At 40.6% G+C, this 57,671-nt stretch carries 53 protein-coding genes (2 of these 53 cut by a window edge); 35 read left to right on the plus strand and 18 right to left on the minus strand.

The window, feature by feature from the left end; all coding sequences use genetic code 11:
• Nucleotides 1–616 carry the 3' portion of an MOSC domain-containing protein gene (locus MHH68_RS03820; RefSeq protein ID WP_169057324.1) on the plus strand. 35 nt of this gene lie to the left of the window's left edge, so the window shows 616 of its 651 coding nt (coding positions 36–651); its start codon lies off the left edge, out of view; its stop codon occupies nucleotides 614–616.
• A 42-nt stretch (nucleotides 617–658) separates the two neighbouring features.
• On the opposite strand, the gene MHH68_RS03825 is transcribed toward MHH68_RS03820, so the two are convergent.
• The 3 genes from MHH68_RS03825 to map all read right to left on the minus strand — a co-directional run bounded on the left by MHH68_RS03825 (nucleotide 659) and on the right by map (nucleotide 1,963).
• Nucleotides 659–796: a YflJ family protein gene (locus MHH68_RS03825; RefSeq protein WP_003214303.1), complete on the minus strand. Its 138-nt coding sequence runs from the start codon at nucleotides 794–796 to the stop codon at nucleotides 659–661.
• Nucleotides 797–930: 134 nt separating this feature from the next.
• The gene (locus MHH68_RS03830) at nucleotides 931–1,092 is read right to left on the minus strand and encodes a hypothetical protein (RefSeq protein WP_003214360.1); all 162 of its coding nucleotides are present in this window, start codon (nucleotides 1,090–1,092) and stop codon (nucleotides 931–933) included.
• Between the two features lie 121 nt (nucleotides 1,093–1,213).
• Entirely contained in the window at nucleotides 1,214–1,963 is a 750-nt protein-coding gene (map, locus tag MHH68_RS03835; protein ID WP_008341769.1) for a type I methionyl aminopeptidase, read from the minus strand.
• A 193-nt stretch (nucleotides 1,964–2,156) separates the two neighbouring features.
• On the opposite strand from map, the gene nagE reads away from it, so the two are divergent.
• Nucleotides 2,157–3,521: an N-acetylglucosamine-specific PTS transporter subunit IIBC gene (nagE, locus tag MHH68_RS03840; RefSeq protein ID WP_339165217.1), complete on the plus strand. Its 1,365-nt coding sequence runs from the start codon at nucleotides 2,157–2,159 to the stop codon at nucleotides 3,519–3,521.
• 39 nt (nucleotides 3,522–3,560) lie between these two features.
• Here nagE and MHH68_RS03845 read toward each other — a convergent pair whose 3' ends face one another.
• Nucleotides 3,561–4,298: a DUF817 domain-containing protein gene (locus tag MHH68_RS03845; RefSeq protein WP_339165219.1), complete on the minus strand. Its 738-nt coding sequence runs from the start codon at nucleotides 4,296–4,298 to the stop codon at nucleotides 3,561–3,563.
• A gap of 194 nt (nucleotides 4,299–4,492) precedes the next feature.
• On the opposite strand from MHH68_RS03845, the gene MHH68_RS03850 reads away from it, so the two are divergent.
• Nucleotides 4,493–4,996: a DoxX family protein gene (locus MHH68_RS03850; protein ID WP_061407092.1), complete on the plus strand. Its 504-nt coding sequence runs from the start codon at nucleotides 4,493–4,495 to the stop codon at nucleotides 4,994–4,996.
• A gap of 45 nt (nucleotides 4,997–5,041) precedes the next feature.
• Here MHH68_RS03850 and MHH68_RS03855 read toward each other — a convergent pair whose 3' ends face one another.
• Nucleotides 5,042–5,629 (minus strand): YjgB family protein, encoded by a 588-nt coding sequence (locus MHH68_RS03855; RefSeq protein ID WP_061407094.1) that lies wholly within the window; start codon nucleotides 5,627–5,629, stop codon nucleotides 5,042–5,044.
• Nucleotides 5,630–5,729: 100 nt separating this feature from the next.
• Nucleotides 5,730–7,709, minus strand: a complete 1,980-nt coding sequence (locus tag MHH68_RS03860) for an LTA synthase family protein (protein WP_339165221.1) — start codon at nucleotides 7,707–7,709, stop codon at nucleotides 5,730–5,732.
• 579 nt (nucleotides 7,710–8,288) lie between these two features.
• Between MHH68_RS03860 and MHH68_RS03865 the strand changes: the two genes are divergently transcribed.
• From MHH68_RS03865 to MHH68_RS03895, 7 genes are all read left to right on the plus strand, one after another.
• Nucleotides 8,289–9,947 (plus strand): pyridoxal-dependent decarboxylase, encoded by a 1,659-nt coding sequence (locus MHH68_RS03865; RefSeq protein WP_339165222.1) that lies wholly within the window; start codon nucleotides 8,289–8,291, stop codon nucleotides 9,945–9,947.
• Between the two features lie 31 nt (nucleotides 9,948–9,978).
• Nucleotides 9,979–11,703 carry a methyl-accepting chemotaxis protein gene (locus MHH68_RS03870; protein ID WP_339165224.1) on the plus strand — a complete coding sequence of 575 codons (1,725 nt, stop codon included), beginning with the start codon at nucleotides 9,979–9,981 and terminating at the stop codon, nucleotides 11,701–11,703.
• 131 nt (nucleotides 11,704–11,834) lie between these two features.
• On the plus strand, nucleotides 11,835–12,221 hold the full coding sequence (locus MHH68_RS03875; protein WP_339165226.1) for a DUF1992 domain-containing protein: 387 nt from the start codon (nucleotides 11,835–11,837) through the stop codon (nucleotides 12,219–12,221).
• A gap of 164 nt (nucleotides 12,222–12,385) precedes the next feature.
• Entirely contained in the window at nucleotides 12,386–13,822 is a 1,437-nt protein-coding gene (treP, locus tag MHH68_RS03880; protein ID WP_003213824.1) for a PTS system trehalose-specific EIIBC component, read from the plus strand.
• A 15-nt stretch (nucleotides 13,823–13,837) separates the two neighbouring features.
• Entirely contained in the window at nucleotides 13,838–15,538 is a 1,701-nt protein-coding gene (gene treC, locus MHH68_RS03885) for an alpha,alpha-phosphotrehalase (RefSeq protein ID WP_339165228.1), read from the plus strand.
• A 19-nt stretch (nucleotides 15,539–15,557) separates the two neighbouring features.
• On the plus strand, nucleotides 15,558–16,286 hold the full coding sequence (gene treR, locus MHH68_RS03890) for a trehalose operon repressor (protein ID WP_012009259.1): 729 nt from the start codon (nucleotides 15,558–15,560) through the stop codon (nucleotides 16,284–16,286).
• Nucleotides 16,287–16,351: 65 nt separating this feature from the next.
• Nucleotides 16,352–16,786 carry a terpene synthase gene (locus MHH68_RS03895; protein ID WP_180309396.1) on the plus strand — a complete coding sequence of 145 codons (435 nt, stop codon included), beginning with the start codon at nucleotides 16,352–16,354 and terminating at the stop codon, nucleotides 16,784–16,786.
• Nucleotides 16,787–16,825: 39 nt separating this feature from the next.
• Here MHH68_RS03895 and MHH68_RS03900 read toward each other — a convergent pair whose 3' ends face one another.
• A complete protein-coding gene (locus MHH68_RS03900) occupies nucleotides 16,826–21,109 on the minus strand; it encodes a multifunctional 2',3'-cyclic-nucleotide 2'-phosphodiesterase/3'-nucleotidase/5'-nucleotidase (protein WP_339165231.1) in 4,284 nt (1,427 codons plus the stop codon).
• A gap of 254 nt (nucleotides 21,110–21,363) precedes the next feature.
• On the opposite strand from MHH68_RS03900, the gene MHH68_RS03905 reads away from it, so the two are divergent.
• Nucleotides 21,364–21,882 carry a type 1 glutamine amidotransferase domain-containing protein gene (locus tag MHH68_RS03905; protein ID WP_050944793.1) on the plus strand — a complete coding sequence of 173 codons (519 nt, stop codon included), beginning with the start codon at nucleotides 21,364–21,366 and terminating at the stop codon, nucleotides 21,880–21,882.
• Between the two features lie 102 nt (nucleotides 21,883–21,984).
• Here the strand turns inward: MHH68_RS03905 and MHH68_RS03910 are convergent, their stop codons facing one another.
• Both MHH68_RS03910 and MHH68_RS03915 read right to left on the minus strand, forming a co-directional pair.
• Nucleotides 21,985–22,200 (minus strand): DUF1128 domain-containing protein, encoded by a 216-nt coding sequence (locus MHH68_RS03910; protein ID WP_003214000.1) that lies wholly within the window; start codon nucleotides 22,198–22,200, stop codon nucleotides 21,985–21,987.
• A 77-nt stretch (nucleotides 22,201–22,277) separates the two neighbouring features.
• Nucleotides 22,278–23,633: a sodium:alanine symporter family protein gene (locus MHH68_RS03915; protein ID WP_050944792.1), complete on the minus strand. Its 1,356-nt coding sequence runs from the start codon at nucleotides 23,631–23,633 to the stop codon at nucleotides 22,278–22,280.
• Between the two features lie 174 nt (nucleotides 23,634–23,807).
• Here MHH68_RS03915 and MHH68_RS03920 point away from each other — a divergent pair, with 174 nt between their 5' ends.
• From MHH68_RS03920 to MHH68_RS03930, 3 genes are read left to right on the plus strand one after another with little or no spacing between them, the layout of a single operon-like run.
• Nucleotides 23,808–24,278, plus strand: a complete 471-nt coding sequence (locus MHH68_RS03920) for a low molecular weight protein-tyrosine-phosphatase (protein WP_339165233.1) — start codon at nucleotides 23,808–23,810, stop codon at nucleotides 24,276–24,278.
• A 20-nt stretch (nucleotides 24,279–24,298) separates the two neighbouring features.
• Nucleotides 24,299–24,631, plus strand: coding sequence for a YtxH domain-containing protein (locus MHH68_RS03925; protein WP_339165235.1), 333 nt, complete (start codon nucleotides 24,299–24,301; stop codon nucleotides 24,629–24,631).
• Nucleotides 24,632–24,649: 18 nt separating this feature from the next.
• On the plus strand, nucleotides 24,650–25,468 hold the full coding sequence (locus MHH68_RS03930) for a YhjD/YihY/BrkB family envelope integrity protein (protein WP_339165237.1): 819 nt from the start codon (nucleotides 24,650–24,652) through the stop codon (nucleotides 25,466–25,468).
• 211 nt (nucleotides 25,469–25,679) lie between these two features.
• Here MHH68_RS03930 and MHH68_RS03935 read toward each other — a convergent pair whose 3' ends face one another.
• A complete protein-coding gene (locus MHH68_RS03935; protein ID WP_169057337.1) occupies nucleotides 25,680–26,861 on the minus strand; it encodes an MFS transporter in 1,182 nt (393 codons plus the stop codon).
• A gap of 75 nt (nucleotides 26,862–26,936) precedes the next feature.
• Between MHH68_RS03935 and MHH68_RS03940 the strand changes: the two genes are divergently transcribed.
• The 3 genes from MHH68_RS03940 to MHH68_RS03950 all read left to right on the plus strand — a co-directional run bounded on the left by MHH68_RS03940 (nucleotide 26,937) and on the right by MHH68_RS03950 (nucleotide 29,297).
• Complete coding sequence (locus MHH68_RS03940; RefSeq protein ID WP_339165238.1) at nucleotides 26,937–27,314, plus strand: OsmC family protein; 378 nt, start codon at nucleotides 26,937–26,939, stop codon at nucleotides 27,312–27,314.
• Between the two features lie 65 nt (nucleotides 27,315–27,379).
• The gene (gene cax / locus MHH68_RS03945; RefSeq protein WP_058015730.1) at nucleotides 27,380–28,447 is read left to right on the plus strand and encodes a calcium/proton exchanger; all 1,068 of its coding nucleotides are present in this window, start codon (nucleotides 27,380–27,382) and stop codon (nucleotides 28,445–28,447) included.
• 88 nt (nucleotides 28,448–28,535) lie between these two features.
• A complete protein-coding gene (locus tag MHH68_RS03950) occupies nucleotides 28,536–29,297 on the plus strand; it encodes a YfkD famly protein (RefSeq protein WP_235567111.1) in 762 nt (253 codons plus the stop codon).
• Nucleotides 29,298–29,655: 358 nt separating this feature from the next.
• Here MHH68_RS03950 and MHH68_RS03955 read toward each other — a convergent pair whose 3' ends face one another.
• From MHH68_RS03955 to yfkAB, 4 genes are all read right to left on the minus strand, one after another.
• Complete coding sequence (locus MHH68_RS03955) at nucleotides 29,656–30,375, minus strand: YebC/PmpR family DNA-binding transcriptional regulator (RefSeq protein WP_058015732.1); 720 nt, start codon at nucleotides 30,373–30,375, stop codon at nucleotides 29,656–29,658.
• Between the two features lie 131 nt (nucleotides 30,376–30,506).
• On the minus strand, nucleotides 30,507–30,908 hold the full coding sequence (locus tag MHH68_RS03960; RefSeq protein WP_144463004.1) for a nuclear transport factor 2 family protein: 402 nt from the start codon (nucleotides 30,906–30,908) through the stop codon (nucleotides 30,507–30,509).
• A gap of 102 nt (nucleotides 30,909–31,010) precedes the next feature.
• On the minus strand, nucleotides 31,011–31,847 hold the full coding sequence (locus tag MHH68_RS03965; protein ID WP_058015734.1) for a mechanosensitive ion channel domain-containing protein: 837 nt from the start codon (nucleotides 31,845–31,847) through the stop codon (nucleotides 31,011–31,013).
• A 7-nt stretch (nucleotides 31,848–31,854) separates the two neighbouring features.
• Nucleotides 31,855–32,976, minus strand: a complete 1,122-nt coding sequence (gene yfkAB / locus MHH68_RS03970) for a radical SAM/CxCxxxxC motif protein YfkAB (protein ID WP_169057343.1) — start codon at nucleotides 32,974–32,976, stop codon at nucleotides 31,855–31,857.
• A 146-nt stretch (nucleotides 32,977–33,122) separates the two neighbouring features.
• Here yfkAB and MHH68_RS03975 point away from each other — a divergent pair, with 146 nt between their 5' ends.
• Both MHH68_RS03975 and pdaA read left to right on the plus strand, forming a co-directional pair.
• Nucleotides 33,123–33,314: an SE1561 family protein gene (locus MHH68_RS03975; RefSeq protein WP_012009274.1), complete on the plus strand. Its 192-nt coding sequence runs from the start codon at nucleotides 33,123–33,125 to the stop codon at nucleotides 33,312–33,314.
• Nucleotides 33,315–33,415: 101 nt separating this feature from the next.
• Nucleotides 33,416–34,207 carry a delta-lactam-biosynthetic de-N-acetylase gene (pdaA, locus tag MHH68_RS03980; protein WP_339165243.1) on the plus strand — a complete coding sequence of 264 codons (792 nt, stop codon included), beginning with the start codon at nucleotides 33,416–33,418 and terminating at the stop codon, nucleotides 34,205–34,207.
• Between the two features lie 35 nt (nucleotides 34,208–34,242).
• Here the strand turns inward: pdaA and MHH68_RS03985 are convergent, their stop codons facing one another.
• The 3 genes from MHH68_RS03985 to MHH68_RS03995 all read right to left on the minus strand — a co-directional run bounded on the left by MHH68_RS03985 (nucleotide 34,243) and on the right by MHH68_RS03995 (nucleotide 36,372).
• Entirely contained in the window at nucleotides 34,243–34,734 is a 492-nt protein-coding gene (locus tag MHH68_RS03985) for a DUF2716 domain-containing protein (RefSeq protein ID WP_339165244.1), read from the minus strand.
• 32 nt (nucleotides 34,735–34,766) lie between these two features.
• Nucleotides 34,767–35,726: a magnesium/cobalt transporter CorA gene (corA, locus tag MHH68_RS03990; protein ID WP_144462996.1), complete on the minus strand. Its 960-nt coding sequence runs from the start codon at nucleotides 35,724–35,726 to the stop codon at nucleotides 34,767–34,769.
• A 133-nt stretch (nucleotides 35,727–35,859) separates the two neighbouring features.
• Nucleotides 35,860–36,372: a hypothetical protein gene (locus tag MHH68_RS03995; RefSeq protein ID WP_044139727.1), complete on the minus strand. Its 513-nt coding sequence runs from the start codon at nucleotides 36,370–36,372 to the stop codon at nucleotides 35,860–35,862.
• Between the two features lie 434 nt (nucleotides 36,373–36,806).
• Between MHH68_RS03995 and MHH68_RS04000 the strand changes: the two genes are divergently transcribed.
• From MHH68_RS04000 to MHH68_RS04070, 15 genes are all read left to right on the plus strand, one after another.
• Nucleotides 36,807–37,676 (plus strand): DNA-3-methyladenine glycosylase, encoded by an 870-nt coding sequence (locus tag MHH68_RS04000; protein WP_144462994.1) that lies wholly within the window; start codon nucleotides 36,807–36,809, stop codon nucleotides 37,674–37,676.
• Between the two features lie 98 nt (nucleotides 37,677–37,774).
• Nucleotides 37,775–39,160: a 23S rRNA (uracil(1939)-C(5))-methyltransferase RlmD gene (gene rlmD, locus MHH68_RS04005; RefSeq protein WP_339165247.1), complete on the plus strand. Its 1,386-nt coding sequence runs from the start codon at nucleotides 37,775–37,777 to the stop codon at nucleotides 39,158–39,160.
• Between the two features lie 150 nt (nucleotides 39,161–39,310).
• Nucleotides 39,311–39,877: a TetR/AcrR family transcriptional regulator gene (locus MHH68_RS04010; RefSeq protein ID WP_339165249.1), complete on the plus strand. Its 567-nt coding sequence runs from the start codon at nucleotides 39,311–39,313 to the stop codon at nucleotides 39,875–39,877.
• A gap of 58 nt (nucleotides 39,878–39,935) precedes the next feature.
• Nucleotides 39,936–41,798: an alpha/beta fold hydrolase gene (locus MHH68_RS04015; RefSeq protein ID WP_339165250.1), complete on the plus strand. Its 1,863-nt coding sequence runs from the start codon at nucleotides 39,936–39,938 to the stop codon at nucleotides 41,796–41,798.
• A gap of 106 nt (nucleotides 41,799–41,904) precedes the next feature.
• A complete protein-coding gene (locus MHH68_RS04020; RefSeq protein ID WP_339165252.1) occupies nucleotides 41,905–42,330 on the plus strand; it encodes a DUF6508 domain-containing protein in 426 nt (141 codons plus the stop codon).
• Nucleotides 42,320–42,832 carry a hypothetical protein gene (locus tag MHH68_RS04025; protein WP_339165254.1) on the plus strand — a complete coding sequence of 171 codons (513 nt, stop codon included), beginning with the start codon at nucleotides 42,320–42,322 and terminating at the stop codon, nucleotides 42,830–42,832. The genes MHH68_RS04020 and MHH68_RS04025 overlap by 11 nt, the downstream gene beginning before the upstream one ends.
• A 139-nt stretch (nucleotides 42,833–42,971) precedes the next feature.
• Nucleotides 42,972–43,799 carry a MerR family transcriptional regulator gene (locus MHH68_RS04030; protein WP_339165256.1) on the plus strand — a complete coding sequence of 276 codons (828 nt, stop codon included), beginning with the start codon at nucleotides 42,972–42,974 and terminating at the stop codon, nucleotides 43,797–43,799.
• Between the two features lie 26 nt (nucleotides 43,800–43,825).
• Complete coding sequence (locus MHH68_RS04035; protein ID WP_180309382.1) at nucleotides 43,826–45,013, plus strand: MFS transporter; 1,188 nt, start codon at nucleotides 43,826–43,828, stop codon at nucleotides 45,011–45,013.
• Nucleotides 45,014–45,149: 136 nt separating this feature from the next.
• The gene (locus MHH68_RS04040) at nucleotides 45,150–45,980 is read left to right on the plus strand and encodes a DNA alkylation repair protein (RefSeq protein ID WP_339165259.1); all 831 of its coding nucleotides are present in this window, start codon (nucleotides 45,150–45,152) and stop codon (nucleotides 45,978–45,980) included.
• A 244-nt stretch (nucleotides 45,981–46,224) separates the two neighbouring features.
• Nucleotides 46,225–47,409, plus strand: coding sequence for a DUF1835 domain-containing protein (locus MHH68_RS04045; protein ID WP_339165261.1), 1,185 nt, complete (start codon nucleotides 46,225–46,227; stop codon nucleotides 47,407–47,409).
• Nucleotides 47,410–48,019: 610 nt separating this feature from the next.
• The gene (gene thrS / locus MHH68_RS04050) at nucleotides 48,020–49,951 is read left to right on the plus strand and encodes a threonine--tRNA ligase (protein ID WP_339165263.1); all 1,932 of its coding nucleotides are present in this window, start codon (nucleotides 48,020–48,022) and stop codon (nucleotides 49,949–49,951) included.
• Between the two features lie 164 nt (nucleotides 49,952–50,115).
• Nucleotides 50,116–50,682: a hypothetical protein gene (locus MHH68_RS04055; protein ID WP_169057357.1), complete on the plus strand. Its 567-nt coding sequence runs from the start codon at nucleotides 50,116–50,118 to the stop codon at nucleotides 50,680–50,682.
• 26 nt (nucleotides 50,683–50,708) lie between these two features.
• A complete protein-coding gene (locus tag MHH68_RS04060; RefSeq protein ID WP_339165266.1) occupies nucleotides 50,709–51,209 on the plus strand; it encodes a hypothetical protein in 501 nt (166 codons plus the stop codon).
• Nucleotides 51,179–51,994 (plus strand): hypothetical protein, encoded by an 816-nt coding sequence (locus MHH68_RS04065; protein WP_339165267.1) that lies wholly within the window; start codon nucleotides 51,179–51,181, stop codon nucleotides 51,992–51,994. Before MHH68_RS04060 ends, MHH68_RS04065 begins: the two co-directional genes overlap by 31 nt.
• A 313-nt stretch (nucleotides 51,995–52,307) precedes the next feature.
• Complete coding sequence (locus MHH68_RS04070) at nucleotides 52,308–52,589, plus strand: hypothetical protein (protein ID WP_003217864.1); 282 nt, start codon at nucleotides 52,308–52,310, stop codon at nucleotides 52,587–52,589.
• 54 nt (nucleotides 52,590–52,643) lie between these two features.
• Here the strand turns inward: MHH68_RS04070 and MHH68_RS04075 are convergent, their stop codons facing one another.
• Complete coding sequence (locus MHH68_RS04075; protein WP_339165269.1) at nucleotides 52,644–54,152, minus strand: helix-turn-helix domain-containing protein; 1,509 nt, start codon at nucleotides 54,150–54,152, stop codon at nucleotides 52,644–52,646.
• A gap of 710 nt (nucleotides 54,153–54,862) precedes the next feature.
• Here MHH68_RS04075 and MHH68_RS04080 point away from each other — a divergent pair.
• Nucleotides 54,863–57,671: the start of a SpaA isopeptide-forming pilin-related protein gene (locus MHH68_RS04080; protein ID WP_339165271.1), read on the plus strand. Its footprint extends 3,338 nt past the window's final position; only the first 2,809 of its 6,147 coding nucleotides appear in the window; the start codon lies at nucleotides 54,863–54,865; its stop codon lies beyond the right edge, outside the window.

A 57,671-nucleotide genomic window follows, 5' to 3' on the forward strand; every position in this document is an offset into this window, starting at 1 on the left:
AGTGGGACAGCCCATCACGACCTATGCAAACGGAAAAGAAATCAAAACAGCCATCAACAAAAAGCGAATACATGAGCCTGTCTATTTGAATAAGGTCAATTTTGAGGGAGATGGTCAAGGTGATTTGGTTCATCATGGAGGATATGATAAAGCCGTCTGCGTCTTTCCATACGATCATTATGCTTATTTTGAGCAGTTCTTAGGGGTTCCGTTACAGGAAGCTGCCTTCGGTGAGAATGTGACCGTGCATCAACTAGTGGAAACAAAAGTGCGGATTGGCGATGTATTTCAGCTTGGAGAAGCACTTGTTGAAGTGAGTCAGCCTAGACAGCCGTGTGTGAAACTATCTTTTAAGCATGGCAACATGAAGCTTGTAAAGGAAGTGCAGCAAACAGGGTATACCGGTTTTTATTTACGGGTGCTGAAGGAGGGCTTAGTGCCAGCTGATGCTTCTCTTGTATTAGTAGAAAAAGCACCTCATCACATTACAGTCCATGAAGTGAACGAGGTCAAATATCGTCAAACAAGTCCAGAGAGGCTGAAAGCCGTTCTTGAAGTAGATGCCTTAGCAGATGTCGTGAGGAAGTCTTTAGAAAAACGAATTCAGCCCATTTAAAAAAAGCCGAACATCAGCTTAAGATGTACGGCTTTTCAGCGCTTATGAGCTAGGTTTCTTTTGCTCAAGAAGATTTGCAAGGAAATATGTTTTTAAGCTTTGAAGCTTTCTTCCTTCATGCTTGGTCACACCAAGCTTCTTTAATTCTTCGACATACCAGCCTTTGCTACCATAATGCATGATAGAAAACTCCTTTCAATTGAAACTGCCTGCATTGTAACATCTCAAAAAAGGACGTGAAAAGTGTGCAGGTATGAATAAATGAAAACTGATTCTATCTTCCTATGATCCATGTATATGCTGGAAATAAACATTTATGAATTTGGCGGGTTGAGGGTAACGATGATCATGCCGACCGTCATAATCATGATGACAATACCAAGGTAAGTCATCATGGATTGTTTTTTCTTAATACCTACAACCGTTAAGATAATACTTTCAATCAAAAAGATAACGCCGATGATGATGAACCACATATCAAATAAGACCCCTTTCGCATATCTTTGCCTATTTTACCACAGGCATTTTTGTTTAGTCGTGACAGATTCGTGAAAGGGAAATGAAAAACCCCTTCCAATGAAGAAGGGGGCAGCTTGCTTACAGCTTCGTTAATATAATCGGTTCGTCTTTTGTAATCACAATGGTATGTTCAATCTGTGCGACTAGGCTTTTATCTGGTGTTTTAAAGGTCCAGCCGTCATCAGCCTGATAAATCGATTCAGCATTTGTTGAAATAAAAGGTTCAAAGGCGATCACAGTGCCATTCTTAAACAAAGCATTATCGAATGGATCATAATAGTTCAAAATATGGTTAGGTGCCTCGTGTAGACTTTTCCCAATGCCATGTCCTGTCAGGTTTTTAATGACAGTAAATCCTTGTTCTTTTGCTGTATTGTAGACTGCACGGCCAATTTGGTTTTGTCTCTTGCCGGCTTTTGCATGCTTTAAGCCTTCAAGGAATGCATCCTCTGCACACTGGCATAATGCCTCAAGGCGAGCATCACCTGTACCTAATACGAATGAAATACCGGTATCGGAATAATAGCCGTCCAGCTCTGCTGAGATATCAATATTAATGAGGTCACCCTCTTGTAAAATGGTTTTTTCACTTGGAATACCGTGAGCAACTTCATCGTTCACGCTGATACAAGTCGTCCCAGGGAAGTCATATTCCTTTTCAGGCGCTGAATTGGCCCCATGTTCCTCTAATATTTTTTTCCCAATTAAATCTAGTTCTTTTGTAGACATGCCTGGTTTCGCTTGGCTTTTCATTTCTTCTCTTGCCAAAGCGACAATTCGGCCGACTTTTTTTAAGGCTTCTAACTCATGATCATGTTTGACAATCACTGTTCATTCCCGCTTTCTATAACTTCATTCTATTCAATAGCTTACCACATTTTACGCAAAAAGAGTAAAGAGCGGAATTCAAACGAATGTGGACAAATTGGTATAGATAACTAGATGTGCATATGATATATTTTTTATGAGCATCATGAACGATACGATTAGGTCATGATGATGACAAAGGGGGAGAAGGCAGATGGTGTTTCAGTTTTTTCAAAAGCTAGGCAAATCTTTTATGCTTCCAATCGCTGTACTTCCAGCAGCAGGGATTATTTTGGCTATTGGGCGGGAGGATGTATTCGATATCCCGTTTATTCACGCGGCTGGAAATGCCATTTTTGCAAACTTGGCTTTAATTTTTGCAATGGGGATAGCGATCGGCATCGCAAAGGATGGTAACGGGGCAGCGGCATTATCAGGTGCGATCTCTTATTTTATTTTATCAGCTGGTACAACATCGATTAATTCAACGAACAATATGGGGGTATTGGGTGGTATTTTATGCGGGCTATTGGCAGGTTATGTGTACAATCGCTTCAAGGATACGAAGCTGCCAGAATACTTAGGTTTCTTTAGCGGAAGACGGCTTGTGCCGATTATGACTGCACTTTTCACTATTTTATTAGCAGCCGTTTTCGGATTTGTATGGCCTCCGATTCAAAGCGGGATCAATGGTTTAGGAGAATGGATTTTAAGTCTTGGTGCAACGGGTGCAGGGCTATTTGGATTCTTTAACCGTTTGCTCATTCCATTAGGGCTTCATCATGTGCTGAATAACTTATTTTGGTTTCAATTCGGGGAATTCAGCGGAGCAACAGGGGATTTAGCACGATTCTTTAAAGGAGATCCAAGCGCGGGTGTCTTTATGACGGGTTTCTTCCCAGTGATGATGTTCGGTCTGCCAGCAGCATGTCTAGCCATGATTGTGACCGCAAAGCCTGAAAAGCGAAAGGCAACGGCTGGTTTGATGATTGGGATGGCGCTGACGTCATTTATTACAGGGATCACTGAACCAATTGAATTTTCATTTATGTTTTTATCTCCACTCTTATATGGTGTCCATGCTGTACTAACGGGTCTTTCGCTCTTTATTGTGAACATTCTCGGGATTCATAGCGGCTTTGCTTTTTCAGCAGGAGCGATTGATTATGTTTTAAGTTTTGGCATTGCACAAAAGCCACTCATGCTGCTTGGCGTTGGGGTGCTTTATGGCATTCTGTACTTTGTTGTTTTCTATTTCCTCATTAAACTGTTAAAGCTTAAAACACCGGGCAGGGAAGATGATGAGATTGAAGATGTTGCAGCCGATGATACGAAGACAGAAGGGGCAAGTATTCTTCTAGAGGGACTTGGCGGCAAAGACAATATCACTACGATTGATCATTGTGCCACTCGTCTGCGTCTAACAGTAGAAGATACCCATTTATTAAATGAAGGCACATTGAAAAAAGCAGGTGCCAAAGGGGTACTGACTTCAGGAAAAAACTCCGTACAAATCATCATTGGAACGAATGTAGAATTTGTCGCAGATGATCTTCGCAAGGAAGTCGATGGGGATTAAAAAAAGCGTTCAGCCAGGTCAAATGGGCTGAACGTTTTTTTATTTGCGCTGTTCGATGACGAGCACAATACTGATGACAACAAGTAAAAACCAAGAACTGATTTTCCCAAGATGGACGAGAGACCAAGCATGCTGTTGATTTGGATACTGCCATGCCCCTAAAAAGGTGGTGACATTTTCGGCAATCCAAATAAAGAAACCAATCAGCAAGTATGAGACGACAAGTGGCATTCGAAAAGTAGAAGAACCAACCTGAAACGAGACGGACGTTTTTCGAAATACGACAACAAGCAGTAATGTCAGCCACCATCTCAGGTCATAGAACCAATGATGTGTAAAAAAATTGAGATAAATACACAAACTGATCCCGATCGAAAGAAACGGATGAGGCCATGAGCTAACCTGCACACGAAGCCGGGACAGTGCCTGATAAATATAGCTTGCTACACTTGCATACATAAATCCGCTATAGAGCGGAACCCCAAAGACCTTCGAATATGCTTCTTCAGGATAGGACCAAGAACCCATATGAACTTTATACATTTCTAAGGCAATACCTATCAGGTGAAATAGACAGATCACCTTCAATTCATTCAATGTCTCCAGCCGAAGCGTCAGCATGAGAATTTGAGCAAGAAGGCAAAGCAGTAGAATAAAATCATACCGGTGTAGATAAGGAATCGTCACCACCTTTGATAGAGCAAGCGCCGCAAAGATCATGACGGGGAATAGACACGACACCGCCTGTAAGTAAGCAAAATGGAATAATGTTTTCATACAAAATGAAACCTCTTTTCTTTGTCTGAAATGACTAAGACGGATTTAGCAAGGAAAAAGTTATCTCAACTAGATATTCATGAACAATTTGTGAATACATATGTGAAAAAGATCACAAATTAGTTTTAACGTAGTATAATAAGATCATAAAGAAAATGTGAAAAAATTCACATAAATTAAAGGGAGGCATCATCATGTTTACAAAATTCTTACAAACGAATGTATGGGCAGCGGTTATCCTTTTGGCAGCAAGACTTTATATCGGTTGGACTTGGCTCACATCTGGTATAGGAAAACTAACAGGCGGATTCGATGCATCAGGATATTTACAATTTGCGATAGCTGAACCTGTTGTCAAAGATGGACATCTCGTGTATCCGTTCTATGTATGGTTTTTAGAAAATGTCGCTTTGCCGAATGCTGGACTATTCAGTGCCATGGTCATGTGGGGAGAAATTTTAGTAGGTCTAGGATTAATTGTTGGATTATTCACAACAACTGCAGCCTTTTTCGGAAGCATGATGAATGTCTCTTTCTTACTAGCTGGTACCGTCTCTGTCAACCCGCTTCTTCTAGTCATTGCTATCGTCATCATGGCTGCGAAAGGAAATGCTGGCAAATTTGGACTTGATTATGTCGCAGGACCAGTCTTGAAACGAAAAATGAAAAGAAAGCCGCATTTAGAAGTGGCTTCATAATAAAGAAAAAGCATCCTCAGCTTCTGCTCAGGATGCTTTTTTTATTTAGGCATCAGCTTTCACCAGGTTAATATGCAGGACGGTGAGCTTCTGCTGATTTATATCTGGGTCATGGCCGACGATAAATTCCAGCTCATAATCTCCAGTACGATATACGTATTTTTTCTCTTTTGTCTGTGGGATGGTGCTGACCGAATCCGCTTGTCCAAGTTGTTTCTTTAATAGGGAAGGGGTCATTCCGCCGATATTCGTTTCTTTTTCTACATTTGTTCCGAAATAACGGATTTCGTCAATTTTGCCTTTTGCATCATAATGAAAAGCAAATCCCGGATTCCCCATTTCAGCATGATACAAATCAAAGCTGCTTTGACCTGTTTCCGGGTATGGATTTCCTAGTTTATGATGGACATCTTTCTTTGTTTGAACACCAATTTTAAGACCTTTTGCATAATACGGCATTTGTCCTTTATGTGCCAGTTCATAAATGTTGTTTAAAGCGGTATTCGGACCTTGAGGAACGGATTGTTCGACTGCTGTTTTGGTCATAGCGTGTGCTGAGACTGCAGGACTGAATCCAATGAGGGCGGACGTAGCGAGTGAAGCAGTCATAACAAAAGCGGTTGTTTTCTTCATGATAAAATCCCTCCTTCTTCTTTCTATACCCGGTGCAATAGCAGTCAAACGTGAAAAGAACCAGCTGATCAGGGATCGGCTGGTTCTTAAAATGAGAAAGTTATTTTGATGAAGAGCTGGATTCATCTTTGGCGGAAGAGGAATCTTCTTCATCCTGTACTTTCTTTGTATAGTCATATTGATTGCGGTCAATCGGTGTAAAGCCTTTAGGCTTGTAGAAACGGAGTAAATCTTCGGTGACAATCTTATCAGATGTCTCAAGCATCTTTTTCACCGTTTCATTTTCTTGTGATGCCTTATCAGTCGGCTCGATTTTCTCGCCTGTTTTGTTGCTGTAATAGTTATTGCCTACTTTTGTGTAATCCTTAGAGACGAAGTCACCATTTCTAAATGGCACTAGCTCCTTGAAATTTTTCGATAAGATATCAGAACCAGACATTAAATAGTTCTTCGTATCATCGCCAAGCAGGTCCAGAAGGGTTGGTGCGACATCGACTTCACCAGAGTATTTATGAATCTGTCCGCCTTTTACTCCTGGTACATGAATAAAGAGCGGTACACGCATGAGCTGCGCATTTTCATAATCTCCGATTTTTTGTCCTGTCACTTTTTCCATCGCTTCATTGTGGTTTTCAGAAATGCCGTAATGGTCTCCGTACATAATGACGACTGTATTGTCATAGAGACCAGATTTTTTCAGGTCGTTGAAGAACTGTTCGATGGCTTCATCTAAATAATGAGCCGATTGGAAATAGTTGTCGACGACAGAGTCTCCGAAGTCGCCAGGTTCGAAATCGGTATCCCCTTCATCCATTCCAAATGGGAAATGGTTCGATAACGTAATGAATTTCGAATAAAACGGCTGCTTTAAGTTTTCAAGCATTGGCATAGATTCTTTGAAGAATGGTTTGTCTTTCAGCCCATAGTTCTTCGTATCTTGCTCATTCATATCGTAGTACTCAGAATCGTAAAATCTGTCATATCCAAATGACTTAAACATTTCATTACGGTTCCAGAAGGTTTTCGTATTGCCGTGGAATTCTGCTGACGTGTACTGATCCTTCTTCAGGATGCCAGGAATGGCTTGATACGTGTTTTGCGCTTTGTTAATAAAAACAGAGCCTTGTGATAATGGGAATAACCCAGTATCCATCATAAATTCAGCATCAGACGTCTTTCCTTGTCCTGTTTGATGGAAGAAGTTATCAAAGTAAAACGTTTTGTTGTCGTGTGCCAATGAATTAAGGAAAGGCGTCACTTCTTTTCCGTTTACTTTGTAATCAATGACAAAGTTTTGCAGAGATTCAAGAGAAATCGTAATCACGTTCATGCCTTTCGCTTTCCCGTAATAAGCCGGGTTAGGATCAGCGCTGTTCGCTTTTAAATAGTTCTCTACATCTGTCACGTCACTTGAATTTGCCAGAGCACGCTGGCTGTTTGATTTCACATTTTGAATGGCATCAAACACAGTAAAGTTATAAGCACCTAAATATTTCACTAAATAATTGCGGTCAAACGATCTTGATAAAAGCTCTGGACGATCAATCTCTGCAGCGACTAAATTCATCACAAAGATGACAACAGAGGACACAAGGACGAGTCTAAACGATTTTGACTTTTGAACAGGTACAGTAGCTGTACTTGTTTGCTGCTTTTTCATGCGGACTGCGAGTACGATCAAAATGATGGTATCCATAAAGTAAAACATATCAGTCCAACGCATGAGTGAAAATGCACTATCACCTAATTGTCCGCCATTCGTTCCTGCCTGCATCACGGTAGGCAGCGTGATAAAGTCATTGAAGAATCGATAGTACACGATGTTTGCGTATAGTAAAAAAGACATGAAAAAATGAATCACAATGATAGCGGCAGGCTGCCATTTTTTCTTGAACAATAAAGCAAAGCCAAGAAAGAACAAGCTGGAGCTAATAGGATTCACGAAAAGCAAAATATGCTGAAGCACATTTGATATACCAAGTTTAAATTCAATTAAATAGGCTGAATACGTTTTGAGCCAAAGTAAGATGGCTGCAATAACAAAGAAGCCGAGGCCTCGTTTTTGAATAAATGTTTTCATAAAAACACTCCTTTTCTCCGATACACGGAAGAGGCGGAACGAAAGAAAACGAACCATTAGAATATAACATGAAATGATCAAATAGAAAAGTGATAACTGGCGAAGAGTGTCTAGCAGCTCGTCCCCGCCATAAAAGGGGAGAAAACGAAAATTTTCGCTCTTCGAAAAACTTTTTGTGAAATTCATCCTATTATTAACAGAAAATTCAGCAATTTCCCAGTTGCTATATCAATAAAGCAGGTAAAAAGGCACGAGTCTAAAGAATTAATTTAGTTTCTACAATGATGATTTAGAGAGTATTTCCAGTGTTTCGTAATGTTTATGCAGGTTAAGTAAAAAAAATGAGAAGAAGAACGGAGGAAAGTCATGGATGAAATTTCCTGCTATGAGATATATCAATATATTTTTTTGTTTCATCGACATAATGGTTTTGATGTGTTTTGTAAGGGTTTTATTTATTTTGATGAATGAACAAATTATCTAAATATACTTAAGTGAACATTTCGAGACTATAAACTTTTGAAATGGGGTCGATATAGACTTTGACAGGAAATCTTCCATTGAAAGGATTGATAGTATATGACTGTACGAGCAAACAACCTCGTTCAGAACTGGTTTCCGAGTGAGGACGGAAATGCAGCAGAGCGTAAAGAACTCATCAAATTGATGGAGCAGATTGTTTCAGGGGTCGATCACCTGAAAGATCCGAACCGTGCACACCTAAAGGGTGAAAAGAATCGCGAGGAGGATTTTTATCAAAAGCTCACTGAAACAAGTCAAATTCCGGTGAACGGCCAACAAGCGGAACTTGTGAATGAAGAATTACTGAAGCTTTTACATAACCATCCTTACCACACAAAGTATTTCTTCACGAACATTTTGCCGATGGCAAGTACACCAGGAATTCTAGGCATGCTAACGGCGATGCTGGTAAATGGAAACAACCTATGGGATGTGTATGGACCAGCAGGAGCGGAAGCTGAGGTCAGAGTGGTCTCAATGATGTCTAAGCTCATCGGATATGATCCAAGTGTGAGCGGGGGATATACAACATGGGGAGGTCAAGGAGCCATTTTCTCAGGACTGCGTTTAGCGATTGCAAAAGTTGCGCCGGAGTCACAGCGAAAAGGAGTTCCGCAAAACCTTTATGCGTTTTGTTCTGATGCGGCACATTACAGCTTATTTAAGTCAATGGAAGCAACAGGACTAGGCACAGACAACTTGATCAGAATTAAGACGAATAAAGATCATTCGATGGATATGGAAGATTTGCGTTGTCAAATGGAACGTGTTGCACAAAATGGCGGAATTCCCGTTTATATTGTCGCAACAACCGGAACAACAGATGCCATTGCAATTGATGATGTAAAAGGGGTACGTGAAACAGCAGAAGCCATTGCTGAGGAGTATGGTTTAAAGGTGCCGCATATTCATGCGGATTCAGCGCTCGGCGGATTCTTTGCTTTCTTTAATGAGTATGATCTAGCTGAAAACCCGCTGCAATTCACAGACGGTGTTCTTCGTATGCTAAAAGAAATCAAAGCGAAATTCCAGCATCTTTCTCTTGCTGACACGATGTGCTTTGACTTTCAAAAGCTCGGCCAAACACCTTACACATCTAGTTTATTCTTAGTGAAAAACGCAGCAGACCTAAAGCGTTTAGATCTGGAAGAACAAGAGACACCATACGTTGGTCATAGAGGCTACGGCGAATACCATACGGGTTATACACTGGAATGCTCAAGAATGGGAAGCTCAATTAGTATGCTGAGTGTGCTATTAACGTTTGGGATTGAAGGCTACCAGCGCTTGCTCGGTCAATTCTTAGAGGTGAACCTTGCCTTCAGAGAAGCACTCAGTCAAGAAATTCCGCAAGCAGAAGTCGTGAATGATGACAACGTCGGAATGGCTACATTATTTAGAATTTACCTAGATGGCTCACCGCGCTTTCAAGAAGAAATTTCAGGCGAAGCGACGGCAATGGAAATTGAGCGGAACAATGAATTGAACAAAATGCTGTTTGAAAAGCTTGGAGAGAAACGAGACGAAATGTTCTTTGGGGATACAACGAAGTTTTTACTTGTAAATGCAAAAGAAGGACAAGAATTCTATCTAAGTGTTAGTAAGTTTTTTGTCATCTCACCTTATACGTTACCAGAGCATATCCCACATATCGTATCTTATTTAAAAGATGTGATCGCATCTGTTTGTGGACAATTTGAACATGTACATGCTTAAATCAAATCTGAGAGTGGAGATGTAGGAAAAAATGGCGAAACAAAGGAAATTTGGAGGATACACGATATCCTCTAAAATCATGTCAGTCGTTGTCGTAACATTACTAGCAACCGTTGCACTATTCGTTCTAACATTTTATCTAGTAAGTCAGGATTTATCATCCCAGTTATTAAAGCAATTTGATTATCGATTAACAACAGATATTGATACAGCGAAGAAAGAGATTGATCATGTGGATGGAAACGTCCTTGGTGTTAGCGGGAAAGATGATCCCCTTTATGTGGAGGTCAAAAAGAAATTCACAGAGCTTCAAGAAGATCATACGCTTGAGAACTTATATGTGCTTTCTAATAAAGGCGGCAAAGAAAGAATAATTATCTTAACCGGAGAAGAAAATGATTTTGATCAAGATTATGTCTTTTCAGATGAGATGAAACAAGCGCTCTCTGAAGATAAAATGGTCAAAAGTGATATTTACAAAGACTCATTTGGAACACATAAATCAGTCTTTTTGCCAATAAAGGATTCAGGCGGTGAGCTGACAGGCATTTTAGGGATTGATTTAGATGCATCTGTCGTGCCTGAAACAACGAAGAAGCTGACGATCTATATTACAGTGGCATCTGCCATTGTGCTCATCGGTGGTTTACTCTTCTCATTCTTTATGGGAAGAAGAATTGCGAAACCAGCACGTTCATTGATGGAATCAGCGAACCGAATTGCTGACGGTGATTTAACTGGTATGGTAGAGGTTGAAAGTAAAGACGAGATCGGCCAGCTTGCCGCATCCTTCCAAAAGATGCAGGGACGGATTAAAGAGCTCATTTCGAAAATCTCAAACTCATCTAGTGAAGTGTCGAAAATGTCTTCACAGCTTCGTACGGTGACGACCGAATCGAGTCAAAGTGCGCAGCAAGTATCAGAAGCTATGACGAATATGAGTGAAGGAATCAATGATTCTGTCGCAAATATTACGGATTGTACGACATCCGTTGCTGAGATCGATACTCAAATCGAAGGCGTCACCAAAGAAGTTGATGAAATGAAATCTGTTTCATCTGACGTACAAGAACAATCAGAATCTGGTCAAAAATTAGTCAACCATGTGCTTGATCATCTGAATATGCTACATGATAAGATGACCAACTCAAAGCAGGCAGCAGAAGAATTACAATCTCATTCAACGGAGATTGAAAGTGTCATCTCGATTATTACGGACATTTCAGCCCAAACGAATCTGCTTGCACTGAATGCTTCAATTGAAGCGGCACGTGTTGGAGAAGAAGGAAAAGGGTTTGCTGTTGTGGCAGATGAGGTGCGCAAGTTAGCTGAGCAATCAGCGGATGCGGCTAAAACCGTTTCAGACCTCGTCATTGGTACACAGGAAAACAGTCAGCGCGTTCTTGAAAGCGTAGAGGAAAGCAGTAAAGCAGTGGAAGAAGGACGTGAGCAAATGGAAGGCACGTCACAAAACTTCGCATTGATTTACGACGGTGTGTCTCAGTTTTCAAGAAGAACGAACAATTTGCTTGCTTCTATTAAACAAGTTGAGCAAGCATATCAAACGATTTCTACATCGATTGAGCAAATTTCTGTTGTATCGGAAGAACATGCAGCCAGCTCTCAAGAAGTAGCGGCAGCAACAGAACAGCAAAGTGCTGGAATGCAGCAAATTTCAAGTGCGATTGAACAGCTATCTGATATGTCAGAGGACTTAGCACAGATGGTTTCTACTTTCAAAATCGACAATAAATAACGAGAAAGGGCTAAAATGATTTTGATTTTAGCCCTTTGTCTTATGTTCAGTGTAGCTGAAGCTGACTCTTGTGAGAGAGTCAGCTTTTTTGCTATGCTTAATCAAATCGTCTCAGACGAAAGGAGAACGCCATGGATTTTGCACAGAGATTATCAGAAGAACGGATTAAAAAAGCGATGGATAACGGGGCTTTTAATGGTTTATCTGGCTTTGGCAAACCTCTGCCTAAAGATGACGCTGCTCATGTGCCTGAAGAACTAAGAATGGGCTACCGGATGATGAAAAATGCTGGCTTTGCTGGGGAAGAAACAGCATTGAAAAAAGAACTCATGACCGTCAAAGAGCTGCTTCACTCCAGTATAGACGGAGAGGAAAGAAAAAAGCTTTCTCTCATATGTGAAGAAAAACAAAAACGACTGGATGAACTCACATCTAAGCGCCAAACTTTTGCCCGTCCAGCCTCCTCCTTTTATAAAAACAGGGTCTACGAAAAATTAACGGAGCATAAAAAAAGATGATGACACGAAGCCTCTCCTGAGCACATTGAGAGGGCTTTTTTTATGAAAGCGCTACATTTTGTTGTTGACTACATGTATATACAAATATAAAATAAGACTCAAACATGTATATACAAGTTTTTTGGTTCTTTTTTCTTATAAAAAACGATCTCGGAGGGGATAGCATGGCTGATTACCAGGCAGCAGCAGATCAGATTGTGAAAGCCATCGGCGGCAAAGAAAATATTGATCAAGCGACACATTGTGTAACAAGGCTGCGCTTTGTACTGAAGGATGAAGGAAAGGTTGATGAGAAAGCACTTGAACAAATAGAAGAAGTGAAGGGATCTTTCTCAGCGAACGGTCAATACCAAGTGGTGATCGGCCAAGGGGTCGTCAATCGGGTATATGCCGAAATGGTGAAACAGACAGGGATTGGAGAAGCCACAAAAGAGGACGTGAAGCGTGCCTCTGATCAAAAATTAAATCCATTGCAGCGTGCTGTGAAAACGCTTGCGGATATTTTTATTCCGATTCTTCCTGCCATCGTCACCGCCGGTTTATTAATGGGGATTAATAATATTTTAACAGCTCCTGATATTTTCTTTGATCAAAAATCGATTGTAGATGTGTATCCGGCATGGGCAGATTTAGCGAATATGATCAACTTGATTGCAGGCACTGCCTTCACATTCCTGCCCGCATTAATCGGCTGGTCAGCCGTGAAGCGGTTTGGGGGAAATCCGCTTTTAGGGATGGTCCTTGGACTCATGCTCGTACACCCAGATTTATTAAATGCGTGGGGCTATGGAGCGGCTGAAAAGTCCGGTGAGATTCCTGTCTGGAATTTGTTTGGACTTGAAGTGCAAAAGGTAGGCTATCAAGGACAGGTCCTTCCGATACTCGTTGCCTCGTATTTATTAGCGAAGCTCGAATTGTTTATCACAAAACGGACACCTGAAAGCATCCAGCTATTAGTGGTTGCACCGATTACGTTATTAGTCATTGGCTTTTTATCCTTTATCGTCATCGGACCTATTACATTTGCAATCGGTAACGTGTTAACATCTGGACTTGTCGCTGTATTCCAGCAGTTCGCAGCACTAGGCGGTCTATTATATGGCGGTTTGTATGCGGCGTTAGTCATTACAGGAATGCATCATACGTTCCTCGCTGTTGATATTCAATTAATTAATTCAAAACTGCATGGCACGTTTCTATGGCCAATGCTCGCACTGTCTAATATTGCACAAGGATCAGCCGCACTTGCGATGATGTTTGTATTGAAAGATGAAAAGCAAAAGGGTCTCTCGCTCACATCAAGTATTTCCGCTTACTTAGGAATTACCGAGCCAGCGATGTTTGGCGTCAACTTGCGCTACCGGTTTCCATTTATTTTCGCACTCATTAGCTCTGGTTTAGCTGGTATGTTTATCGCATCTCAAGGGGTACTGGCAAGCTCAGTTGGTGTTGGAGGCATTCCAGGAATCTTCTCTATTATCCCGAAATATTGGGGCGCATTTGCGATAGGGATGGTCATTGTTCTCATCGTCCCATTCATCGGAACCCTTTTGTATGCAAAGCTGAAAAAGAAGAAAGATGTTTCACAAGAACTTAACTAGTGGTGGTGGATGAAATTGAAACAACAAACAAACGAACCGTGGTGGAAAAAAGCGGTGGTTTACCAAATTTATCCGAAGAGCTTTTTAGATACAACGGGCTCAGGTACAGGCGATATCAATGGGGTGACAAAAAAGCTCGATTATATCAAACAGCTTGGGGCGGATTGTATTTGGCTCACGCCAATGTATGAGTCCCCGCAGCATGACAACGGCTATGATATTAGTGATTATACAAAAATCCATGACATGTACGGCACAATGGCAGATTTTGAACACATGCTGAAAGAAGCCCATGATCGAGGCATACGAGTCATCATGGATTTAGCCGTCAATCATACATCCATTTTCCATGAGTGGTTTCAAGCATCTCGCGAGTCAAAGGATAATCCTTATCGAGATTATTATATTTGGAAGGAGCCTAAAGCGGACGGATCTCCGCCAAATGATTGGCAGTCAAAATTTGGCGGTCCAGCATGGGAGCTAGATGAAGAAACAGGAGAGTATTATCTTCATTTATACGATGTCACCCAAGCGGATCTTAATTGGGAGAAGGATGAGGTTCGCAGGCAAGTATACGACATCATGCATTTTTGGTTTGAAAAAGGAATTGATGGATTCAGGCTGGATGTCATCAACAACATCTCAAAGGATCAACGCTTCTTAGATGACGCCGGACAATCTGTACAAGGAGACGGCCGAATGTATTATACGGATGGCCCAAGAATTCATGAGTTTCTGCACGAAATGAACCAAGAGGTTTTTTCGAAATATGACAGCATGACAGTTGGAGAAATGTCTTCAACGAATATCGCAGACTGTATTCGGTATACAAGACCGGATCGGCAGGAGCTGGATATGACGTTTAATTTTCATCATTTAAAGGTCGATTATCCAAACGGAGAAAAATGGGCCCTCGCACCATTTGATTTTCAGGAATTGAAGTCGATTCTATCTGAGTGGCAGACGAAAATGCATGAGGGCGGCGGCTGGAATGCGCTCTTCTGGTGCAATCATGATCAGCCGCGTATCGTCTCAAGATACGGTGATGATGAAACGTACCATCAGCAATCAGCGAAGATGCTGGCGACCACCATTCACCTCATGCAAGGGACGCCATATATTTATCAAGGGGAAGAGATTGGCATGAAGAATCCTCAGTTTGAGGACATCTCGTCTTACCGCGATATTGAATCACTCAATATGTATGAAGCCATGCTTGAAAAAGGAAAATCAAAGGAAGAAGCGCTCGCCATTTTACAGGTCAAATCAAGAGATAATGCGAGAACACCGATGCAGTGGACCTCAGAAAAGAACGCTGGTTTCTCAAAAGGAACACCATGGATTGAGCCAGCCAATAACGACATTTCGGTCCAAGCTTCATTAAAAGACAAGACGTCTATTTTCTACCACTATCAAGCCCTTTGCAAGCTGCGTAAAGAACTTGACGTGATCACATATGGAAGCTTCACCTTACTCTTAGCAGATGACCCGAAGGTTTTTGCTTATGTGAGAGAAAGCGGTGAGGAGAAGCTTCTTGTGATCAATCACTTTTACGCAGGAGAGACGGATTTTACGCTTCCTGATGAGCTTGTGCAGGCTGTAGATGAGATGGAAGGGCAAGTGCTGTTATCCAATTATGAGGATGTGCCGGCAGATATGAAGGGATTTACGTTGCGTCCATATGAGTCAATCGTTTATCATTTAACCAAACGCTAGAAAATGGGGCGGAGGGAAAATGAAAGAGAATAAGTTTCGAGTGATTTATGATCAGCTCGCAAAACGAATTGAACAAGGTGAATGGCAGGATAAAGGCATTCTGCCATCAGAGCATGAGCTGTCCTTGATGTATGACACATCCCGTGAGACGGTAAGAAAGGCATTAAATATCCTTGTGCAAAATGGCTATATCCAAAAAATCCGCGGCAAAGGCTCTGTCTTGCTGAATCGAGAGAAAATGCAATTCCCAGTCTCAGGTCTTGTCAGCTTTAAAGAACTTTCCCAAACGCTTGGCCGAAAGACCGTTACGACGGTTCACGAATTTGGTTTAATCAAACCGGATCAGTATATTCAGTCTCAGCTGAAAATTAGTGGGCAGGAGGATGTCTGGGAAGTCATTCGATCTCGTAATATTAGCGGAGAAGAAGTGATTTTAGACAAGGATTACTTTTTGCAAAAGCATGTGTCAGTCTTGTCGAAAGACATATGCGAAGGATCCATCTACGAGTATATTGAAGGAGAGCTCGGTGTATCAATCAGCTATGCCCAAAAGGAGTTTGTGGTAGAGCCATGTACAGAAGAGGACGCCAAGTATCTTGATTTGAACGGGTTTGACCATGTCGTCGTCGTGAAGAATTACGTGTTCTTAGAGGATACAAGTTTATTTCAATACACTGAAAGCCGTCACCGATTAGACCGCTTCAGATTCGTCGATTTTGCAAGAAGAGAAAAAGTGGACAGAGCATAGGCTCTGTCCTTTTCAGGTTTTGGGAAAAGTAGATGACGAATAGATCACTACTTTCAGGAGGAAAGATGATGAGATTAAATAGATCATTAAAATTAAGAGATTTAGAAATATTCAGCGTGATGAAAGATCAGCAGATTTTATGTTATGTCATCATTGAAGATACGCGAAAACCGTTTACGGCAGAAGACAGAAAGCTGGAACCTTTATGTTATATGGATGAAGAAGATATACAAGCGTATTTGAATGTTTTTCATATTTCCATTATCAATGATGAAAAATTAAGTGAAGAGGATTTAACTCTTGTAGAAGATTATTTTGCAGACTTTGTGAATAATACAAACTTAACGAATTTTATTATAAGAGATTATGTTCAAGAGGATTTATATGCCGTCGATGATGAAGATGACATCACGTTCTTTAATAGAATGCTGCGTCATATAGGGTCAGATGATGTGAAAGAATTTGATAAGCGCAATTGGATTTATTTATCCCAAGATTGAGATGAAAAAAGGACAGAGCATAGGCTCTGTCCTTTTCTTTTAGGATGAAACATTTTTTCTTGTACGCTTGCGCTGGTAGTAATATAGGATACCTCCTGAGGCAAGCATGAGTACGCCAATCAATACAGCTGTATACATCATTGTGGCTGTATTCGGCAGTGTGCCGCCTGGGAGGCCGGTTCCATCTTGGTTTGGATCTGTGCCTCCGCCTGGTGCTGTTGTTCCGCCGTCTCCGCCAGTTTGATCTGGGGTTGTTCCAGCTGCCTCGCTTTGGTTGAGGACGGTATATTCGCTGAAGTGCTCAGTTTGACCTGATACGACTCCGTTTTCAAATGATCCATTACTTGTTTTGGTGTAACGATTTTTCTTGCGATCCACATAATACACACTAGGTTTTTTCGCTTTTTTCGGCTCGTCTAGTGTAAAGGATAGTGTGACCGGGTCTTTAAAGGTCGAAACCTTTTTCTTGTCTTGTTTGATTTGGAAATCATACGTATCCGTTAATGCGTTTTTCACTTTATCCGTTTTTGTCATCCATATATCTGCGTTTTTCTCGGACAAATTTGAGAGCGGTAATGCGAGTCCCACTTTGTCATGATAGATGGTGACGTTTGGATCTTGCTCTCTTTTTTTCAGCTCGGCTACTTGTGCTTTTGATAGAGACAATTGAACGTTTTTCGCTTTGCTTGCTTTGTCTAAATAAAGCAATGCTTTGTTTGTATGCTGCACATACGTTTGGAATTTCTCATCATCTTGAATGTCATAAGCGCCTTTTCCTTTCACGCGAGGAAGGAACACTTCTTTCACCCTGTGATCGATGACAGGCGAAATCTTCCCATCTGCCTTCTCGATTTGCTCTTTGAAGATTTCATAGTCGACATACCCTAAATCTTCACCATGAGAGGCTTCTGTAAAGACGCTGTAGCCGTCGCCGCCTGTGCCGACAAATGCGTTTGTAGCTACGCGGTATGTTTTCTCATCATCAATGTCTGTCAGTTGACCCTTTTGGTCTTTCAGTTTCACATCAATCAGTCTGCTGCCAGCTGGTTTACTGAGTGTAAACGTATATTCAATGCCAGCTACATGAGGGAATGCGCCTCCGCCTTCCTCAATGCCTGACAGCCCCTGTTCGAGTGCTTTTTTAATTTGACTGCCTTTTAAATCTGCGACATAAAGGGTATTTCCGAAAGGCATCACCGTTAAAATATCACCTAAAGTGATATCACCTTTTTCGATGCTTCCACGAATACCGCCGCCGTTTGTGATGGCAAGGTCAGCTCCAGCAGATTCTTGCGCTTTCTGCAGCATGCCGTCAGCAATAAAGTTCCCAAGATTCGTTTCCTTCGCACGGACATGCTCACGCTGGCCATCTAAAAGGACATCTGTATGGCCGACTTTTTCTGTTTTTAAATCTTGAATATCTGCTTTGTATCCATCAAGGATCGCTTTTGCCTCTGCATCTTCTTTGACAGAGTCATCAATCGGGATTAGGTCAAAAGAAGATTCTTTTGGCTGGACGACACCTTTTTTGTCAAAGGCCACGTCTACTTTTCCTAAAAATTGTCCGTAATCTTTGACTTGAGCGACGATCGTAGGTTCTTTTTTCTTGATAACCTTTAATTTTTCGACAAGGGTGTGTGTGTGACCGCCAATGATTAAATCAATTCCGTCTACTTTTTGAGCGAGCTCAAGATCACGGTTGTAGCCAATGTGTGTTAACGCAATGATTTTATTGATTTTTTCTTTTGTTTGAATGGTGTTGACTGTTTCTTTTGCTTTCTTGTACGCATCTTTAAATTGAATGTTAGGACCGCTGCTAGATGTAATGGCTGTGTCTTCAGTCGTTAAACCGAATACGGCGACCTTTTCACCGTTTACATCGAGCAGGATGTAAGGGTAAATTCCGGCTTCTTTTTTCTCACCAGCTTTAAATGAGGCTGGTTTTTTCATTAAGTCACTCAATTGTTTTTCCTTCGAGACATCCACGTTTGATGACACGACCGGGAATTGAGGCTTTTCAAATTGATGACGGTTTTTCGGATCGACATCTGATGCATCACCTGTCAGGAATTGACGGAGTACAGAAGGACCTTTGTCAAATTCATGATTACCAAACGTCATGGCATCGTATTTCATTAAGTTCATCAATTTTAGATCGGCAAGTCCTTGCCACTTTGTGAAGTACAGGTCACCAGAGAAGACATCTCCAGCGTCTAATAGAATATTGTTCTTATTTTCAGAACGGACTTCTTTAATCTTTGTTGCGCGTCTTGCCGCATCATCAAGGTGTGCGTGTGTATCGTTCGTATGCATCACTGTTAAATTCCAGTTATCTGATGAAGGCGGTTCTGTTGTGCCATCGTCTTTAAAGGCTAGCTTGTACACACCAAGACCATCTGTGCTTGCGTTACGAATAAAGTCTACGCTGCTTGATTTCTCAGCAAACGGTTTTGCTAAAAGAGAAGATTCAAAAGTGACGGTTGCGCCTTTGATCGGTGCAATCGACCAGTTTTGATCTGCACTTGGGTTGATCGTTTTTTGTTCGATAATATAATCCATCAGTACTTGGCGGTTCTCATCTGCTGAGGCAAGCACTACTTTATCTTGCGTCAAATGAGGGAAGCCTCCGCCGCCAGAAGCACGATAGTTATTTGTTACGACTAAAAATTCTTGATTGTCAGAGACGGCTTTCCCGTTGTAAGACAGGTTTTTAATGCGGTTGGCATTGGCGTTGAGAAGTGTGCCTGTTGTGCTGTATTTAGCAGGCTGCGTCACATCGACTTGGTATGTCACGCCATCAATCACATCAAAGTTATACGAGCGGTATTCCTCGTTTAAAATCGGCTGTTCCTTTGCATCGTTCGGTTTGATCTGATTAAACTGGCCGGCAGACATTTCTAACCAGTCTTTCACTTCACTGCCTTTCAGTTTCACAATCTGCACAGTGTTATCGTAAAGGTAGAGATCGCCGATGTTCTTAATCGCTAAATCTCCTTTTGCGATATTTGTATAATAGTTTACACCGTTTCGGCCGCCGGCTTTAAATGGAGCACCTGCAGATAAAATCGGTAAATTTTGATACGATGTGTCCTTCATTTTTTCTTTTGCATACCATTTTTGGGCATCTGTCACAATTTGTATCGAAGGGTCATCCATCACTTGAGCGAAAAAGCTGTTAATGTCTGCTTCTGTTTTGCCAACAGGCTTTCTCACGTAATCAAGTGTGTTTTGATGCGTTGTTTGAATGGCATTTTTTACGGTGCTGTTTTGAGATGATACTCCGGCAACAGATTCGATCTTGCCTGTTCCGTCTGTGACCTTCCAGTTGCCTCCATCAGGCTCTAGTGTTAAATCAATGACTCCGAGGTAGCTGCCCCAGTTTTTTGACATGACGACTGGGATGCCGTTGATGGTTCCTTTTGAGACATTGAATTTGTCGACGCCGTTATATTCAGCGCTTGGGAATGTGCCATGCTGGTGGCCTGATACAATGGCATCGATGTCTTTTGTTTTCGTAGCAAGGTCAAAGATCATATTTTCTGATCCTTTAGGTGAAGCGGTTTTTTCAATTCCTGTATGAGCAAGAGCGACTATGACATCTGCGCCTTTCTCTTTCATTTCAGGAATGGTTTCATTGGCAGATTCGACGATGTCCTGCACTTGGACTTGTCCATCTAAATGCTTCTTATCCCACGTCATAATTTGTGGTGGAACGAATCCTATGTAACCAACTTTCACAGTTTGTGAGGTTCCGCTTGCATCTTTAAAGGTTTTATCTTGGATCACATAAGGTGTAAAACGGTGTTCTCCATTTAGCTTTTTGACGTTCGCATTAACAATCGGGAAATTGGCGCCCGCAATGGTACCGTCAAGGAAGGATAATCCGTAGTTAAATTCATGATTGCCAAGTGTTCCTGCATCGTATTTTAGTTTGTTGAGTGTATGAATAATAGGGTGAACCTTTGTTTGATTGATGATGCTGTCTTTCTCATTTTTGTAAACGTATTCTCCAAGAGGGGTTCCTTGAATCAGGTCTCCGTTATCAACAAGGAGTGTATTTGGGTTTTGTGAGCGGTGCTTGTCAATGAGCTCGGCTGTTTTTGCCAAACCAAATTCATTTGTCTCTTTGTCGCTGTAATAATCATAATTCATCATGTTCGCATGAACATCGGTTGTGGCTAAGATACTGACCTTTACGGCTTTGCCGTTTTCTGTTTCTGCATGAGTAGGTACTGCTGGGAGAATGAGACTAATCATCATAATGGAAGTGAGCAGAATAGACAGGTTTTTCCTTCGTTTAGACCTATGTGCTTGCTTCTTCACCTGATCTCCGCCTTTCTAATTTTTTTGACCACAATACCTATTGTAGAAATGTTTCGTTAACTTTTGTAGTTATTTTTTGAAGATTATTGTAAAGATAACATAAATCATACGAATTACCTTGTTAAGGGAATGTGAATGAGTCTAAATACTCATTTTTATCATGAGGGGTTTTCTGATAGGGATAGGATGTTTGATTTCAACATGCCCGGGTATAGTGTGTAGTGTAAACGATAATCAAGCAGGAGGGTTTCTACATGGGTAAGAAAATTGCAGTTGTATTAACAGATTACTTTGAGGATGTTGAATTCACCGAGCCTGCAAAAGCCTTTAAAGATGCAGGTCATGAGTTGACAGTCATTGAAAATGAAAAAGGAAAAACAGTGAAAGGGAAGCAAGGAGAGGCAGAAGTGAGAGTGGATGCGTCTATTGACAACGTGAAGCCTGAAGACTTCGATGCACTTCTCATTCCTGGCGGTTTCTCACCAGATATTCTGCGTGCAGATGATCGTTACGTCCAATTCACTAAAGCATTTATGGATGAGAAAAAACCAGTATTTGCGATCTGTCACGGACCGCAATTGCTCATTACAGCGAAGACGCTTGAAGGAAGAGGCGCGACTGGCTATACATCCATCAAAGTCGATATGGAAAACGCAGGCGCTAAATTTAAAGACGAAGAAGTCGTCGTTTGTCAGGATCAGCTTGTGACAAGCCGTACACCTGATGACATTCCAGCCTTTAACCGTGAATCATTAAAACTGCTTGAGAAATAAAACCGCAGTTGTAAAGCCAGCACCTTGCGGGGTGCTGGCTTTTTGTGTGCATGATGTAAGAAAACTGAGAGTAGACCATAAAAACAGTTTCCTTTTTCACCATTATTTTCTTAAGTTTTTTAGCTCGCTTGCGATGGCTTGCATTTCACTTGGGCTGAATGAAGATTTTTTCATCACCATTTGGTGAAGAAATTCAATATCTTCGTACTTGTCTGGACTGAAGTCCTCTGCTTTGATGACTCCAATGTTCAGCATATTTAACTTTTGCGAAATGTCTTCAATCAGCTGATTGACTTCAGCCGCTTTTTGCTCTGACAAGGGCGGCACGTCCTTTCCTGCATATGTGTCGAATAATATGTCTATTTTAACAGAAATGCAAAAGAATAAAAGGGCTATTAAGATGACACCGAGATGTTTTTCTCCTTTTTCTCCTGCTTAATCTTATCAATGATTCGTTTGGATTCAAATACGACAACCCCTGATAAACCGATGAGCCCGATTAAGTTTGGAATCGCCATCAGTCCATTTAGCATATCTGCCACACCCCAGACGAAGTCATTTTTAAACACGGCACCAAAAAAGACAGCCATCACAAACACGATACGATAATACATGACGTACGAATCCTTCGCCAAATATGTAAAGCATTTTTCGCCGTAATAGGACCAGCCAATGATGGTGGAATAGGCAAACAAGAGCAGCCCGATTGCCACAATGGTTGAGCCAGCTGGACCAAGGAAGTGAGCAAAGGATAACGAGGTCAGCGCATCACTTTTCACTGTTAAATACATATCTGCCATGACAATGGTAATGCCAGTGATAGAACAGACAATGATTGTATCAATAAACACTTGCGTCATAGAGACGAGAGCTTGACGGGCAGGCATATCCGTTTTCGCAGCCGCAGCAGCAATTGGTGCTGACCCAAGACCTGCTTCATTGGAAAATACTCCTCGTGCCACACCCCAGCGAATGACAGTCCCAATTGCACCACCTGCCACGGCTTGACCGGTAAAGGCATCTGAGAAAATAAGACCGACTGCGCCTGGAACAAGGTCAGCATTCATAACAAGAATGATCAGACCGCAAATGACGTAAAATAAAGCCATGACTGGTACAAAAATAGATGTGACCCGTCCAATGCTTTTAATTCCGCCTAAAATCACAAGTGCTGTAAAAGCTGTAATAATGATACCTGTTACCCATGTTGGAATTTGAAAAGTAGAATTCATCACGCCTGAGATGGAATTAGATTGTACCAGGTTGCCGATCCCAAAGGCAGCACTGGCACCGAAAACAGCAAATAGCACCCCTAGCCATTTCTGCTTTAACCCGTGCTCTAAATAATACATAGGTCCGCCAGACATTTCGCCTTTTTCGTTTTTGACCCTGTATTTCACAGCAAGAACAGCTTCGGCAAATTTGGTGGCCATCCCGAAAAATGCAGCAAACCACATCCAGAATACTGCACCAGGACCACCCGCTATAACAGCCGAGGCCACACCTACGATATTTCCTGTACCGACAGTTGCAGCGAGAGCCGTCATTAATGCTTGGAAATGGGAAATATCTCCTTCTGACATTTTGTCTTGTTTTGAAAAAGCGAGCTTTAAAGAATAAGGAAGTAATCTAATTTGAATGAAGAGAACGCGAAAGGTGAGGTATATTCCAGTACCAACAATTAAAATCAACAGGGGAGGCCCCCACAAAAAATTGTTCATCGTTGTGACAAACTGCTCAATTATTCCCATCTAATATCCCCCTTTGTTTGTGTAATTCTCCTAAAGTTTCTCCTGTTTTTGTGTATTTTGTCAATGGCGATGAGAGCTTTTCTTGCAAAGTTTCCAAAAGAAAAGGGAGTTGATATGATAGAGAAAAGGTTTTCGAAAAGAACTCTTAGGGAAAAGATAGGAGGAGAATGAAGGATGATTCATGTGTTGTTCGTGTGTCTTGGCAATATTTGCAGGTCACCGATGGCAGAGGCCATGTTTAGAAAAAAAGTAGAAGATGAGGGGCTTAGTGAGCACTTTGTGATTGATTCAGCAGGGATTGGCGGCTGGCATCAAGGCAGTCCCCCGCATGAAGGAACGCGAAAGCTGCTTGATGAAAAAGGCATCAGCTATGAAGGAATGTCCGCAAGACAAATCATGGATGAAGACATCACAACATACGACTATATCATTGCGATGGATGCTGAAAATGTAGGGGCACTGCGCAGTATAGCCGGCTATGGGAAACATCGCTTTATTGGCCGTCTTCTTGATTTTGTAGAAGACGACGATCGAGATGATGTGCCAGATCCTTATTACACTGGGAACTTTGAGGAAGTCCATGAATTAATTGAAACAGGAATTGACCGTTTTTTGACGTATGTAAAGAAAGAGAACCACCTTTAACTGAAAGGAGATCAGATGAGATGGAAGAAAAAAATCAAATTGTGCTCCAAGGAGCTCTCTTAGGTGCCGCTTGCGGCGCATTGCTGACTTTATTTCATCGACCAACAAGAATTGCACTCAAAGACAAATGGAATGACTGCCAGCAAAAGCTGGAAGAGGTCTGCCAAGAGCCAGGCAGAATATCAGCTTGCATGAAAGAAAAGATGGAAGAAACGAAGCAGCTGATGCGAACAGTCTCAGATGATTTGTCATTTTTAAATGAACAGGTCAATCAGTTAAAGGAAACAACCCCAAGGGTATTAGAAATTATTGAAGAAACAAAGGATCACTTTCAATCGAAACAGACAGATTGATCATTGGAGATGAGGCGTATGGGTTTTATTAAAGCGTTAATTGAACGCTTTTTGCTGCATGAAGGACCGGCAAAATCTGCTGAGCTTGCTTATTTCTTTTTGCTTTCATTATTTCCGTTTCTCATCTTCGTACTGACACTCGTTGGGTATTTGCCGCTGACGTCAAAGGATGTCCTGAGCGTCATTTCTGGCTATGCGCCAGAAGGAGCGCTTTCGATGATTGAATCCATCGCCGAACAGACGTTGAATAATCGGAACGGCGGGTTATTGTCGTTCGGGATTATTGCCGCGCTTTGGTCAGCATCTAACGGCATTAATGCCGTCGTTAGAGCATTTAACCATGCTTACGAAGTTGAGGAGAATCGTTCCTTCATTCTCGTACGTTTAACATCGATCATTTTAACGATTGCGATGGTTTTGACCATTATTTTTGCCCTGATGCTGCCTGTCTTTGGCAAAGAACTTGGTTTATTCGTCGCTAAATTAGTTGGGAAGTCAGATGCCTTTCTCACTGTATGGACTGCGATGAGATGGATCATTAGCCCGCTCATTTTATTGATTGTTTTTACATCCTTATACTATTTTGCTCCAAACATCAGGCTGAAATTAAAATTTGTTCTGCCAGGTGCCATTTTTGCATCGATTGGATGGATTTTGGTCAGCATGCTATTTTCATTTTACGTAGGCGAGTTTGCCAACTACAGTGCGATGTACGGAAGTATTGGGGGAATCATTATTTTAATGATCTGGTTTTATTTAACCGGCATCATAATTATCCTTGGCGGCGAGCTCAATGCGCTTTTACATAAGCGTAAAATCGTACCAGGCAAACTATAATGAAATCCGGGCATCCTAAAGAAGAACGATCAAGTTCAAACTGAATGGATGGGGGAAATCACATATGTCCAAACAATCGAAAAAAGGCGGAAGCAATACGAAACAAAATAAAGGCCATCAACCTAAGAACAAAACAAGCGGCAGTGCGAACGGACAAAATGGATATCATTAAATGAAAAAAAAACTCCTCTGCATGGGTGCAGAGGAGTTTTTATTTAGAAATGGCTTCATTGGAGTTTTCAAGAACTACCGCCGTCCGTCCGAATCGAACGCAGAAAAACACGAATAATATCACGATGCTGACAAGGTAAAGTAAATTCATACCTTCAAACGTTTGCACAAAGATTCCACCGAGAACAGGACCGAGAATACTTCCCGCACTAAACGCCATACCGCACATCAAATTTCCAGCAGGCAGCAGATTCTTTGGCAATAAGTCGGTCATATAGCTGATGCCAAGTGAGAAGGTAGAGCCTACTGCCATTCCGGCAATAAAGAAACAAATCGCAACAGCCAAAACGGATTGAATGAATAATCCTGCTAGTAGGAAAAAGAAAGATCCAACGAGTGTGACACATAAAATGATGCGGCGTCTGCCAAACCGGTCGCTGAGCATCCCAAGAGGAAGCTGAAAGACAATGCTCCCAATGGCAAACGCAGGTAAAATAAACGCAACCGCATCTACTGTCACCCCGCTTCTTAGCGCATATACAGGGAAGTTACTATTAAGCGTCGTTTCTAAAAATCCATAGCAAAACGGCATCATAAAGGCGACCCAGCCAAATTGAAAGGCTTTCTTAAAGCGCTTCAAACTGTTTGTCTGCTCTGACGTCTGCACTTCGCCCGTATCTGGATATGTATTTTTCAAAACAAAAACAAGCAGCCAGATACATAAGCTAACAGCACCAGAAACAATGAAAGGTAAAGATGGATTGATTTCAATGAGTGGTGTTAAAAAAGGTCCAGCGGCAAAACCAAGTCCAAAAGATAACCCATACAATGAAATATTTCGCCCGCGGTTTCTCGATGACGACGCATAGGTCACCCAAGTCTGTGTAGAGAAATGCAGCATATGGTCACCAATCCCGATCATGAGCCGGAGGAAGAACCAGACGACATAAGATTCAAAAAACACAAAGCTGAACAAGCTTAAAAAGACAGCAGCGCCTCCAATGACAATTAACGGCTTAAACCCAAACCGGCGAAGGGGCGCTTCCATGAAGGGAGAAGCTAGTAGCACGCCGAGATATAAGCCTGTGGCATGCAGTCCGTTTAACGTAGGAGAAGTCCCGGCATGTTCAAAAATAATCGAAATGACAGGAAGTAACGCTCCCTGCGAAAAACCTGATACAGATACAAGTAAAATTAAAATCATAAAGTGAATTCTCGACATAAGAAGCTCCTTACAAGTTCATATTTTCATCGTACAATGGAACCATAGGGGTTTCAATAGAAAGGTGGAAAAGGAATGACGCTGACATACGAAAAGGATCATTGGATCGCACATATTGAGGACAGGCAGCTGCCTATTTCAGGAAAAGAAGAAACGGGGTATCGCCCATCTCAATTATTCACCTCAGCTATTGCTGGCTGTTTTGGAGAAATGCTCATTCATGTGTGCCGTAAAAAGCGAATATCCTATGAAGGGCTGACGATCACACCTGAAACGACAAGGGCAGGAGCTGTAAACAAGATTTCCAGCATTCATTTACATATCTTATTTGAAGACATTAATACATCTGATGAACAAATCGATAAAGTGATCACCCTTGCATTGAAGCATTGCTCTATGGTGCAGTCCGTGAAAGGAAGTATTGATATCACCTTCTCACACGCGCGAATCTAAAATGTATATGATGCTGGCACTCACGAAAGAATAACAGTCAGACATATGTAAAGGAGAATGGCTGTATGAATCGTTTGTTTCTTGTGATTGTCGCAATTGGTGTACCGCTATCGGTGATTGGCAGTTTTCTTCATTTTCCGCAGGTGATCATGTTTGCTGTGTATTGTATCGCGATTATTGGTCTTGCTAGTTTTATGGGAAGAGCCACAGAAAGTCTTGCCATCATAGCGGGCCCCAGAATTGGCGGGCTTTTAAACGCCACATTTGGAAATGCGGTGGAGTTAATTATTTCGTTTTTTGCATTAAAGCAAGGACTGACAGCCATCGTCCTTGCATCATTAACTGGATCAGTGATCGGAAACTTACTGCTTGTGGCGGGGCTGTCTTTTTTCGTTGGCGGTTTAAAATATAAGCGACAAGTGTTCAATGTCCACGATGCAAGGCACAACTCAGGCTTGCTCATGTTTGCCATTATTGTGGCGTTTGTCATTCCAGAAGTGTTTTCGGTGGAGATGGCAGAGAATAAACAGTTTGTTTTAAGTATTGGGATCAGTATTGTCATGATTTTGCTTTATGTCGCGGCGCTCTATTTCAAACTGGTCAGCCACCGCGGGGTGTATGTTGCTAAGCAGGAGAGCATGGAAGGCGAAGCAGAGACGGAAGAAGAAACACCTGAATGGTCTGGAAAGTTTGCGACTTTGATTTTGCTGCTTGCAACGATGGCCGTTGCGTACATTTCAGAGCGCCTCGTCCATACATTTGATACGGTAGGGAAGCAATTTGGCTGGAGTGAGCTGTTTATCGGAGTCATTATTGTGGCCATCGTCGGCAATGCCGCAGAACATGCCTCTGCTGTTATCATGGCGTATAAAAACAAAATGGATGTCGCAGTGGAAATCGCTTTTGGTTCCACGCTTCAGGTGGCGATGATGGTGGCACCAATCCTTGTCATCAGCTCGCTTTTTTTCAATACGCAAATGCCGCTCATTTTCTCCTTACCAGAGCTCATTGCCATGGCGTCCGCTGTATTACTCACAGTCATTTTATCTAATGACGGAGATACCAATTGGTTTGAAGGCGCCACATTACTTGCTGCCTATTTCATTATGGCGATTGGATTTTTCCTTTTATAATCTTTTGTGGATAAGGGACGACTTTGCGGAAAATACTATGGAAAAATGAATGAGAAAGAGTGATGATATGAAAAAGATGCCCCGCATCATGTTTGTTGTTCTCTTATCCTTAAGTTTTCTATACAGTTTTCCAGCGGAGGCGGCGAAACCATTTAAGGTGCCATCGTCTGTCGCTAGTATTTCTAAGGAGAATACGTATCCGAATGCGTCACAGGATCAGCCATTGCTCCAGCCGAGCGAGCTGACAGCCGAATTGTTTAAAACAACAGATGTGCCGATTGAGAATACCCATTTGATCAAAATGCTGAATGAATCCAGTATTTCAGGGACGCCATTAGCTGTTGGTTACCGTGCGACCATTTTCCTTGGAAGATGGGCACTGAGCTACGATTCAAACGAAACGGTGGCCAACTGGGAATACAAAAAAGTGAATACAAATCACATTGATAACAGAGGCGGCACCAAAACAGCCATTGGCAAGTACGTTCAAAAGCAGCAAGTAAAAGTGAGCGGCGGGCTCACAGCAAAGGTGCCAAGCCCAGAAGATGTAAAAACATTGATGATGCAAAAAGCCATTCAAAAGACAAAGCTGCCCCTCGCTTTTGACACCGTGATTGGCGCAGGAACAAAGCGAGATCAGTCATACCACGTCTCTCCGAAAAAAGCAGCATCGCTTCATGCCTATGCACCAGCGATTAATGAAAAAGGAAAGGTGACATACGGAGAAGTGTACCTTGTGCTTAAAGGAAATAAACGCAAACTCGTCGTGAAAAACGTGACCTCACAAGGAATCGGTGCTTGGATTCCTGTGCAGGATCACCTGACGTTTGGGTTTCAAGGGATGAATTAAAACAGTCATCTCCTCTTATCAATAGGGGAGATGACTGTTTTTTTTGCTAATACGGTTTCTCTTTTTTTCTCTTCAGTTCATTTATGTAAAAGTTAAAGATTTGATATAGATACCACGCGATGTAGAGAAAGAAAATCATTTTTGTTACTATCATAAAGTTGCTGAAAACAAAACTTAGCCCAATAATAGGAATGATCATAAATCCATAATAAGAAAACCACCATGTTTTAAAGTTGAAGCTCAGCTCCTTGGAAAGTTGTAGAAATGAACATTTTATCTATATATTACATGTCTTTCAGAAAATAAAAAAGCCGTAGCAGCAGTTGAATGAACTCAACCACGACTATGGCTTCAATTTTTATTCCCCTAAATCTACATTATGATAAACCTGCTGCACGTCTTCAAGCTCTTCTAATACATCGATTAGTTTCTCGAATTGTTCTTTAGATTCATCATCTAATGTCACTTCATTTTGAGGAAGCATTGTGATTTCAGCGACAGTGAATTCTTCTACGCCGGCTTGTTTGAATGCTTCTTGTACTTGATGGAATTGATCTGGTTCAGCGTACACAATCACCGTTTCATCTTCTTCCATGATGTCACGTACATCAACGTCTGCTTCCATTAAAAGCTCAAGCGTTTCTTCTTCATTTTTTCCTTCGACACCGATGACAGCTGTTTGGTCAAACATGTAGGCAACAGAGCCGCTTACGCCCATGTTTCCACCATTTTTTCCGAAAGCCGCACGAACATCTGACGCTGTGCGGTTCACGTTATTGGTGAGGGCATCAACGATCACCATTGATCCGTTTGGACCAAATCCTTCGTAGCGCAGCTCATCGAAATTCTCTTCCGCACCGCCTTTGGCTTTTTCAATGGCACGGTCCACGATGTGTTTTGGGACACTATATGTTTTTGCACGTTCTAGGACAAAACGAAGTGCTTGGTTTGATTCTGGGTTTGGCTCACCTTGTTTGGCAGCCACATAGATTTCACGCCCGAATTTTGCGTAAATACGACTTGTACTGGCATCCTTTGATGCTTTCTTTTCTTTAATGTTGTTCCACTTACGACCCATCTTATTCACTCTCTTTCACTTAGAAAATACACAGTATGAGGGTCCCCATGCTGCATGAAATCAATCTATTTTCTATTATACATGAATTAGTCAAGAGGATAGAAGTTAGAGGGGCTGACTGAAGAGATTTCTTAGCTGATGTGTCCAAGCTGTTCAAACGTTTCATTTTTTTCATGAGCCCGCGTCAGTTCATCGCATCGAATGATCTTTCCATCTAATAACGTGAAAAGAGCCATGACATCAATAAAACCCCTGTCTCCGCTTGCGAGTTCCACATGTACCGTGTAACGAAAACACCCTTGCTGCGCCTCTTCATCAAATAACACATCATGAAAAGCGGGGATCTCAAGCTGTTTTGTCAATCCTTTTAATGTGGATAGATGCTTTTTAAACTCATCAAGTGTCGAAACCTCTCCATCTGTCACTTGCTGATATTCAGGTGAAAAATATGTCTCCACTTTTTCTATATTGAATTTGGTTAACACCTCTTCATACATCTCTTTAATAAATGATAGCGCCTCTTTTTTTGTCATGAATCGACATCCTTTTTTTTTGTTAATTGGTTAATTATATTTCATTATAGTTAACCGATTAACAAAAAACAATCAAAAAAAATAACCCCATCACAAATGAGGTTATTTTGCAGGCTGGGGATAGACGAGATCTTCAAGCAATTTGACATCATGCTGATGAAGTTGTTTGATCATTTCTTTTCGGACAGCGAGGGCAGCATCGAAGTATTTTTCGTCTTCGACCATTCCTTTCACTGTGATCTCAATCCCGCGGTTCAGCTTGTTCAGACCCATAATGCCATGAACTTGAAACGGTTCGATGGCATGCTGGAATTCATCTTTTTTGAGAAAATCATGGTGCATTTGATTTAAATTGTCACAGGCCGTTTCGAGTGCTTGAAAGGCTGTGTCTGGGTTTTGATTCGCACTAATTAATACAGATTCCGTAATCCGCATGTAGTGCATGTTATAGTTTTGGATTTGCCGGATGTCTCCGTTAGAAATGGTTAACAGCTTGCCGCTCCATTCCCTAATTTGCAGAGATCGGAGACCAATTTCTTCAATCGTTCCATTAAAGAGGTTATTCACTGTCACATAATCCCCTTTATGAATTTGACGTTCATAAATTAGAAAAATGCCTGCTAAAATATCGCGAATCAGCGTCTGGGCGCCAAAACCGATGACGATCCCAGCCACACCAGCACCTGCAAGAATTTTTCCGAAATCATGAAAGAAGAGAGAAATGACATACAATACAAAGCAAATCGAAGCGGTGTATTTTGAAACAGATTTGACCAAGCTCTCGATCGTTTTTTTCTTCTTGTCTTCTATAAACTCCGTTCGTTTAAAGAACAATTGAAGCGCTTTGTTAATCAAAAAGACGGCAAGCCAAAGTACGAGTCCAACAAGGAGAATTTCAATGTATTTGTTCTTGACTACTGTCAGAAAAGTATCGTCCATCTATCGGTTACCCCCTGGCTGTACGAGAAGTAAAATCAACATCTTGATAATAGCTGTTTTTCACAAGAACATTCGGACCAAGGCATTGTACGCTTGGACAATGACAATTCAGCTCTTTTGCTAATTTCGTGTCCATCCAGCGAGTATACGCGGATTGCAATGTATCAGTAGCAATATTTCCTAGTGGCGGTGTATCACCAAAGTCTGTCACAATAATATTCCCATCAAAAATATTCACATTCAGCCGTGAGCGTCCATCAGGGTCATTTCGTACCGTGACATGTTTCTCCTGACGCAATCGTTTGAGGAGGCGCTGGTCTTCTTCATCTGGGCTGCAAGAATAAAATGGCAAGGTGCCAAACAGCATCCATGTGTCTTGATCACGAATATCAAGCAGTTGATGAATCGCATCACGCATTTGCGGAAGCGTCAATGATTCAAGTGCGCTGGCAAAATCACTTGGGTACATCGGGTGAACTTCGTGGCGCTGGCATTTCATCTCCTCCACAATTTGCCGGTGGATGTGTTCAATATATGGAAGCGTACGCTTATTAAGCATGGTTTCAGCAGATACGGTCACACCTGCTTTGACAAGTGCCCGGCTATTTTCAATCATGCGGTTAAATAATTTCTCACGCTGCTCAAAGGTTGGTTTTCTGTCCATCATTGCAAAACCGACCGTTGCAAACTCTTCGACAGTTCCCCAGTTATGTGAGATGTGAAGGACATCTAAGTATGGAATAATTTCTTCATATCTCGCCAAATCAAGCGTTAAGTTTGAGTTGATCTGTGTACGGACGCCGCGTTCATGGGCATACTTTAATAAAGGGACGACATATTCCCGCACAGATTTGAGAGAAAGCATCGGCTCTCCGCCTGTAATACTGATTGAGCGCAGAAGCGGAACTTCATCTAAACGGCGAAGCAGTAAATCAAGCGGCAGTGCATTCGGGTCTTTAGGCTGCAAAGTATAGCCGACCGCGCAGTGCTCACATCTCATGTTACACAACGTCGTGGTTGTAAATTCAATATTTGTCAGCTTCATCTCTCCGTAGTCCTGCACATCGAGATAGGCTTCCCAAGGGTCATATGCAGGTGTAATCGGACGAAGTGCTGTTTTTTGGTTCATGGTATCTATCTCCTTTTCATTCGGGCAAACGTGGACCCGCCAACAGTTAATTTTAAGCCCCATCACCGTTATACGCAAGTGGGGTTTCATTGATTTACAAGGGAAAAAAAGATAAGCTAGAAACAAATGCTAAAGGGAGTGTATCTATGGGCAAGGCAGCAGACAGCAAAGAGCAGCAGGTTGATTATTTAAAGAACCGATTAGATATGTTTATGAATGTGATTGATTCATTAGATCCTGAATCAACAGATGTTGAGGATATAGACAGACTGATCCAGATGATTGACGACCTAGAAGCGAAATATGAACGGTTTAAAAATGATTGGAAGGAAGAATAGCTCGCACAGTGCGGGCTTTTTTCTTTAAATTGGCAGGTGAATCAGTGTATGAGTCTCGGTCTTATTCTGCACAATAGAAGAAAAACCGGGAAGTGACGTAAATGAAAAAAACCATGCTCATCTGTTTATGTGCGCTTTTTGTATCTATGCCTCTCTCAGAAGCGGAAGCCGTGTCTAATCAGCCTGTCCATTGGGGATTTGCGAAAAGCAAAGAACATAAGCCAGCAGATGCGGGTAAAGAACTGAACGCCCTTTTAAAAAAGTATGATGCCTTCTATTTAGGAAACACGAAAAAGAAAGAGATCTATTTTACATTCGACAATGGCTATGAAAATGGGTACACGCCGAAGATCTTAGATGTGCTGAAAAAACATCAAGTACCAGGCACTTTCTTTGTGACAGGACACTTTGTTAAGGACCAGCCGGAGCTCGTCAAACGTATGGCAGAGGAAGGTCATATCATCGGCAACCATTCCTATCACCATCCAGATCTAACAACAAAGAGCACGAAAGAAATCAAAGAAGAGCTTGGGCGTGTCAATGAAGCCGTGTACAAAATCACTGGAAAACAAGACAACCTCTATCTTCGTCCGCCGCGCGGTGTATTCAGTGAAAGAGTGCTGAAGGAAACAAAAGAGCTCGGCTATCAAACCGTTTTTTGGTCAGTGGCGTTTGTGGACTGGCATATCCATCATCAAAAAGGAAAACAGTATGCTTACGATCAAATGATGAAGCAGGCGCACCCAGGTGCCATTTACTTACTGCATACCGTCTCAAGGGACAATGCCGAGGCATTGGATGATGCCATCACGGCACTGAAAAAACAAGGTTATTCTTTTAAAAGCCTAGACGATCTCATGCTTGAAAAAGTATGGCATCTCCCTCAGCTATAGAAAAAAAGCTTGCAGAACACCTGCGAGCTTTTTCTTTATCCTTCTCTTATTTTACGCTGAAACAAAATCGGATGATGGCGCGAGAAAGAATCAATCAAGCCCTCACAAAAAATTGTGATACTTTGCTCCCAAGGATGTCCTAGCAAGCCCCAATACATCTCTTTTGATAAAAAGAAATAATAATCCCCGTTCGGAAGCACAGGCACTGTCCATTCTCCAAATTCATCTTTTTCAAATGAGCCGTATGGTGTGATCCAGTAGCATTCGTGCTGCCAATCAAGTGCCAGCATATATTCGTCTGTTCTGATAAGCTCCTGAAAAACAAGTAATGCTTTCTCTTCAAGGTCTTCATCAGCATGTAGAAGGGAAGAGTCCTCAAAATAAGCAGAAATATCATATGTAACGAAAGGAGAAGGTACCCGAAATGAGGGGAAACGAGAGAGACTCGGATGAAATTTGAAATCTCGATAGAGCGTCTCCCATACGAGCTTTCGTTCTTGATGAGACAATGGAATCCAGTTTTTCATCTAACCGCCTCCTCAGCCATTCTCTCGACACATTATTTGAATATGCGGAACCATCCTTTATGCTTAAACCACAAAAGCATACCCGAGACGAGCAGACCCATGAAAATCAGTACGCCAAAATAGCCATACTTCCAGTGTAATTCAGGCATGTTATCAAAGTTCATTCCGTACACCCCAACAATAAAGGTCAGTGGAATAAAGATAGTCGACACAATGGTCAATGTCATCATGATCGCATTCATTCGATTAGAATTCAGCGTCTGATAGCTGTCTCGTAAATCGGCTGTCATATCACGGTTTGATTCGACAATCTCGGTTAGTTTCAAAAGGTGATCATAAATATCATTAAAGTATGCTTGCCGGTTCGTATCACTTCTCATCATATGCGTGTTGACAATACGATATAAAAGGTCCCTCATCGGGATAATTGTTCTTCGCAGTTTGAGCAAATCGGATCGAATCCCGAATACTTCGTTCATCAATGTTCCATATGTTTTATGACCTTCTTCATCCTCGATTTCATTCAGCCTGTCCTCTATTTGATAAATAATAGGGAAATAATCATCGACAAGCTGATCAATCAACATGTAGGCGATATGCTCAGGCCCACTGTTTCGGGCTTTATCAGATTCTTTGAGTTTTCGAATGACACGGTCAATGTATGGCGCTTCCTTCAAATGAAAGGTCACGATATAATTGTCACCAACAAACAGATCGATTTCCTCAGATCGAAGCGTTTTTTGATTCAGAGCATGAAGCACGAAAAATAAATATCCTTCATAAAAATCAAGCTTCGGCCGCTGTAAATAATGGAAGCAATCTTCAATCGCAAGCGGATGGAATTGAAAGTATTCCTTCAAAAGCGCGGCTTCCTTTTCCGTAGGCGCATGAAAATCAATCCAATACCAGGCGATATCGGGGCTTGAAAGCTGCTGCAATGTTGCATGTTCAATCAAGTCGCCGTTTTTTGTCACTGCAATTTTCTTCAGCATGTGCACCCCTCCAGACTTGCATTATATCATGAAGCAGCACCGGTGAACTTATACGTGTTCTGCATAAAAAAAGCCGATCTCATCACTGAGATCGGTCCAATGTGCGTGTATGATTGATGGATAAAACCGAGAATTAAGGACGATGGAACGTAACAAATTTATCTTGACGGTCAAACCAGCCTCTGAACGCCCAGTTATCCCAGCCGCCATCACCGTTGTTTTTAAAGGTGCCGCTTTCAAATACCCAAATACCATAAACGACATTGCCAAGATTAGCAGTAGCAAAAGTTTTCACGCCATTAAAACGGTCTTCATAGTTCTGGCTGAGGTTAAAGACCATGACATTATATCTGCCGCCAGCAGCATAGAATGTGCTTTCCATCACGCTCTTAACGAATCCAGAACGGTTGGCATTTGCGTTTACTGCGTTCACAATGGCATTGGCAATTCCAAGAACATCGAAGTTGACGTTAACATTAGGACTAGCTGTCGTTCCAGCTTTTCCTTCAGCCGCTTTGTTTAATACAGTTTGCTGTAGTGTAGTAGAGACGGGTGCTGACGTTTTTTTCTCCGCAGCGTCAGCGAATACTGGTAGTGTCGAAGAAACAGCAGTGGCAAGGGCAATAGAAAGAATGGTTTTTTTCATTGGTCAGATCTCCTTTTTTTAAAAAAAGTTTGGGTCTTCTTTTTCGTAAAAAGTGAAACTAGGTGAAGCCGGTGATCAATGAGGTAAAATATGTTCCTGCAAGATAAAACAAATGATTGCCTAATCAGCTAATTTCTTTGTTCACCTCCTTGATATGTCATAATTATACAAATATTTTCAAGATAGAAGCTATCACCCAGAGGGTCTATTTCTAATTTAAGGAAAATGAACCTAAAATCATGAAGGGTGCTGTCGAATTTTAGCTGAATTCGACTAAAAATGTTCCTTCATCCAAAAGGAAAATGACCGGAAATAAGGAAGATATAACTGATAAATTCTTGTACTCTTTATGTTAGAAAGTATTCAATATAGAGAATCATTCATGCAAAGTGAAACAATCGCATCTGCGTGTTTGCAGAAAGGAAGAGGAAAATATGTGGGAAAAAGAGCTGACCGTTGAACCGCCATATCACTTTGATCAAGTGCTGCGTCGCTTATCAAATGATCCATTAAAAGCAGTCGATTTAAATAAAAGAGAGATCAAAGTACCCATCAGATTAGAACAAACACCATACGTTGTCGTCGTTCGAGCCACCGGAACAAAAGAAGCGCCCACGTTTCGGGTGAAAGGAAATGGTCCTGAGAAACCTCTCATCTGTGAGGTGAAACGAATATTTGGCATGGAGCATCAATTAGACGCTGTGCATGAGCATTTTTCTCAAACAAATCTAGCGCCTGTTTTTGAGCGTCATAAGGGGACACCTCTCATGCTGGATTTTCATTTATATCATTGCTTGATGAAATGCATCATTCATCAGCAGCTTAATCTGGCGTTTGCTTATGAACTCACAAAACGGTTTGTTCATACGTACGGCGAGCAAATAGAGGGGGTTTGGTTTGATCCTTTACCAGAAACCATCGCCTCACTTGAAACAGAGGAATTGAGAAAGCTCCAATTTAGTGAGCGGAAAGCGGAATATGTCATCGATGTCTCAAAGCGAATTGTGAGCGGCTCTCTTTGTTTAGAAGAATTACACGAATTAACTGATCTGGAGGTGGAAGAACGTCTGCTTCCGATTAGAGGGATTGGACCTTGGACAGTTCAAAATGTGCTCATGAATGGACTTGGAAGACCAAATCTCTTTCCGATGGCAGATATCGGGATTCAAAACGCCATCAAGCGTCATTTTGACCTGCCTGAAAAGCCGACAAAAGAAGAGATGGCAGTGTTAAGCAAGGATTGGACTCCCTATTTAAGCTACGCATCTTTATATTTATGGAGAAGCATTGAGACAGATAAATGAAAGGGATTTTCTCTCTTTGTCCAAGTCATGGTATACTAATGAGATGGAATAAAATGAAGACAACCTATCAAAGGTTCAGATAGAACGGAGAGAATGAAGTGAAGGAAAAACAGCAAAGTGCCCTTTTGCAAAAGGGACAGCAGTTTCCGCTTACCATTAAACGCCTTGGCATTAATGGGGAAGGGGTCGGGTATTTTAAAAAGCAAGTGGTCTTTGTCCCAGGTGCGCTTCCAGGTGAAGAAGTGGTTGTGGAAGCAACGAATGTCCAAGCAAAATATGCAGAAGGTACGGTTAGAAAAGTAAGAAAGCGTTCCGAGCATCGAGTGAAGCCGCCATGCCCAGTATACGAAGAGTGCGGAGGCTGTCAGCTTCAGCATTTGGCGTATGAGCAGCAGCTAAGGGAAAAACGAGATATTGTCATTCAATCAATGGAACGACATACAAAACTACCAGTTGAACAGCTTGATATCAGGCCAACGATCGGTATGGAAGATCCATGGCACTACCGAAATAAAAGTCAGTTCCAAGTAGGGCGTTCTCATAGCGGTGACATCATTGCTGGGCTTTACGGACTGAACTCTCATAAGCTTGTACCGATTAAGGAATGCATCGTGCAGCATCCAAAAACGAACAAAACAACGGGCGTTGTCCGCAAAATTTTAGAGAAATTCGGTGTATCGGTCTACAATGAACGGACGAGAAAAGGCGATGTACGCTCAATTGTTGTGCGTGTCGGTTTTGAAACAGGTGAAGTACAGGTCGTTCTAGTCACATCAAAACCTGAATTTCCAAAGAAAAAAGAAATTGCCGAAGCCATTCAAAAACGTCTGCCAGAAGTGACGTCCATTATGCACAACATCAATGGTGAAAAAACGTCGGTCATCTTTGGCCATAAGACATCTCACCTAGCTGGCAACATGGTCATTCAAGAATTTTTAGGAGACACCTCCTTCGAACTGAGTGCACGTGCTTTCTTCCAATTGAATCCGAATCAAACGCTAAAGCTTTACGACGAAGCGAAAAAAGCGGCAAAGCTGACTGGCAAAGAAAAAGTTGTCGATGCGTATTGCGGCGTTGGGACGATTGGGATGTGGCTTTCAGATGGCGCCAAAGAAGTACGAGGAATGGATGTCATCAAAGAATCGATTGATGATGCCAAGAAAAATGCTAAAAAACACGGCATGAAAAACGCGACCTATGTGACAGGAACAGCTGAACATTGGCTGCCAAAATGGGTCAAAGAAGGCTTCCGCCCTGACGTCATCGTCGTGGACCCGCCAAGAACCGGCTGTGAGCGCACCTTCTTAGACACCGTCAAACAAGTCAAACCAAAACGTCTTGTCTACGTCTCTTGCAACCCATCAACACTAGCAAAAGACCTCGAATACATGTCAAAAGACTATAAAATCGAATACATGCAGCCAGTCGATATGTTCCCGCATACCGCGCATGTGGAGACTGTTGTATCTCTCGTGAAAAAATAGATTTTAATCAAGGCTCGAAAATCATATTAGATTTTCGAGCTTTTTTAGTTTTGGGGAATTTCTTTCATCAGACTTTTTTCTAAATGAAATAAACACTTGCTATATTTAAATTAGTACTATATAGTTCTAATTATGAAAAAAGTAAAATTAATGAATCAAAAACGTGTGCTTGAAGTAGCTGCAACATTATTTTTAGAAAAAGGATTTGCTTATACAAGCATGGATGAATTAGTACGTGTAAGCAAAGTGTCAAAGTCTAATGTGTATTATCACTTTTCTAATAAGGAGGAATTATTAGAAGGGGTCGTTGATTATTGGATTGACATGTATCAATCCGCCATTGATGACGTACTATCTCAGAACCAATTTTTAGTTGAAGAACGTATCCAACTGTTTTTAAAGCAATTATCACAAGGAGTTCAATCGAGAGACTATAAGGGGAGCTGTCCATTTATTACTCTTTATATTCAAAGTCCTGCACAGGCTACGCAAATAAAAGAAAAAATAGGACTGTTTTTTACAGGATTACAAAAGAAGGTTTCTCTATTACTGAAACAAGGAGTAGAGAACGGGGAATTCAGAAAGACGATTCATATTGATGAGGTTGCATCCCTATTTATTTCCAATCTTGAAGGCGCGTTATTTATTTCAGAAACATTGAAGGATGCCACTGTCATCACAAAAACAGCAGATCATTTATTTAACTTGCTTCGATAAAGGAAGCATTTTTTTTACATCAAATTAGTACTGAATAGTACTAAAAAGGAGACTTCATATGAAAACAGTATTTTTAATTGGTGGAACAGGCTTTATTGGAAAGGAGTTAGTAAAAGAATTAGCCAAAGAGGATGTGAACATTCTTCTTTTAGTGAGATCGAAAAGTAAAGCAACACGCACTTTTCAAGAAAGAGGCATCTTAAAAGAGGCAGTGATGCACTTTGTTGAAGGTGATTTGACGAAAGTCGATTTGGGTCTAAGTGCTGAAGATAAGGAGAAGGTATTGAAAACGGATGTGATCATTCACGCAGGAGGACCCATGGATATTCAAGCGACAAGTAAAGAGGCAGCTTCCGTCTTTTTAAATGGCGCCAAACATATGAGTGAGTTAGCTAAAAGTATTCATCAATTGAAGGGCTTGCAGCAATTTATTCATGTTGTCGGTTATATGAGTCCCTTTGATGATCAACATAGCAAGGTTGAAATTGATGTGTTTAAAGAAGGAAACAGCTATTTGAAAATAAAAAATCCATATGAGAGAACAAAATTTTTAGCAGATCTTTATATTCGTCAACAGGCATCAGCAGTAGGTTATCCGCTGTCTGTCATTAATCCGCCAACTGTCGTCGGTAGTAGTCAAACGGGGAGTACAGAGCAAATAGCAGGAGTAGGCTTGCTTGTGAAGAGTATGCGAAGAGGGCTCATGCCGGTCATTCCTGGAGGTAAGGACTATAGGCTGCCACTTATTTCAAACGATGAGTTTGCGAGGTTTATTGTGCAGGTTTTCAGATTAAAGCAGCCGGCTATTCAAACATATACGCTTGTTGAAGACTGGCAGCGCGATCAGAATATTGGTGAATTATTGAGTGTGATGTCAGAAAGTATGAATATGAGGGCACCAAAAATATCTGTCCCAATGCCATTGATGAAAGCTATGATGAATAGTGGCGTAAGTAAAATCACAAACATTCCTTCTGATGGATTGAACTTTATGACAAAAAGAACATTTTCAAATGTTGCAGTGAAAAAAATAATGGGAGAAGATTGGTTTCAGAAGACAAGTGTCATGAAATTTTTCCCTGCTGTAGTAGCTGATCTGGATTATCGAATGATGAATCCAAACGGTAAGGATGATCATTTATTTAAACGAACACTATGTGATAACACGACCCTTTACCAATTACAAGGAGAGGGTAAGCCGTTTATTTTATTACATGGTTTGTTGAGTGATGGAGAGGATTTATTCCCTTTAGCACAAGAACTGCATGAAAAAACGGATCAACCTGTATGGATCTTGGATCTTCCAGGTTTGGGACGTTCTCCTTTTAAACGAGAGAAACATCTTCTAGATATCTATTTGAATGTCGTAAAAAAGGTATTGGAGAAAGCGGCGAATGGTGCACATCTAATCGGCCATTCATTCGGTGCATATATTCTTCTGGAAGCATTGGTACAAGAGTACATCGATCAGAAGTATTCAATCACTTTACTTCAGCCGCCTATTGATAAGAAAAATGCTGCATCACGAAATGTTCCTCAATTTATGAACAAATGGACATTGAAATGGGCATCGACTAATATGATAGGGCGTTATGTATTAAAAAATGGTTTGTTTGAAAATACGGAGGGCATCCCTGAACATTATATTGAAAAAGTCAGAAATAGTTTTACGTCTCCTAGAATATTAAATACGACGGTTCAGCTTAACAGCTTACTACAACAGAAAGCCAATCAAGATGATTTCAATGAGGTCACAAAGGATCATCTTCATATCATTTGGGGAAATGATGACAAAGGCTATTCAGCGCCATCACATCTTGGTCAAGTTGACTTTATTCCATATGGTCATCATTTTCCTCTTAGCCATCCGAGTGAAACAGCAGCATTGGTCATAAAGCAGATGAGAGTATGGGGTAAATAAAAGGTTTGAGGGAGACCAGCGTGGCTAAATAATCTCACTAGTAAAATACTTGATGAAATCGCGAGAAACAAAGTGAACCATATCAATGAAATAGAGGAGAATGAGAATGGGCCAATTCGATATTCTAACAAAATACTTACCGATGCTTCAGGAAGATCCTATTGGGGAATGGGTCATCGATCAAGAAAATGATGGTACAGTTGAACATCCGATTCAGATGCCCTTTGTGAATTATTCCGAAACGGTCCGTCACTTGATTACAGATATTTATACCTTTGCAGAACAACATGAAGAGATGGAGCTTATCCGCTACAGAGAAATCCTGAAAGAAAATGGGATTGAATCGGGACTGAACGATATGGAGAACGTGGACATCTCAAATTTAAATGCGCAGTGCGTGCTTGCTCTTATGATGGAGGTTGTGAGAGCCGAACGATTTAGCGAGGGTGTCATCCTCAATTTCTTTAAAAGCGGAGCTATTGTAAAGTGTCTGGAAAGATTGGATTGTTTGGATTCATCAAATGAAAAGTGAAATACATGCAGCCAACACTTTTCGTTCTATGAAAATAGAAGAAATTGATTCCATTTTATTAAATGATCTTGATGCAATAATAATGGAAAAAGAAGATGAACGTATAAAATTCATTTTACAAGATCCCTATTGTCCTGATAAACATCATATTCACAGGGTGTATGTCATTTATAAGAAGTCTATACTCAATTTACTTGAAGGTAGGGTTCGCTCTATTCATAGTCATGAATTCATGACTGCTAAGAAAAAGGATCGAACGATTTCTATAGAAGATATAGAATATGTATTAGAGATGGCTACAGTTGTAGTTCTTGCAAGTGAAAATAATGGAATATTGACGAATTATTTTTATAGTGGAGTTGGAGAAAGGTTAGATTGTATTTTTAATCTATGCTTAGGTTATTCTTCAGATTTACAGAAAAAAGAGAACAAAGTAAGTTTGCAACAGTTTATGAATGATATAAAGATTGTGGAAGAGATGGGCTTGTTAGAAAAATTTTAGAATAATGAGCAAAACCTAGATGTTAGAGACATCTAGGTTTTTTCGCGCTTTTGAAAAATTTATTCAACTTCATGTTGACCTTCCCCTTAACTGAAAGGTTTATACTTTGATCAGATCAACAAAACGGAGGAGATGCAGGATGTTTAAGATCGGCGATTTTTCTATGTTAAGTAAAGTGCCTGTTAAAACATTAAGATATTATGACCAAATTGATTTATTAAAGCCAAAGCAGATTGATCAAGATTCGGGATACCGTTATTATTCAGCTGAGCAGCTGCTTGAGGTCAATCGAATTTTTCTGTACAAGGAATTAGGCTTTACGTTAAAGCAAATGGCTCAGCTTCTTCGTGAAGATATCTCAGTAGAGCAGATTCAGGGCATGTTTCTGCTGAAAGAAAGTGAGATTCAGCAATTGATCGAGAGAGAACAACAGAAATTAGCGCGTATTAAGGAACGGATGCACCTCATTCAACGAGAGGGATGTGTTGAAAAAGAACAGGAGGTCATCATCAAATCTGTGGAAAGCAAACGCATCATGTCTTTTCAATCTAACGGAACGGTTGAGGAGATTCCCTCATTCTTTCAAACGTTTCATCATTTATTACTTAAACATCAACAAGAATCGATCTCGGGACCACAAGTAGTGCTATGGAGGGAATCATTCGAAAAGGAAAGTGAGTTCGAATTTGAGGTAGGGTATTCCGTCAAAGCGTTAAAAGGCACTCTTCCTCAAGGAATCACGATACGTACGTTACCTGCTGAAGAGACTATGGCGACACTATTATTTCATTCCCATTCTCCATCTGCACAAACAGCTTGTATTGACCTAGCGACATGGATCGAAAATAATGGATACCGCGTGAAAGAAGACCAGCCGGGCCGAGAGATTTATTACCCGCTGTCTGAAAATGAAGAAGGCAGACTCATTGAAATTCAAATTCCGATTATAAATGAAAACAAATCGTAAACATTGCCCAAAGGAGAAACGTCACGATGAAGAATAAAACCGTTGTTTATTTACTTGCATTAGCAGCCTTTTTAATTGGAACGATTGAATATATCATTACAGGCATTATCCAAATGGTCGCAGATGATTTACATGTCACGACGTCTGCTGCTGGATTATTGGTCACGTCTTTAGCGCTCTCAGCAGCCATTGGCGCACCGATTGTCATTGCACTGACCATCAATATAGACCGCAAAAAAATACTGTCATGGATGCTGATGATTTTTATTTTAAGTAATGTCATCACAAGTGTCAGCCATTCGTTTGAAATGGTGATGATGACAAGGATTTTACAAGGAATCAGTGGGGGGACGGCTATTGTAGTGGCAATGGCTGTTGCGACTCGTCTTGTAGAACGTGAAAAAAGAGGAACAGCTATTGGCATCATTTTAATGGGATTAAGCAGCTCCTTGGTTTTAGGCGTTCCAATTGGGACATTTCTAAGCAGTATAATCGGATGGAAAGCATTATTCGCAGCCATTGGATTGATCACGCTTATTCCGCTGATTGTTGTGTACAGGCGAATCCCCTCTATGAAAGAACAAGAACCGGTGACGCTTCGTATGCAGTTATCGATTTTAAAAGATAAGCGGATATTACTCGCGGTGGCAGTGACGCTATTTTATGTAGGTGGATATTCCACGTTATTTACCTATTTAACGCCCTTCCTGCAAGCATCAGCAAACCTGAGCATCACAGAAATCAGTGGCATTTTGTTACTAGCGGGAATATGCAGCTTTTTGGGCTCCAGTCTTGGAGGGGTAGCAGCAGATAAAAAAGGCCCAATATTCACGATTTTCACAGGAATCATTTTGCAAATCATCATGCTCATACTGCTAGCATTCGTCACAGGGAATCTCGTGGTTATGGTGGCTGTCATCATGATATGGATGATCGCTACATGGAGCACATCACCAGCTCAGCAGCTATATCTTGTCACACTTGTACCAAAATCTCCAGATATCGCGTTAAGTGTCAATACATCATTTATTCAATTCGGATTTGCCTTAGGCTCTGGTGTAGGAGGGTTTGTGCTAAGCGAAACATCTATATTAAACCTAAGCTGGATAAGTGCTGGCACGGTTTTTCTCGCTTTACTTATGACCATTCTAATGGTAGCGTTTGGCCGATTTTCTCAGCGTAAGAGTTTGAAGGTGATCGAGCAAGGAAGCTAACTGACATCCAATGTTGTATGGAAGGAACTACTTATTTGGGGTAGTTCCTTTTTGATTTGAAGAATGCACCAGTGAAGTTGTTTATTTGCTACAATAGGTGTCAATATCCAAGCCGTAGACAAGGAGAGAATACAGAATGCCAATAAGTGAGGAAATGATCAATCGAAAAGGCGCTCGAAAAGGGACTGATATCCCCCATGAAGTTTTGAACCTTTTGAATCAGGGAGAGATCGAAAGTGTGAATTTAACTGAATGGCTGGCTGTCAATCATATGACGCTCATACAGCATGTTTTGCCGTCCGTTGGTTTAGACTATCGTTTAGGGGAAGTATCATCTGAGATCGCTAAACAAAAAGCTGAATCAGGAATGAAAGCCATTCGGCTCATTGGTCAATTGTTAGATGACGTGCTGCGTGAAGAGAATGAAGAAAAACAAGCGAAAGTGCTGCAGGCATTTGCTCACCACGTATCTGATAGCGTTCGATGCTGGGCTGCTTATATGAACAAACAGAGTTTATCAACAATGGAAGAGAAACTGGCGTACATTCAACCATTTGCAGCCGATTATCATTTTGGTGTTCGAGAAATTGCGTGGATGTCAGTGAGAGAAAGTCTAAGTCTTCAGCTTGATCAAAGTATAGAGCATTTAACAGAATGGGCAAAAAGCGAGGATGAAAACATTCGCCGGTTCTCTGTAGAGTCGATCCGTCCAAGAGGGGTATGGACAAAGCATATTGAGTTATTAAAACAAGAGCCAGAGAGGGCACTGCCTATTCTAAATTTACTCAAATCCGATCCATCCACATATGTTCAAGATTCTGTAGGAAACTGGCTCAATGACGCGAGTAAAACACAACCAAATTGGGTAACGAACCTGTGCGATCAGTGGTCAAAGGATTCCGACACAAAAGCAACTAGCAGAATTGTGAAGAAAGCCAAGAGAACGATTGTGAAGGGGAATTTGTGAATAAGAACATGAACTGAATGAAGAGGATTTCTATCAATCAATCAATCATTCAGAGAGAAAGTCTCAAAGCGAGCTCAGCAAACATATAGCCCCATTTCGTGGGATATAGTCTCTTCAATTCTGCATTCTATATATCTTATCTTCTCATTGTCGTACTTTTGAATGAAATTGACTCAATAGAATTGACGCAAGAACCATGAATAGGTGAAGATGAAATAAACTGTAAGATAGAGGGAGACGAATAATGATACATATCGTATTTGGGGCAGCGGCTGCTGGTAGTTTAAAACAAGCATTCTGCGAAATGAAGCAAGAGCAAGTAAATGATATGATCGTTTTTCATGACATTTATTCGATTGGCCCCCTTCTGAAATTACAAGAACATGAGGGACAGGAGAAGCGTATAGAGTGGCTTCGTAACGTGATGTCAAATGAATTTGGCCATTTTGATGACGTGGTCATCGATCAGCATAGAATGCTTCAGCAAATAAAAGATATCAAAGATGGTACGCATATCCTCATCTGGACAGGCAATAATGCCCATGAGCAAATTGGTTTGCGATATGCCATCTACTTATTAAAAGAGAAAAACATTGAATTGTCTCTCATCAATACAACGACTGCGTTTGACAAGTTGTTCAATACAAATACAAGACGAATGGATATTCGACATGCAGGGGAAATCACATCTGAAAAATTGAAGGTTTTGTACAGAAGTAAAGAGCATATTCACGCAGTGTCAAAAGAAGAAAGAGAGAAATTACAAAACGAATGGCTATTATTTGCTAAAGAACACCATACCCTGAGAGTATGGCAAAAAGGACAAACGATCAGCGTACCAGAGGATGAATTTGATGCTTATTTAGTGAAAATGGCAAAGCGGCTTCATCAGTCCCATCCAGAAGAGGAGTACATCGTAACCCCACGATTAATAGGAGAAGTGATCGGTCATTTAGAACAGTATATCGGCGATGATTTTATTGAGTATCGACTTAAGACATTAATTGATCAAGGGATTTTTGACATGATAGGGAGCCGAACTTCCATGCATTATTACTCGTTTAAACTGACAGAGTTCGGTCAGCACTTCAAAAAATGGGTGTGCTGTCGAGAATTTGTGGAGCATCCTTTCGTGAAAATTGAAGGAGATTACGGTGGTGAACCTTTTCATTGTGGGCATTGTCAATGTCATTTAGAAAGAGACGATGTACCAGTAAGCGATACACTTTTCTCGAAGATCTGGAATTGGAACATACAGTATGGCCGCTGGTTTGACGAAGAGACAGATGATTTGGTGCTAAATGGTGCAGACATGGAAAAGAAATTCAATCAAGAAGGAGAGCGCATCACTGAAGAAGTGAAACGAGCCTTATTCCCTGCGTTTCAAATTGAATACAGTCCAAGTAAATACACCCAGCATATCATTTAAAGAATGAATTTCGGTAGCACTGCAAAAAATAATGCTTTACATGATCCATCACCTTCATGTAAGATATGGAGAAATTAAAAGCGAAGAAAAGGACATGAGCCATTTTTACTGGTTACCAGAGAGGGAAGTCACGCTGAAATCTTCCTAGCGCAGAAAAATGTCTTACCACCTTTGAGCTGTATTGGGGAAATCATAGTATCCAATATCGTCTACGCCACGTTACGGCACCAGAGCCATAAAGCGAATACGCGTTATGGGAATTTGGGTGGAACCACGGATTACACATTCGTCCCTTTATGAGGGATGGGTGTGTTTTTTTGTTCTCTCAACTATGATCATTGCTTTGAAAAGGACATGAGCCACTTTTATCGGTTACCAGAGAGGGAAGTCACGCTGAAATCTTCCTAACGCAGAAAAGTTGTCTTACCACCTTTGAGCTGTATTGGGGAAAATTGAAGTATCCAATACCGACTATGCCACGTTACGGCACCAGAGCCATAAAGCGAATATGCGTTATGGGAATTTGGGTGGAACCACGGATTACACATTCGTCCCTTTATGAGGGATGAGTGTGTTTTTTTTATATCAAAAAATGAAAGGTGTGTCAGTCATGAGAGAAAAAATGGTGAAGATTCAATTTCCAGATGGAAAGATAAAGGAGTTCTCTGCAGGTACGACTGTCGCAGATGTTGCCTCCTATATTAGCCCAAGCTTAAGGAAGAAAGCAGTGGCAGGAAAGATCAATGAACAAATGGTCGATGTCAGTCATCAGCTGGATTGTGATGCTCGGCTGTCTATTGTCACACTCGATTCAAAAGAAGGGCTTGAAGTGCTGCGCCATACATCTGCACACGTATTAGCCCAAGCTGTGAAAAGGTTATACGACAATGTCACACTTGGAATCGGACCTGTTATCGAAAATGGATTTTACTATGATATGAAGCTCAATCAAACATTAAGTGTAGAGGATTTGGCTGCAATTGAAAAAGAGATGGAAAATATCATAAACGAGAATCTTCTCATCCAAAGAAAGGAGGTCTCTTACAAAGAAGCTGAATCGTTGTTTGCACATGATCCATATAAGCTGGATATCTTAAAACGACTCCCCTCAGAAGAGGCCATCACAGTGTATCAGCAGGGTGAATTTATCGACTTATGCCGCGGTCCTCATTTACCTTCTACTGGGTTCGTAAAGTCATTTAAGCTAACACGTGTTGCAGGGGCTTATTGGCGGGGGGATAGTCATCAAGATGTATTGCAGCGAGTGTATGGTGTAGCGTTTCAACATCCAAAACAACTAGCTGAGTATCTTCATTTCATGGAAGAAGCAAACAAACGTGATCACCGAAAATTAGGGAAACAATTATCTCTGTTCATGTTTTCAGAAGAAGCGCCAGGTATGCCGTTTTACTTACCAAAAGGGCAGCTTGTGAGAAATGAATTAATGGCCTTTTCAAGAGAAGTTCGAAGCAAAGCGCAATATGAAGAAGTGAGCACACCGTTTATGATGAACCAAGAGCTATGGGAAAAGTCAGGTCACTGGGATCATTATCATGAAAATATGTATTTTTCCGAAGTAGATCATACAAGCTTTGCTTTAAAACCGATGAATTGTCCAGGGCATATGCTTATGTTTAAAAACAGCTTATATTCATACAGAGATCTTCCAATCAGGATGGCTGAATTTGGTCAGGTGCATCGTCATGAATTTAGCGGCGCATTAAATGGATTGTTCAGGGTCAGGACATTTTGCCAAGATGATGCCCATATTTTTTTACGAGAAGATCAAATTGAAGCTGAAATCAAACGGATTTTCCAATTAGTTGATCATGTGTATCGGACATTTGGTTTTGAGTACTCTGTGGAACTATCCACTCGTCCAGAAAAAGCATTAGGGGATGATGCCATTTGGGATATTTCAGAATCAGCGCTAAAGAATGTGCTTGATCGGCTAAAGGTCGATTATCAGCTAAATGAAGGAGATGGGGCATTTTATGGACCGAAGATCGATTTTCATATTAAAGACGCCTTGCAGCGGAGCCACCAGTGCGCCACAATCCAGCTGGATTTTCAAATGCCTGAGAAATTTGATTTAACATATATCAATGAAAAGAATGAAAAGGTACGGCCAGTTGTCATTCACAGTGCCATTTTCGGTTCTCTTGATCGTTTCCTTGGTATTCTCATCGAGCATTATGCAGGCGTCTTCCCATTATGGCTGGCACCAGTGCAAGTACAAATCATCCCTGTCTCAAAGGTTCACCTCGACCACTGCCTTGAGGTGCAGCAGCAATTAAGAAAGATTGGAATCAGAGTCACAATCGATGAACGGGATGAAAAACTCGGCTATAAAATGAGAGAAGCACAAATGCAAAAAATCCCTTATATCGCTGTCATTGGCGATACAGAAATGCAAGAAAAAACACTGAATATCAGACAGCATGGAGAAAAGACATCTAAACAGCTGTCTATTGATGACTTTAAACACATGGCGGCTCAACAAATAAAAGATAGAACAGTTGCTCAAGAATTGATGTACTAATTTCAAAAGAAGGATAAGACGTTCATTGAATGATGGGCGTCTTTCATTTGCGAAAAAAGCCGAATTGATAATAGAAAAGGAAAATATTGAAACATTTTTTCGGTAGAATCGTAATAAAGATAGAGCGTTCAACAGAAACATTTAGACGGGGAGGAGTTTATGACATGGAACAAGCTGCACTGAAAAAGATGAGGACAAAACAAATAGCTGTCTCTAATTTATTTGTCGGACTTATGATTATCGTTTTTTTTATGACAATTGAAATTTTAAAAATACAACTCACACATTTCCTTTTTTGTTTAGGAATTTTCATGCTTCTCCAAGGCATTTTAGGTTTTATCAAAAAAGATACAACAAAGTCTTTCATACCTATTTTAGAGCAGGTGGCTATTTATGAAAAAGAGAAATTAGGGAAAGAGTGGGAAAAAGAAAAACGGTTAGATCATGTTTGGAAAGTCATATTGAGTGTCATTATGTTTATTCAATCATTCACTTTTCAAAATGTGGATAATACATTCAGTGACGTCAATCCTGCATTGATCATTTTCTTGTTTTTGATGGTTCTAGCCATTTTAAATATAAGCATGCTTTTTCGTTTTAGAAAAATTGACCGATCGACTGTAGGTGAATTAACAGGCTACACAAAAGAGTCAAACATAATGGCAATAGCTTTAGGATTTTTTATGGCCATCATCATCTTCATCTTTATCGTCATTTTTGTTCTTCCATAAAATATAACCATTTTGAGGTGAAACCATTGAATGCAAACACAAACATTCAACAACTAATAGAACAGACAAAGGCGAAATTTGGCTTAGATCTTTATGATCTGAAAAGACACAGCTTTTATCGTTACGTCAACATGTTCAATGAAACGATTTATACATTGAATATGGAATGGTTCCCCTCTCATGAAGCTGAACCTGAGGACGACGATGTCAATCCAGACGGCACTGCTGTCATTGAAGTGAATTTGAATACAGGACAGATCGAATCAGTTATTTTTGTCATGGACAAAACCTATGCACAGCATGGTGTCACGTTTAAGAGACCTTATCCGGCTCATGTCATTCAATGGATCGAACAAGAAACAGGGTTGATCTATGGAGAGCATTTTTATATGCATCAGAAGGAAAAAGGGGAACTTTCTTTCGAAGAAGCAATAGATGGTGTGAAAGTAACACCTTCAGGCAGAATCGAAGTGAAATGGGATAACATGGACAGCTCATGTACTTTACACACCACGGTCCATTTTTAGCCAAAACATTACTGAAAGCTGAGAAATATGCGCTTTCCCTTGATAAGCTGGAGAATTTAGCCGAGCAGCAAGTGCAGCTGTTTCAATGGCCTTCCTTCGAGCATAATCGAATCCGATCTATTTATGCGTTAGAAGAAATTTATGTAAAAAACGATGGAACAGGCACGATTCCGTTTGAAATTGGACGTGAAGTAACGCATTGTTTACATGTGAATAAGGTCATTGAATGGAATGAACCGTTAAACAATACCTTTGAAAAAAAAGAGATAGACATTCATGAGAATATTTCAGTTGAACAAGCTTTCTCATTGGAACCGTCACCAGATTCCTTCCCGATATCAAAAGAAGAGCAAGCCGAGTGTATCAAAGCAGTCCGAACCTTCTTGGCGCAAAAATATCCAAAGGATTCAGGGAAGTGGGTTCTGAAAACACTCCATCGTGATCATGGATACATCCATGCAATATTAAAAACGAACGGGCAAGAAGGCAGTGGGTTTATGGACAAGATCAAGGTCTTCATTGACGCCAGCTCGTTTGAAGCCGTTCATTACATAGATAAAAAGGAAATGTTTCAAGTGTGCGGGATACTGAGCCCCTCTCAAGCGGCAAGTGAAATTTCTGTAACTCAGAAAGAAGCCTTTGAAAAATTGAGAGAACGTCTTGAACTTACACCTATCTACGTCTATGACGAAGCGCAAAAACAATATGTTCTGTGCGGAAAGCTTGATTGCCATGATGGTGTTGATGCAGAGAGCGGCGAAGTGTTTTCTTTGAAAGAACAGTGAGGAGCTGTTCTTTTTTGTCTCAATGCACCAATTTTTTGAAGAAATTTGGAATTTTGTAGCAGGAAGTTGTCGTTTCATCACGAAAGAAACAGATAAGAATATGATCATAGGTCCATCGGTTGGAATATAGTAGACGTCATACATATGAAAACCTCATGACAGTAAAGTTGATCTACATTGCTTTTTGAAGAAAAATGAAATCATGTCTCTAGTAGTATACAACATTTGATGGACTGGCATCATAGGATGACTTTAAACATGTTTGTTTTAGGTAAGCTTGAAGCCATGATAGAAGAAAGTGAGGATATCTACCTTGAGTACATTGGAAGTGTTTCGTCAGTTTTTGGTTGACCATTATCCTGCGTTACAAGATGAACTTTGGCTAAAAGATGTTGATACCCTTCGAATCTCTCCTATTCTTCATCCTTTTCTGAAAAGCAAGCTGCCAGAGGGGATCGAAAAATTCACTTGTGTCCTATTCACGCAGCAGACCGATCAAACCGCTGCACCGCTCAAAGTATACCTATTATTAGATGAATATGAGCAATCACTTTATGCCATTGATTTGATGAATGAACAAATCGTGCTTCATTAATACAGAAGCAAAAAGCTGCTTGAGAGCTCCTCAGCAGCTTATTTTTGATATACATTAGTCGATCATATCAACCAATCTTCGGTGCAAGTTGTCCAATTCTTTCTTTGTTGGAAAAGAGCTGATCAGAAGCGTAGACCGCCCGAATTGAACCGGAAGCTCAGTATCAGTCACAATCATATCAATCCCAAGTTGATCCATCGTAACATCATTTAATGTATTCTCTGGACTTGTGAAAATGTGAATGAGAGGAGGCACGCTTAATTTAATTAAATCAGCAATAAACAAGCTATGATAATAGCCTAATGTTGAAATAACAAAGATGTTCAGCGCGTTTCTCCGTTCCATCTCCAAATGAACAAGTCCTCTCCATGAAGACGTAATGATACGAATCAATTCCCGTTCATTTTTCACAAAAGAACCGAGGATATCGTCTGTTTTTAACTCTTGGATGATATGAGTAATCCTCGAATAGAAGTAAGGAAACTGTTTTTTCACCTCTGATAAATAGCTCGATTTCTTTTTGAAAAGGAACCCATCTCTCACGGTAATTTCATTGGAATACACATAATATTGGAGAAGAACGAGTGTCATCACCTTGCGATTCGCTATTTCTTGATGAAAAATCGACTCCAATTGGTTGATAAATGAATGAATGGCATCATAGAGTCGTGGTGTATGTGACTGAAAGAACGTCAATTTTTCTTCGACAGTTTCAATTGATTTAAAGTGACCAATAGCTGGTTCGATCAATAGCAAAAAGACAAATTCATGATGATCCAGCGTCACATCAAATACGTCTTTGGTCATTCGGCAAATATGCTCTTCCCATGTTTTGATTTGATTATAGATCCCTTTGGCTACAGAATTTTGTTTTTCCTCTTTCATTGAGTACGTATATTTACGGCTTATTGTGAAATTTTTCCTCATTCGGTGAATGGAGACGGCAAACCACAGGCAGTATTTATCTATCGCCACATCTGGCACATTGACTTCAAGCACCTGAAATAGCTCCTGTAATAAATCAACTGCGTCTTGCTTTTGAATATCATCGAATGGCCAAAGCCGGCTTCCATACACTTCAAACAAAAATTCAACAAAGAATTGACGAATCTCCTTCTCATTTCCATGGAACTGCATACTATCTGGGCGTAACTCAATGTCATAAGAGATAAGAATGGAATTGATTTTATGAATGGTGTTATACAATGTGGATCTACTGATATTAAGCGTGTCCATCCATTCATAGAAAGACCTGTTTTGTTCGAAAAAAATGCCGTCAATCAATCGAATTTCAATCGTATCTTTTAAAATTTCTTTGATATAGTAGTCGACTCGTATCGTCTGTGTATAACAAATGGATATGCCTTGTCTTGGCTTTATGTGGATTAACGGCTCTCCGTTCTCTGTTTGGAACGATTTCATTTGTTCTAAATCGCTTTGAATGGCACGAACCGAACCGATATGTTCATTCGATATCTCTTGAAGGCTCCACCACTTATTTTTGGATACAAGCAGTTTTAAAATGTTTATCCATCTCTTTGATTTATTATCAATGAGCTCCATCAAACAACTAACTCCTTTCCTTGGATTGCCTCTATATTATGAAGTTCACTTAAAGAACATTTGATTCTCAAAATAGGCATGAAATGATTGTAATGTTTAGGCTAAATCGTTTTGTCTTCACTTTTCATGATAAAAGAGAAAAAAATTAGACGAAAACAAATGTTAAGCGTTGATTCTCCATATTTTTCTTTTAAAAGGTGATAAATGAGCCATGAATCCTATAAAAATGGATCATTTTAGATATTTTGTTTATTTTTTTGCTGTTGAAACGGTAAATGTAAGAATAAAACGCAGCAGCTTTTTGATTACCATATGAAAGGGAGTAGAAAGGAATGCGATCTACATGATGCTGAACTGTCTCACCATACATACCATATGATACATGCTTGTTTCATATGAACGAACCATATGTGAATACATGCTTATATATGCATGTACACATTATTTATTGTTCATTCCAGTATAAATAGAAAAATTCACATTTATTCTTTTCACGATCCCTCTCACTATTCCCCATTTCTATAGACCCCTATCCAGATACTATATCCACTACTCATGATTCCCTTTCAAGTTCATGATTGATCAACTCATTTTATTCATAGGGTCTTAAGGAGCTATTTTAAAAAAATATTTGATCAGAAGCGGAGTGATTTATCAGATAGTATCCAAATTGTTTTTTTATTGTTGTTGAAAATTAATTTTAGAAAAGGGTGTATGTATTGAAAAAAATATTGTCATTGGCTCTCATCACCGTGTTAGTCATACAGTCAAGTATATTGGGAATATTGCCTTTAGCAGGAGCACAGGCCAAAGAAATTCAAGAAAATATTTTTGGGGAAATTGAGTTTGCTGACAGCGAAGGAAACAAGTTATCAAACAAGGAAGATCAGCAAGTCAGAAAGGCCATTGTTCATTGGTCGATAAAAGGAATTGATCTAAAAAAGCAATTTCCGTATGTTCTCTCACTTCCTGCAGGCATACAGGTAGAAAAGGAGCAGAAGGAACTAATTACTGTGGGTGACATATCTGTTGGCGAGTATACCGTTTCAAAACAAAATGAAGTGACGGTCATATTGAAAGAGGATGTTGAGCTTGATCCAAATTTAGAAGGATCAATAGACATCGATGTCACTAGTATAGCTGAGCAAAAAGAGAAAACAAAGCAAAATGAGGGTGAAGAAAGCCTTCCAAAAGAGGACTCAACCTCATCTGAAAAAGAAGATAAGAATCAAGAAGCCGCTCAAACGAAACAAAGCGATGAAGAGGAATTACTAAAAAACAAAGTGAACGTATCTAAGCGTGTAGGGCTGCAAAGTGTTTCAAAACAATTGCAAATACAAGAAAATCTTCTCACTGATGCAAAATTAATTTTTGAAGATCAGGAAGGAAATTCAGTTGATAAGCCTGACATCAACTCGCTTATTTCCATTAACTATGAGTGGGCGATCCCAAATGGTCATAGCTATAATGGCGGGGATGAATTCCATTTCAAGGTTCCAGAGGAATTAGTGATTTATGAAAAAATCGATCGTCTTGAGATGAAATTTAATCAGGCAACCATTGGTTATTTTTCTGTAGATGAGAGCGGAAATGCCTCCATCGAATTCACGGATTTTATTAAACAATATTCAAATATCCATGGAACACTTCAAGTGTGGACGCAATTAGATCAAAAAACAGTCATTACTGAAGAAAAAGAAGTGGTCATTACCCCGATTGAAGGCAAAGATACGATATCGATCCCGATTCAATACATTCCAAATGGTCCAAACGTCTCGAAAAAGGGAGAACCAAATCGATCTTACAATGCTGAAACCATTCAATGGACAGTCGATTTTAATATGGACTTAGACGATGTGAAACAAGCGAAATTGTTAGATCCGATTCAAGAAGGTCAAGCGTTAAAGAAAGATTCAATCAAGCTTTATCGTGTTGATACAAAGCTAAATGGTGAAACATCACTTGGTCAGCTGCTTGACGAAAATCACTACACAATCGGCCAAACAGCAGATGGTCAAGATTTCACGATTGAATTTAAAGATGACGTGCATCTAGCCTACCGTTTAATGTATGAAACGGACATTACGAATCAAGATCAGTCTGCGTTTCGTAATAAAGCGTCCCTTGTCTCTGCTGATAAAGTGATTAGTTCAGCAGAAGGAACAGTGAATGTGACAAGAGGCAGTCCTTTAAATAAAAAAGCCGCCCACTACGACCCAGTCACACAAACAATTACGTGGGAAATTCGTTATAACTATAACGAAAAAAAGATTGCTGAAAAGGATGCTTTGTTAGAAGACTTCTTTAATGGCACACAGGCGCTGATTTCTGATTCATTTCAAGTCAAGGAAGTCACAATTGATCAGGATGGTAAAGAATCAGGAACAAAAGCGTTTGGAAATTATGTGGTTCAACCTCAAAAAAAGGATGAACAAAACGGGTTTACCTTGCAATTCAATCAAGATATTCAATCGGCTTATCTCATCACATATCAAACAAAAGCAACCGAGCGGATTTTCGAAGCTGAAGAGATTATCAATACTGTAACAGCTGGTAAAGAGAGCAAACAAGGAAAGCAAAGAATTGATCAGCAAATCCTGACGAAAAATCATGGAACACCGAATTACAAGAACAAGACCATTCCATGGCGTATCGTCTTCAACAAAGATCAACAAACCATGAACAACCTGATATTAAAAGATACGTTTACAAACGAAGGATTGACGCTGCAAAAAGATAGTTTAAAAGTGACGACAGGTAATACAGTGCTTGAGGAAGGCACAGATTATCAAATCGTTGAACATGCAAATGGTTTTGATATTCAATTTATGAAAGAAATCAAGACAGAACATACCGTCACATATACAACGTCTTTTGATTATGAAAAAAGAGCAGATAAAGATCAAAAGAACCTGCAAAATCATGTAAAGCTTGAATGGATAAATGAAGATGGCAAGGATTTGACGAAGGAAAATCAATCTGTCTTCACGCCTGACACATACACGCAGTCAAATGGGTTCAAGAACGGAACATATGATGCAAAGAAAAAAGAGATCACATGGAATATCGGTGTGAACTATAACTTGAAACATTTAGAAGAGGCGAAAATCGAGGATTTCATTCAAGGAAATCAGCGTTTGCTTAAAGATTCAATCATCGTCTACTCGCTTGATTTACAAGGCGGGGAAAATGGGGCGGAAGAAAAAGAGGTATTAGCGAAAGAACATTATGACATCAAATTCCTTGAAAATGAAAAGGGAGAATCAGGCTTCGAAGTCACTTTCAAACATGCCATTGATTCCCCATACAAAATCACGTATCAAACAAGTGTTGAAGGAATGGATTTAGTACAGAAAACCTATGAAAATAAAGCGACCCTGTATGATGGAAAGACGAAAGAATCAGACGTGAATGCTGAGGTATCCATTCCAAATGGAGGGAAATACACAAGCAAATCAGGAAATCAGCAAGGAAAAGTCATTGATTGGAAACTGAATATCAACTTTGGTCAATCAACAG

It is taken from the genome of Bacillus sp. FSL K6-2841 (assembly GCF_037976435.1).
GTDB classification, from domain to species: domain Bacteria; phylum Bacillota; class Bacilli; order Bacillales; family Bacillaceae; genus Bacillus; species Bacillus pumilus.

Coding starts and splice junctions, on each gene's coding strand:
- MHH68_RS03825 (WP_003214303.1), bottom strand. CDS start 796: ATGCATTATGGTAGCAAAGGCTGGTATGTCGAAGAATTAAAGAAGCTT.
- MHH68_RS03830 (WP_003214360.1), bottom strand. CDS start 1,092: ATGTGGTTCATCATCATCGGCGTTATCTTTTTGATTGAAAGTATTATC.
- nagE (WP_339165217.1), top strand. CDS start 2,157: ATGGTGTTTCAGTTTTTTCAAAAGCTAGGCAAATCTTTTATGCTTCCA.
- MHH68_RS03845 (WP_339165219.1), bottom strand. CDS start 4,298: ATGAAAACATTATTCCATTTTGCTTACTTACAGGCGGTGTCGTGTCTA.
- MHH68_RS03850 (WP_061407092.1), top strand. CDS start 4,493: ATGTTTACAAAATTCTTACAAACGAATGTATGGGCAGCGGTTATCCTT.
- MHH68_RS03855 (WP_061407094.1), bottom strand. CDS start 5,629: ATGAAGAAAACAACCGCTTTTGTTATGACTGCTTCACTCGCTACGTCC.
- MHH68_RS03860 (WP_339165221.1), bottom strand. CDS start 7,709: ATGAAAACATTTATTCAAAAACGAGGCCTCGGCTTCTTTGTTATTGCA.
- MHH68_RS03865 (WP_339165222.1), top strand. CDS start 8,289: ATGACTGTACGAGCAAACAACCTCGTTCAGAACTGGTTTCCGAGTGAG.
- MHH68_RS03870 (WP_339165224.1), top strand. CDS start 9,979: ATGGCGAAACAAAGGAAATTTGGAGGATACACGATATCCTCTAAAATC.
- MHH68_RS03875 (WP_339165226.1), top strand. CDS start 11,835: ATGGATTTTGCACAGAGATTATCAGAAGAACGGATTAAAAAAGCGATG.
- treP (WP_003213824.1), top strand. CDS start 12,386: ATGGCTGATTACCAGGCAGCAGCAGATCAGATTGTGAAAGCCATCGGC.
- treR (WP_012009259.1), top strand. CDS start 15,558: ATGAAAGAGAATAAGTTTCGAGTGATTTATGATCAGCTCGCAAAACGA.
- MHH68_RS03895 (WP_180309396.1), top strand. CDS start 16,352: ATGATGAGATTAAATAGATCATTAAAATTAAGAGATTTAGAAATATTC.
- MHH68_RS03905 (WP_050944793.1), top strand. CDS start 21,364: ATGGGTAAGAAAATTGCAGTTGTATTAACAGATTACTTTGAGGATGTT.
- MHH68_RS03915 (WP_050944792.1), bottom strand. CDS start 23,633: ATGGGAATAATTGAGCAGTTTGTCACAACGATGAACAATTTTTTGTGG.
- MHH68_RS03920 (WP_339165233.1), top strand. CDS start 23,808: ATGATTCATGTGTTGTTCGTGTGTCTTGGCAATATTTGCAGGTCACCG.
- MHH68_RS03925 (WP_339165235.1), top strand. CDS start 24,299: ATGGAAGAAAAAAATCAAATTGTGCTCCAAGGAGCTCTCTTAGGTGCC.
- MHH68_RS03930 (WP_339165237.1), top strand. CDS start 24,650: ATGGGTTTTATTAAAGCGTTAATTGAACGCTTTTTGCTGCATGAAGGA.
- MHH68_RS03935 (WP_169057337.1), bottom strand. CDS start 26,861: ATGTCGAGAATTCACTTTATGATTTTAATTTTACTTGTATCTGTATCA.
- MHH68_RS03940 (WP_339165238.1), top strand. CDS start 26,937: ATGACGCTGACATACGAAAAGGATCATTGGATCGCACATATTGAGGAC.
- cax (WP_058015730.1), top strand. CDS start 27,380: ATGAATCGTTTGTTTCTTGTGATTGTCGCAATTGGTGTACCGCTATCG.
- MHH68_RS03950 (WP_235567111.1), top strand. CDS start 28,536: ATGTTTGTTGTTCTCTTATCCTTAAGTTTTCTATACAGTTTTCCAGCG.
- MHH68_RS03955 (WP_058015732.1), bottom strand. CDS start 30,375: ATGGGTCGTAAGTGGAACAACATTAAAGAAAAGAAAGCATCAAAGGAT.
- MHH68_RS03960 (WP_144463004.1), bottom strand. CDS start 30,908: ATGACAAAAAAAGAGGCGCTATCATTTATTAAAGAGATGTATGAAGAG.
- MHH68_RS03965 (WP_058015734.1), bottom strand. CDS start 31,847: ATGGACGATACTTTTCTGACAGTAGTCAAGAACAAATACATTGAAATT.
- yfkAB (WP_169057343.1), bottom strand. CDS start 32,976: ATGAACCAAAAAACAGCACTTCGTCCGATTACACCTGCATATGACCCT.
- MHH68_RS03975 (WP_012009274.1), top strand. CDS start 33,123: ATGGGCAAGGCAGCAGACAGCAAAGAGCAGCAGGTTGATTATTTAAAG.
- pdaA (WP_339165243.1), top strand. CDS start 33,416: ATGAAAAAAACCATGCTCATCTGTTTATGTGCGCTTTTTGTATCTATG.
- MHH68_RS03985 (WP_339165244.1), bottom strand. CDS start 34,734: ATGAAAAACTGGATTCCATTGTCTCATCAAGAACGAAAGCTCGTATGG.
- corA (WP_144462996.1), bottom strand. CDS start 35,726: ATGCTGAAGAAAATTGCAGTGACAAAAAACGGCGACTTGATTGAACAT.
- MHH68_RS03995 (WP_044139727.1), bottom strand. CDS start 36,372: ATGAAAAAAACCATTCTTTCTATTGCCCTTGCCACTGCTGTTTCTTCG.
- MHH68_RS04000 (WP_144462994.1), top strand. CDS start 36,807: ATGTGGGAAAAAGAGCTGACCGTTGAACCGCCATATCACTTTGATCAA.
- MHH68_RS04010 (WP_339165249.1), top strand. CDS start 39,311: ATGAATCAAAAACGTGTGCTTGAAGTAGCTGCAACATTATTTTTAGAA.
- MHH68_RS04015 (WP_339165250.1), top strand. CDS start 39,936: ATGAAAACAGTATTTTTAATTGGTGGAACAGGCTTTATTGGAAAGGAG.
- MHH68_RS04020 (WP_339165252.1), top strand. CDS start 41,905: ATGGGCCAATTCGATATTCTAACAAAATACTTACCGATGCTTCAGGAA.
- MHH68_RS04025 (WP_339165254.1), top strand. CDS start 42,320: ATGAAAAGTGAAATACATGCAGCCAACACTTTTCGTTCTATGAAAATA.
- MHH68_RS04030 (WP_339165256.1), top strand. CDS start 42,972: ATGTTTAAGATCGGCGATTTTTCTATGTTAAGTAAAGTGCCTGTTAAA.
- MHH68_RS04035 (WP_180309382.1), top strand. CDS start 43,826: ATGAAGAATAAAACCGTTGTTTATTTACTTGCATTAGCAGCCTTTTTA.
- MHH68_RS04040 (WP_339165259.1), top strand. CDS start 45,150: ATGCCAATAAGTGAGGAAATGATCAATCGAAAAGGCGCTCGAAAAGGG.
- MHH68_RS04045 (WP_339165261.1), top strand. CDS start 46,225: ATGATACATATCGTATTTGGGGCAGCGGCTGCTGGTAGTTTAAAACAA.
- thrS (WP_339165263.1), top strand. CDS start 48,020: ATGAGAGAAAAAATGGTGAAGATTCAATTTCCAGATGGAAAGATAAAG.
- MHH68_RS04055 (WP_169057357.1), top strand. CDS start 50,116: ATGGAACAAGCTGCACTGAAAAAGATGAGGACAAAACAAATAGCTGTC.
- MHH68_RS04065 (WP_339165267.1), top strand. CDS start 51,179: ATGTACTTTACACACCACGGTCCATTTTTAGCCAAAACATTACTGAAA.
- MHH68_RS04075 (WP_339165269.1), bottom strand. CDS start 54,152: ATGGAGCTCATTGATAATAAATCAAAGAGATGGATAAACATTTTAAAA.